Source organism: Streptomyces sp. NPDC054961 (genome assembly GCF_053609145.1).
In genome coordinates, this window is record NZ_JBSGWY010000028.1 from 1 (window position 1) to 47,231 (window position 47,231).

Here is a 47,231-nt window from a genome sequence, read left to right on the forward strand (position 1 = left end):
GGGCCGCCGCGGGGCGGGGGGGCGCGGGGTGGCCGCGCCCGCGGGGGGTGGGTTTCGGGGGTGGGGGGGGGGCCCGGCGCCCCCCCCCCCCTCACCCGTACCTGCGGGGCTGGAAAATCCGGCCCCGCAGGCGTTCGAGGCGTTTCAGGTAGGGGCCGGCCCCGCGGGGCGGGACCACGCGCACCGGGTCCGGTGGGTGGACCCGGCGCGCGTTCGGTCCGGCCCGGCCGGGGGCCGGCGACCAACCGGGCCCCGGCGGAGCCGAAGCGCGCCGCCCGCCCTGCCGTGGAGTGTCGGGCAGACAACAGGACGGGCGGCGCGGTGGGCGGGTCGTCGCACTGTACGAGGGGGAGCCGACGACCCGGGTCACCTCTTGGCGAGGCCCTTAAGTGAAGCGCTCGCGGAGGGTCCCCCGGCAGGGTGCGTATCGCATTTATGCGCGTACTCCGTTCACACCCCGTGTGAACCGCGCACCCACTAGCCTGAGTGCGACGAGCCGACGGAGGGGCCCATGCAGCCCAATGCACTGCTCGACGCCCTCCTCGCGGAGGCGGGCATGTCCCACGCCGGGCTCGCCGCGCACGTGAACCAGGCGGGCCGTGACCGCGGTCTGGCCCTGCGCTACGAACACACCGCCGTGGCGCGGTGGTTGAAGGGCCAGCGGCCCCGCGGCCAGGTCCCGGACCTGATCTGCGAGGTGATCGGGGGCCGGCTGCGCAGACCGCTCTCCCTCGACGATGTCGGCCTCGGTCCACCGGAAGGGGCCGGCGCCCCGCACGCCTCCCCGCTCAGCGGTTTCGTGGACAAGGCCGCCGCCCTGTGGCGCTCCGACGACCAGGGGCGGCTGAAGTGCCTCAGCACCGAGGCCGTGACGGGCACCCCCGCGGTGATCCCGGTGTGGGAGTGGGAGAACCCGCCGGAGGACGCCGACGTGTCCCGCGAGGGACCCACCCGGGTCGGCCCCGAACACGTCGAGATCCTGCGGGCCGCCCGCGCGCACTACGAGCTGATGTACCGGCGGGCCGGGGGCGTGGCCACCCGCGACCGGATCGTCCGTTTCCTCGGGACCGAGACCGCCCCCCTGCTGCGCGGAAGCTACTCCGACGACCTGGGCCGCGGCCTGCACCGGGCGACCGGTTCCCTGGTGGCGGTGGCGGGGATCTGCGCGTACGACGCGGACGCGCACGGACTGGCCCAGCGCTACTTCCACCAGTCCCTGCGCCTCGCGAAGGCCAGCGGGGACCGGGGGCTGGGCGCCTACGTCATCGCGCTGATCGTCAACCAGTCCCTGCACCTGCGGGAGTTCCGCCAGGCCGTGGCCTTCGCCGAGGCCGCCCTGCGCTCGGCGGGCCGGTACACCACCCCGGCCCTGGCCGCCGACCTGTACGCCATGCAGGCCAAGGCGTACGCCCAACTCGGCGACACCGCAGCCGCGTTGGCCTGCATCCACAAGGCCGAGGCGGCCGCCGAACGGATCCGGCCCGGCACGGAGCCCGACGAGACGGGGTACGTCCAGCCCGGGCTGGTCAACGTACAGGTGGCCGAGGCGCTGCTCGGTCTGGGCGATCTGCGGGCGGCCCACGAGCAGGCGGCGGCGGCCGTCGGCACCCCCGCGCACGACCGGGGCCGGGTGCACCGCCTCGCGATGCTGTGCGAGATCCAGCTGCGCCAGGGCGAGGCCGACCAGGCGGTGGCGGCGGCGGCCGAGATGGCCGAGCGGGCCAGGGGGATGGAGTCGCTGCGCCTGCGCGACCGGCTGCGGGCGGTCCGCGAACAGCTGTTGACCAGCGGTTGTTCGGGGGCGGGGGAGACCGCGGAGCTCATCGACGGGGCACTGCGCGTTCCCCTGTGACCGGCTGAACTGCTGCCATGTTGCCACCTACTCGATCGGAAGGTGGCAGAACCGTGCAGTGGATGAACCTGAGTGAGCAGACTGTGTACACGAACCGCTGGTTCGACGTGAATCTCGCGGACGTGGAACTCCCCGACGGCCGGCACCTGGACCACTTCGTGATCCGGCTGCGCCCGGTGGCCGTCGCCACGGCCGTCAACGAGGCCAACGAGGTGCTGCTGCTGTGGCGCCACCGCTTCATCACCGACAGCTGGGGCTGGGAGCTGCCCGCCGGTGTCGTCGAGGACGGCGAGTCCGTGGAGAGCGCCGCCGCCCGGGAGATGGAGGAGGAGTCGGGCTGGCGGCCCGGCCCGCTCCGCCACCTGATGACCGTGGAACCGTCCAACGGGCTGACCGACGCCCGCCACCACCTCTACTGGTCGGACGGAGCCACGTACACCGGCCATCCCGAGGACGACTTCGAGTCCTCGCGCCGCGCGTGGGTGCCGCTCAAGCTGGTGCCGGACATGATCGCGCGCGGCGAGGTCCCGGCCGCCAACATGGCGGCCGGGCTGCTGTTGCTGCACCACTTGCGGCTCGGATAGCCGCGCGATCCGTACGGATCAGCCGTACGGATCAGCCGTGCGGATCAGCGGTGCGGATCTGCCGTACGGATCAGCGGTGCGGATCTGCCGTACGGGTCAGCTGTACGGGTAGAAGCCCGAGCCCGTCTTGCGGCCGAGGCGGCCGGCGTCGACCATCCGCTGGAGCAGCGGGGGAGCCGCGTACAGGGGCTCCTTGAACTCCGCGTACATCGAGTCGGCCACCGAGGCCACCGTGTCCAGGCCGATGAGGTCCGAGAGCTTCAGCGGGCCCATCGGGTGGGCGCAGCCCAGCTCCATGCCGTTGTCGATGTCCTCGCGGCTCGCGATCCCCGACTCGAACATCCGGATCGCGGACAGCAGGTACGGGATCAGGAGCGCGTTGACGACGAAACCGGAACGGTCCTGGGCGCGGATGGCGTGCTTGCCCAGCGCGCCCCCGACCAGGGCCTCGGCGCGCTTGATCGTCTCGTCGCTCGTGGTCAGCGCCGGGATCAGCTCGACGAGCTGCTGCACCGGGGCCGGGTTGAAGAAGTGGATGCCGATGACCTGGTCGGGACGCGAGGTCGCGACGGCCAGCTTGACCAGCGGGATCGAGGAGGTGTTGGAGGCGAGGATCGCGTCCGGGCGGGTGATCACCTGGTCGAGGACCTGGAAGATCTCCGTCTTGACCTGCTCGTTCTCGACGACCGCCTCGATGACGAGGTCGCGGTCGGCGAACTCGCCGAGGTCGGTGGTGAACGACAGGCGGGACAGGGTCGCGTCCCGCTCCTCCTCGCTGATCTTGCCGCGTTCGGCGGCTCGCGTCAGCGAGGTGTGCAGCCGGGTCCGTCCGAGCTCCAGGGCCTCGCCGGTGGTCTCGGCGACCATCACCTCGAGACCGCTCCGGGCGAACACCTCCGCGATGCCCGCGCCCATCTGCCCACAGCCCACTACGCCGACGCGTGCGATGTCGTCTGGGAGGTCCGTCACATCGTGCCTTTCGCTGCTCTCCATCGCGGGTCCCCCGTACTCGTGCAGTGGTAACTGCGTTCCGGCGCCCGCCACGCCCCCCGACGTTACCCCCGTCCTTGCCCGGCGTGTCGGGCCGGGGCGGGCATGCTAGGCGGACACGAGGCAATGTCACGGAGCGGAACGGAGTCGTCACATGACGTACATCGGGAGGCGAGAGGTGCTGACCGGCGCGGCGGCGGTGCTGGCCGCGGCGGCGACGGCCGCCCCCGCGAAAGCGGTCGGGGCCGCGGGGGCCGCGGGGACGGCGGAGGCCGCCGGGGCCGCCGCGGCCGAATTCCGGGGGATGTGGGTCGCCTCCGTACAGAACGTGGACTGGCCTTCGAGGACCGCGCTCTCCGCGGACGCGCAGCGCGCGGAGCTGCTGGCCCTCCTCGACACCGCCGTATCCCGCCGCCTCAACGCGGTGATCCTCCAGGTCCGGCCCACCGCCGACGCGATGTGGCCCTCGGCGCACGAGCCGTGGTCCCAGTGGCTGACCGGCGAACAGGGCGCCGACCCCGGCTGGGACCCGCTCGGCACCGCCGTCACCGAGGCGCACGCCCGGGGGCTCCAGCTGCACGCCTGGTTCAACCCGTACCGCGTGGCCAACCACACCGACCCGGGCCTGCTGGCCCCCTGGCACCCGGCCCGCCGCAACCGGGGCTGGACCGTGCCCTACGGAGGCAAGCTCTACTACAACCCCGGGCTGCCCGAGGTGCGCCGCTTCGTGCAGGACGCCATGCTCGACGCCGTCGCCCGCTACCCCGTCGACGGGGTCCACTGGGACGACTACTTCTACCCGTACCCGGTCGAGGGCCGCGACTTCGACGACGACGCGGCGTACGAGCGCTACGGCCGCTCCTTCGCCACCCGCGCCGACTGGCGCCGCCACAACACCGACACCCTGGTCCGCGAGATGTCCGAGCGGCTGCGGGCGCTGCGCCCGGCGACGCGCTTCGGCGTCAGCCCCTTCGCGGTCTGGCGCAACTCCGACCGCGATCCGCTGGGTTCGGCGACGCAGGCGGGCGTCGCCACGTACGACGACCTGTACGCGGACACCCGGAAGTGGGTGCGCGAGGGCTGGATCGACTACATCGTGCCGCAGGCGTACTGGCAGATCGGCCACCCGGCCGCCGACTACGCGGCCATCGTCCCCTGGTGGGCGAACACCGTCGCCGGCACCCGCGTCCAGCTCTACGTGGGGGAGGCGCTGTACCGCTGCGATCCGGAGAGCTCCACGGCGGCCTGGCGCGATCCGCGGGAACTGTCGCGGCACGTGCGCTTCGCCCGCGGGTACCCCGAGGTCCGCGGCCACGTCTACTTCTCGGCGAAGCAGGTGGGCGCGGACCCCAACGGGGCGATGGCCAGGGTGGTCGCCGACCACTACCCGACGGTGGCGGCGGTGCCGCCGCGCTGACGGTCCTTCTGCGTACTCCTCGCCCGGTGCTCCTCGGCGGTGGAGCTCACTGGTCGTGGTCGACCGGGTGCTTCACCACGCAGTCGGGACCGGGGGACATGACGGCCTCGTGTCCGTCCGTGAAGCGGACTCGGTAGGGAGGCGTGCCGTTGTCTCCCAGGACCTGTGTGATCTCTCCGACCTTGTCGTGCTGGCCCACGATCCGTCCGTGCTGAACCAGCTGGTCGCCCTCGGTCGCGCGCATGCTGACCTCCTCGGTGGCGGTCCGATCCGGTGCTAGCAGTTTAGGTCGTTCCCGTGCTATTTGACCCGTTGGGTCACGGCGATGCAGACGAGTACCGCGCACGCGGCGGCGGGCGCGGCGGGGGACATCCGCTCGCCGAGCAGGACCACCGCCCACCCCAGGGTCAGCAGCGGCTGCGCGAGCTGGAGCTGGCTCGCGCGGGCCGCGCCGATCTCGGCCATGCCCCGGTACCAGACGTACAGGCCGAGGAAGGAGGAGCCGGCCGCCACCCAGACCAGCCCGGCCAGTCCGCGGGCGGTGACGTGCGCCGGCTCGTACGCGAGCCCGAGCAGGGATCCGGCCAGGCCGATCGGCAGGCACAGGACCAGCGCCCAGCCGATCACCTGCCAGCCGGGCATCACCCGGGCCAGGCGGCCGCCCTCGGTGTACCCGGCCGCGCACACCAGGAGCGCGGCGAACAGGAAGGCGTCGCCGGCCGAGAGGGAGCCGCCGCTCTGGGCGAGCGTGAAGCCGAGGACGACGACCGCGCCCGCGACGGCCGCGGCCCAGAACCGCCGGGACGGCCGGGCCCCGGTGCGCAGCGAGGACACGACGGCGGTCGTCAGCGGCAGCAGGCCGACCACGACGGCGGCGTGCGACGTGGTGGAGGTCTGCAGCGCGAGGGTGGTGAGCAGCGGGAAGCCGACGACCACGCCGCCCGCGACGACCAGGAGGCCGAACCGGTGGGCGCGGTCGGGGAGCGGGACGCGCAGGGCCAGCAGGAAGCCGCCGGCGACCAGGCCCGCCAGCACGCACCGCAGGCCGAACAGGGACCAGGGGCCGAAGCTCTCCAGGCCCCAGGACGTGCCGGGGAAGGTCAGTGAGAAGGCGACGACGCCGGCCGCCGCGAGGACGGTCCCTCCGCCGCTCCGGGCCGGGCCTCGAACCGCTATCGCGGCGGGGAGAGTAGCGCTACTCTTTGCTGTCATGTATGAGCGTAGCAGTGTGGCTGAACTGGCGGAATCCCTGAGGGTGGAGCTGGACCGCTACCCGTTGGGTGGAAAGCTCCCGTCCAGCCGCGCCCTCGTCGAGCGTTTCCGCGTCAGTCCCGTCACCGTCTCCCGGGCCCTCGCGCAGCTCGCCGCCGAAGGGCTGGTGATCACCCGCCCGGGAGCCGGCGCCTTCCGCGCCCAGCCCCGTACCCCGTCTCCCGGGCTCGGGGACACCTCGTGGCAGGCCGTCGCGCTGAGCGCGGAAGGCGCGGGCGAGGTGGTGCCGCGCTCGGTCGACGCCTCGGGCGTGCTCGTCACCCTCACCCCGCCGCCGACCGGGGTCATCGAGCTCAACGGCGGCTACATGCACCCCACGCTCCAGCCCGAGCGGGCCATGGCCGCGGCCCTCGCCCGCGCGGGACGCCGGCCCGGCGCGTGGGGACGGCCGCCCGTGGAAGGGCTGCCGGAGCTGCGGGACTGGTTCGCGCGGGAGATCGGCGGGCCGGGCGGGACCGTCGGGGCCGCCGACGTCCTGGTCACCGCCGGCGGGCAGAGCGCCCTCACCACGGCACTGCGGGCCCTCGCACCGCCCGGGGCGCCGATCCTCGTCGAATCCCCGACCTATCCGGGGCTGCTGGCCATCGCCCGCGCCTCCGGGTGCCGGCCCGTGCCGGTCCCGGTGGACGCGGACGGGGTCCGGCCGGAGCTGCTGGCCGCCGCCTTCGAAGCGACGGGGGCGCGGGTCTTCGTGTGCCAGCCGCTGTTCCAGAACCCGACCGGGGCCGTGCTGTCCGACGCGCGGCGCGGCGAGGTGCTGCGGATCGCGCGCGCCGCCGGGGCGTTCGTGGTGGAGGACGACTACGCGCGGGCCCTGGCCCACGAGGACGCCGGACCGCTGCCCGCGACCCTCGCCGCCGAGGACACCGACGGGGTCGTGGTGCACGTGCGGTCGCTGACCAAGGTCACCTCGCCCAGCCTGCGGGTGGGCGCGCTCGCCGCCCGGGGCCCCGTACGGGACCGGCTGCGCGCCATCCAGGTCGTGGACAGCTTCTTCGTGCCCCGGCCGCTCCAGGAGACCGCCCTGGAACTCGTCGGAGCGCCCTCCTGGCCCCGCCACCTCAAGGCCGTCGCCACCGAGCTGCGCCACCGGCGGGACGTCCTGGCGGGCGCGCTGCGGCGCGAGCTGCCCGAGCTGGAGCTGCCCCGCCCTCCCCGCGGCGGACACCTGCTGTGGGTCCGGCCCGGTGGAGGCCTCGACGACGCGGCCTTCGCGGCGGCCGCGCTGCGCGCGGGCGTGCAGGTCGCGCCCGGCCGGCCGTTCTTCTGCGCGGAGCCGCCGGCGGCGTACGTCCGGCTGAGTTTCGCCGGGGTGGCCGGCGCGGGCGAGCTCACCGAGGCCGTGCGGCGGCTGCGGTCGGCCATCGGGGTTCGCCCAGACGCTTGACCCCGTGCGGCACGCGGCTCACCATCGCCGCATGCATGTTCGGGTTTCGCTAGTCGCAGCAGCCCGTAGTACCCCGCTGCTCGCCGAGCGCTTCGACGACGACCGCCCCATCGACGTGGACGGCTGGCGTGCGGTGGAGTCCGCCGCGCGCGGGCTCGTTCCGCTGGGCTCGGCCGACCTGCGCTACTGCTCGCCCACCGCCCGCAGCCGGGCCACCGGCGCGGCCCTCGGGTACGCCCCGCTCGCCCAACCCGCGCTGCGCGAGTGCGACATGGGCCGCTGGCGCGGGCTGACCCTGGGGGAGGTGGCCGCCCGGGAGCCCGCCGCCCTGGACCTGTGGCTCGCCGATCCGCGCGCCGCGCCGCACGGCGGGGAATCCCTGCTCGCCTTCATCGCCCGGATCGGCGGCTGGCTCGACACCCGGCCGGCGGACGACGGCGGAGCCATCGTGGCGGTGGCGGAGCCCTCGGTGGTCCGGGCGGCGCTCGTGTACGCCCTGAACGCACCCCCGACGACCTACTGGAACGTGGACGTCCGTCCCCTGTCCACGGTCACGCTGGGGGGCTGGCCGAGGCACTGGCACCTGTCGCTCCAGGCCCCGGCATAAACCTGGTTGAGGGGCGTCCATACCGCGCATAACCTGCGCGTATGAACGTCAAGGACGCTGGCATACGGATCACCACGCTCGCGGAGCGGCCCGAACTGACCGAAGCCCTCTGGGGCATGGCGGACTCGTGGCCCGAGTTCGCCTCGCAGGACTCGCTCGCCTGGCTGCTGTACCCGCGCATGGTGGCGGAGCTCCCCGAGTACGTCTTCGTCGGGACCGACGAGGCCACCGGCGAGGTCGTCGCCAAGGCCTTCAGCGTGCCGTTCGCCCTCCACGCGGCCGGCCGCGACGGGCAGCTGCCCGCGCAGGGCTGGGACCGGATCCTGATGTGGGCCTTCTCGGACCTGCGGCGCGGAGCGGCCCCCGACACCGTCAGCGCCATCGAGATCAGCGTCCGGCCGGACCGGCAGGGCGAAGGCCTGTCGGGGCGGATGCTCGGCGCGCTGCGGGAGAACGCCCGCGCGCGCGGTTTCACCGAGGTCGTGGCCCCGGTCCGGCCCAACGGAAAGCCGGCCGAACCGGACGCCTCGATCCACGAGTACGCGTACCGCACCCGCGAGGACGGCCTCCCGTACGACCCGTGGCTACGGGTCCACGTGCGGGCGGGCGCCACCATCGACTCGGTGGCCCCGCTGTCGATGACGATCACCGGCTCCCTGGCGCAGTGGCGCGAGTGGACCGGCCTCCCCTTCGACACCGCGGGCCCGGTCCACGTGCCGGGGGCCCTGTCCCCGGTCCGCTGCGACCCGGAGCAGGGCTACGCGGTCTACGTGGAGCCGAACGTCTGGGTCCGGCACCCGCTGGGATAGCCGGCCCTCGGGGGGCCGGCCCGCCGAGGGCCCAGGCGCGGCCGCGCGGTCCCTCGCGGACGGCTCAGCGGCCGCGGGGCTTGCCGCGCTTGCCCGTGGACTTGGCCGTGGCCTTGCCCCCCTTGGGGGCGCCGCCGCGCGGGTTCTTGGCCGTGGGCTTGCCGCCCGAGCGGGGGGCCGGCTTGCGCTGCGGCTTCGCCTTCTTGGGCTCGGGTTCGGGCTGGGTGCGGCCACGGCCGCGCGAGCTGTTGACCGTCCGCCCGCGCACGATCCCGATGAACTCCTCCACCAGGTCCGGGGTGGTCTCCACCTCGGGCCACGACAGCGCGACGCGCGAGGCCGGGGCGTCCACGAGGGTCCGGTACGTGAGGTCCTTGCGGTGGTGCAGCCGCGCGAGGGACTGCGGCACGGCCAGGACGCCGATGCCCGCGGCCACCAGCTCGATCGCGTCGGCCGTGGTCTCGGGGCGCTGCAGCGCGGGCTTGCCCGGCAGCTGCTCCCAGCCGAGGGTGTCGTCGAGCGGGTGGAGCACGATCTCGTCGGCCAGGTCCGCGACCGAAACCTCCTCGGCCGCCGCCACGAGGTGGTCCTTCGGGATCACCACGACCGTGGTCTCGGTGTAGAGCGGGATCGCGCTGAGGTCCGTACGGTCGATCGGGAGCCGGACGAATCCGGCATCCGCGCCGCCGCCGCGCAGCAGGGCGGGCGCTTCGCCGGGGGTGACCGGGACGAGGGTGAGCGGGACGTCGGGGAGCCGCTCCTTCCAGACCCGCACCCACTTGGTGGGCGTCACCCCGGGAACGTAAGCGAGCTTGAACGACGGGGGGGTCAGGGAGTCTGTCACCCGGCCAGATTACCGGCCGTGGTCGGCGGGGGCGCACACGCTCTATACCCTTGACGCATGACGTCGCAGCAGAACGCCCAGACCATGAAGCCCGCGACCGCGGCGAAGAAGCTGGGTGTGTACCTAGAGGCCACCCCCGCAGAGTTCCAGGAGGGTGTCGTCTCGCGCACCGAGCTCACCGCCCTCCAGGCCGAGCCGCCCCAGTGGCTGCAGGACCTCCGGAACAACGGCCCGCACCCCCGCCCGGTGGTCGCGGCGAAGCTCGGGATCTCCATCTCCGGCCTGGCGCGCGGCGGCATCACCGACGCGCTCACCACCGAGCAGATCGAGGCCCTGAAGGCGGAGATGCCGGAGTGGCTCGAGAAGGAGCGCGCCACCCAGGCCGATGTCCGCAAGGAGACCGTCCGCATCAAGCAGATGCAGGCGGAGAAGGCCCAGAAGGCCGAGAAGGGCCAGAAGTAGGCACCTTCCCGAGGCCGCACCGCCACCCGGAACGTACCGGCGACGGCACCTGAGCCGGGCTCCCTGCCCAGGGGCCCGGCTTCGCAGTCCCCGGCCCCAGCCACCGGCGGCCTGAGCTGGGCGTTAGCCTCAGCGGATGATTCCTGCGTCCCCTCCGAAGGTCATCACGCGATACCGCGGCGGGCAGATCCGTGCCTATGTGACGGACCCCGGCGCATTCGGGACGCTGGAACCCGCCGCGGTGTTCCAGCCGCGGGCCGGCGACGAGGTCGTGGAGTCGGCGGTCCAGCCCGATCTGGAGCGAGTCGTGTACACGACCCTGCACGGGGTCGTCTGCCTCACGCGCGCCGGTGAATTGGTGTGGGCGTCGGACTTCGAACCGCACTCCGACGTGCTCCATGGTCACCGGCCCGGCTGCGTGCTGTCTCTGGACGGCCGGACCGTCTGGGTCTACCGCCCGGACGCGATGGCGGAACGCGGGGGAGACCAATGGGTCGTGTACGACACCGGCAGCGGGGCGGTCCTCGCGCGCCGGGAGCTGGAGACGGTCGGGCACGGCGCCGGCCATCACGTCCACCCCGTGGACGGCAGCATCTACCTCGACATCGGTGAGGGCCAGGACGGTGCCGTCGTTCTCCGGGGTGCCTCCGGGCCTGATGGCGAGGTGGAGTTCGTGACGTACCCGTGGTCGGACCGCTGCCTGATCGGCCTGGCGCCGGGAGGGGAGCAGTTCCTGACCGTCGACCACGGGCAGAGGGATGTCGCCTTCCACCGCCACCCCAGCGGGGACCTGCTCTTCACTCTCTCCGTCGAGGCCTTCGGGCATGACCCGGAAGCGGCGTTCGTGGAATGGTGCGGCGGCTATCTGACCCCGGACACGGCCGTCGTCACGCTGGGTGGTGAGAGCGAGGGCGAGGAGGAGTGGTTCCGCTACCACCTGGTCGACGTGAACACCGGCACGGTCGGCGGTGAGATCGCCGTCGAGGTGACCGACCCGTACGAACTGGAGCTCCTGGGCGACGGCTCCTGGCTCACCGACGGCCCTGACGGCCACCCTGTCCGCTGGTCCCGCCCTCCGCACCCGACACGTTGAAGGCGCAGCTCCACGCCGTCACGGATGACCGGACACCGCCGTCTCGGGCGCAGCGAGAGCGCACAGGAGAGAGATCGGACCGCTGCCCGGCCCGCCCGTAAGCGTCATTGCATAAAACTGCGTAGCTACGTATAGTCATGCCATCAAGGAGGAGGTTCCATGGTGGTACGTGTAGCGGTGGCCGGTGCGAGTGGATACGCGGGCGGGGAAGTGCTGCGCCTGCTGCTGGGCCACCCCGAGGTCGAGATCGGCGCGCTGACCGGGAACTCCAACGCGGGGCAGCTCCTCGGCGCCCTCCAGCCGCACCTCGTGCCCCTGGCCGGGCGCACCCTCGAGGCGACGACGCCCGAGGTGCTCGCCGGTCACGACGTCGTCTTCCTGGCCCTGCCCCACGGGCAGTCCGCCGCCGTCGCCGCCCAGCTCGGCGAGGACGTGCTCGTCGTCGACATGGGCGCCGACCACCGGCTCAAGGACTCCGCCGACTGGGACGCGTTCTACGGCGCCCCGCACGCCGGGACCTGGCCCTACGGCCTGCCCGAGCTTCCCGGCGCCCGCGTCGCGCTCGCGGGCTCCCAGCGCATCGCCGTGCCCGGCTGCTACCCGACCGCCGTCTCGCTCGCGCTCTACCCGGCCTACGCCGCGCAGCTCGCCGAGCCCGAGGCCGTGATCGTCGCCGCCACCGGCACCTCCGGCGCCGGCAAGGCGCTCAAGCCGCACCTGCTCGGCTCCGAGGTCATGGGCTCCATGAGCCCGTACGGGGTCGGCGGCGGCCACCGCCACACCCCCGAGATGGTGCAGAACCTCAGCCCCGTCGCCGGACAGCCGGTCTCCGTGTCCTTCACGCCGACGCTGGCCCCCATGTCCCGCGGCATCCTCGCCACCTGCTCCGCCAAGGCGCTGCCCGGCACCACGGCCGACGCGGTGCGCGCCGCGTACGAGAAGGCGTACGCGGACGAGCCCTTCGTCCACCTGCTGCCCGAGGGGCAGTGGCCGGCGACGGCGTCCGTCTACGGTTCCAACGCCGTTCAGATCCAGGTCGCGTACGACGCGGCCGCGCAGCGGATCATCGCGATCAGCGCCATCGACAACCTCACCAAGGGCACCGCCGGCGGCGCGGTCCAGAGCATGAACATCGCCCTCGGCCTCCACGAGGGCCTGGGTCTTTCCACGATCGGAGTCGCACCGTGACGGTCACGGCAGCACAGGGGTTCAGCGCGGCGGGCATCGCCGCCGGAATCAAGGCGAACGGCAACCCGGACCTCGCCCTCGTCGTCAACAACGGGCCGCGCCAGGCCGCCGCGGGCGTCTTCACCTCGAACCGTGTCAAGGCCGCGCCCGTCCACTGGTCCGAGCAGGTCCTGCGCGGCGCCACCGTCAGCGCCGTGGTCCTGAACTCCGGCGGCGCCAACGCCTGTACCGGTCCCAAGGGCTTCCAGGACACCCACGCCACCGCCGAGAAGGTCGCCGAGGCCCTCGGTGCGGACGTCAACGCGGGCGAGGTCGCCGTCGCGTCCACCGGCCTGATCGGCGTCCTGCTGCCCATGGACAAGCTGCTCCCCGGCATCGACGCGGCGGTCGCCGCGCTCAGCGCCGACGGCGGCGAGGACGCCGCCATCGCCATCAAGACCACCGACACCGTGCACAAGACGGCCACCGTCAGCCAGGACGGCTGGACCGTCGGGGGCATGGCCAAGGGCGCGGGCATGCTCGCCCCGGGCCTGGCCACGATGCTCGTGGTCCTCACCACCGACGCCGACCTGGACAGCGCCACCCTCGACAAGGCGCTGCGCTCCGCGACCCGCACCACCTTCGACCGGGTCGACTCCGACGGCTGCATGTCCACCAACGACACGGTGCTGCTGCTCGCCTCCGGCGCGTCCGGCCGGGTGCCGGCGTACGAGACGTTCGCCGAAGCCGTGCGCACGGTCTGCGACGACCTGGCCCGTCAGCTGATCGGCGACGCCGAGGGCGCCAGCAAGGACATCCGCATCGAGGTCGTCGGCGCGGCCACCGAGGAGGACGCGGTGGAGGTCGGGCGTTCCATCGCCCGGAACAACCTCCTCAAGTGCGCCATCCACGGCGAGGACCCCAACTGGGGACGGGTCCTGTCCGCGATCGGCACCACGAAGGCCGCCTTCGACCCCGACCGCCTGGCCGTGGCCATCAACGGGGTCTGGGTCTGCAAGAACGGCTCCGTCGGGGAGGACCGCGACCTGGTCTCGATGAAGGACCGGGAGGTCCGCATCACCGCCGACCTGTCCACCGGCTCCGAGTCCGCGGTCATCTGGGCCAACGACCTGACGGCCGAGTACGTCCACGAGAACAGCGCGTACTCGTCATGAGCGGGACCGTCGGCAACGCCCGCAAGCACACCGCACTCCCCAAGGCGGAGATCCTCATCGAGGCACTGCCCTGGCTGACCCGCCACAACGGCAAGGTCGTCGTCATCAAGTTCGGCGGCAACGCCATGATCGACGAGGACCTGAAGGCCGCCTTCGCCCAGGACGTGGTCTTCCTGCGCCAGGCGGGCCTGAAGCCGGTCGTCGTGCACGGCGGCGGCCCGCAGATCAACGCCCAGCTGGACCGGCAGGGTCTGGTCAGCGAGTTCAAGGCGGGCCTGCGCGTCACGACGCCCGAGGCGATGGACATCGTACGGATGGTCCTGGCGGGGCAGGTCCAGCGCGAGCTGGTCGGGCTGCTCAACCAGCACGGGCCGCTCGCCGTCGGCATGACGGGCGAGGACGCCCACACGATCACCGCCACCAAGCACACCCCGGAGATCGACGGCGAGCTCGTCGACATCGGACGGGTCGGCGAGATCACCGCCATCGACACCGGCGCGATCGAGGCGCTGCTGGCCGACGGCCGGATCCCGGTCATCTCCTCCATCGCGCGCAGCGCCGACGACCACCACGTGTACAACGTGAACGCCGATACGGCCGCCGCGGCGCTCGCCGCCGCGCTCGGCGCCGAGACGCTGATGGTCCTCACCGACGTGGAGGGCCTCTACGCGGACTGGCCGAGCAGCGACGAGGTCATCAGCCGGCTCACCGTCAGCGAGCTGGAGAAGCTGCTGCCCGAGCTGTCCAGCGGCATGGTCCCGAAGATGGAGGGCTGCCTGCACGCCGTGCGCAACGGCGTGACCACCGCCCGGGTCATCGACGGGCGGGTCCAGCACTCGATCCTGCTGGAGATCTTCACCGACGAGGGAATCGGCACGATGGTCGTGCCCGACGAGCAGCAAGGGGGAGCGCAGTGAGCGCCAGCACCGGCAACCAGGAGTACGGCGACCGCTGGAAGGGGGCGCTGGCCAACAACTACGGCACCCCCGAGCTGGCCCTCGTACGCGGCTCGGGCGCCCAGGTCTGGGACGCGGACGGCAAGCAGTACACCGACTTCGTCGGCGGCATCGCGGTCAACGCCCTCGGCCACGCCCACCCCGCGATCGTCGAAGCCGTGACCGCGCAGATCTCCACCCTCGGCCACGTCTCCAACCTCTACGCCTCCGAGCCGGTCATCGCGCTCGGCGAGCGGCTGCTCCAGCTCTTCGGACGCCCCGGGAAGATCTTCTTCTGCAACTCCGGTGCCGAGGCCGTCGAGGCCGCCTTCAAGATCGGCCGGCTGACCGGGCGGACCCACATGGTCGCCACCGACGGCGGCTTCCACGGCCGCACCATGGGCGCCCTCGCGCTCACCGGCCAGCCCAAGAAGCAGGACCCCTTCCTGCCGCTGCCCGGTGACGTCACGCACGTCCCGTACGGGGATGTGGAGGCCCTGCGGGCCGCCGTCACCGAAGAGACCGCGCTCGTGATCATCGAGCCCGTCCAGGGCGAGAACGGCGTGGTCGTCCCGCCCGCCGGATACCTGACGGCCGCCCGGGAGATCACCCGCGCCACCGGAACCCTCCTCGTCCTCGACGAGGTGCAGACCGGTATCGGACGCTGCGGCCAGTGGTTCGAGCACCAGGCCCACGAGGGCGTGGAGCCCGACCTGGTCACCCTCGCGAAGGGTCTCGGCGGCGGTCTGCCGATCGGCGCCCTGGCCGCCTTCGGCCCCGCGGCCGACCTGCTCCAGCCCGGCCAGCACGGCACCACCTTCGGCGGCAACCCCGTCGCGTGCGCCGCCGGCCTCGCCGTCATCGAGACCATCGCCGCCGAGGGGCTCCTCGCCCGGGTCAAGGAGCGCGGCGAGCGGCTGCGCGACGGAATCGAAGGATTCGCACACCCGCTCGTCTCACATGTCCGTGGTGCGGGCCTTCTGCTGGGTATCGTGCTGACCGGGCCGCTCGCACCGCAGGTGCAGCGCGCGGCTCAGGACGCCGGCTTCCTGGTCAACGCGCCCGCCCCCGACGTCGTACGGCTGATGCCCCCGTACGTGCTCTCCGAGGCCGAGGCGGACGCGTTCCTGCGGGCCCTGCCCGGTGTGCTGGACGCGGCGAAGGCCGCCGCGGACGTGGACGGATGATCAATCGGGGAATGAGACGACGATGAGTCAGGCGCAGGAACGCGAGCCCTGGAGCTCCCCCCAGACGGAGTCCGGGGGCGGCCAGTCCGTTCCGCAGACCCGCACCGCCCGCCACCGCCGGATCGTGGACATCCTCAACCGGCAGCCGGTCCGTTCCCAGAGCCAGCTGGCCAAGCTGCTCGCCGACGACGGCCTGAGCGTCACCCAGGCGACGCTCAGCCGCGACCTCGACGAGCTCGGCGCGGTGAAGATCCGGAACACGGGCGGCGAGCTGATCTACGCGGTCCCCAGCGAGGGCGGCTTCCGCACCCCGCAGGCACCGCTCGGCGAGTCGGCGAAGGAGGAGCGCATGCGGCGCCTCTCCGGGGAACTGCTGATCTCGGCGGAGGCCTCCGCGAACCTCGTGGTCCTGCGCACCCCGCCCGGTGCGGCCCAGTTCCTCGCCTCGGCGATCGACCAGGCCGAACTCCAGGCCATCCTCGGCACGATCGCCGGCGACGACACGCTGATGCTGATCAGCCGCGACCCGGCGGGCGGCCAGGCCCTGGCCGACCACCTGCTGCGGCTGGCGCAGAAGGAGGGCTGAGCGCGGGGCCGCCGGGGAACCGTCCCCCGCACCGCGGGTCAGTACCGGGTGACGGCCAGCGCGCCCGACTCCGTACCGATCGCGATGTGCGGCCGCCTGCGCGGGTTCGCCCAGCGCAGGACCGCCCGGACGGCGCGCTCCGGCACCGAGACGCAGCCGGCCGTGGCGCCCCGGCCGTCGACGTGCAGGAAGATGCCCGCGCCCCGGCCCCGTACCGGCCGGTCGTAGTTGTAGGCGATGAGCAGGCCGTGTGCGTACTGCCGGGCGTACGAGGTCATGTGCTCGGCCTCGCCGGGAGCGCAGTCGGCGGGCAGCGGCTCCACCCAGCGGTTGTAGTCGGCGGAGGCGTTGTCCTGGCACCACCAGGAGTCGGGAGTCACCCGCCGGTAGCGGTACTCCGTCCCGGCCGGCGCGGGCGCGATGCCGAAGGCGTACGGGAGCGCGTACAGGCCGGCCGGGGTGGTGTTCGTGCCCTGGGTACGGGTCGCCCCCTCGGTCAGGCCGTTCGCCCCGAAACGGGCCGGCGCGCTGCCGGCCTCGTACCAGCGCCCCGCCCGCCGGTCCCACCAGGTCAGGCGCCCCGTGGTCGAACCGGCCGACGGGGCGACGGCGGTGATCAGCTGGCTGCCGCCGCCGGTGTCGGCGAGCCGGGCGGGCAGCGGCGGATCCCCGTGGGGGCCGTGGCCGGCGGGGGCACCGTAAGGGCCCTGGGCCAGCAGGCTGGTGACGATCAGTGAGGCGAGGGCGAGAGCGGTACGCGGCACATGTCAGACGGTACGGGGCGGAAGGGGCAGGGGCAGCGCAGGCAGGCCGTCGATGCTCACCCCGATGAACTCCTTCTTCTCGCAGTACGCGGCGAACTCCTCGTCCGTCCTGCGGCCGAAGTGCTCCGCGTGGAGGGTGCGCTCCCCCTGGTAGTCCATGAAGGGGACGGCGTAGCCGCACACGTCCGCGATCCGGTGGGCCGTGACGACGATGACCGCGCGCGCCGAGGGTCCGTCGGCCTCCCCGAACAGCTCGATCAGCCCGCCCCAGCGCGGGTCGTCGCGGAAGACCGCCTCGCCGTGCCCGTGGATGCGCACGATGTTCGGCGGCCCGCTGAACGCGCACCACATCAGCGTGATCCGGCCGTTCTCGCGGACGTGCGCGATGGTCTCGGCGCCGCTGCCGCCGAAGTCCAGGTAGGCGAGGGTCTGCTCGTCGATGACGACGAGGGTCCCGGCACGGCCCTTGGGGGAGAGGTTGACGTGGCCGTCACCCGCGAGCGGGGCGGTCGCGGTGAAGAAGACCGGCTGCTCCTCGATGAACGTGCGCAGGCGGCCGTCGATGCGTTCGTGGAGTTTTCCCATGGTCGGATTATCGCCCTGCGGGCCCGCGCTCCGGTCCGCGGGTGTCAGTCCGTCAGACCGAGGCGGGAGCGGCGCGACCGCACGTCGTAGGGGTGGAACAGGTGCTCCGACTCTACGAGCAGCGCGGCGAGCTCGGGCAGGTCCGCCTCTCCCGTACGCCAGGTGAACCGCCAGTCCCAGCCGGTCACGATCGCCCGGGCCGTCGCGCGCAGCAACGGGTCGGGGTCCTTGGATACGGTCACCGCGGCCCGCAGTTCGTGGATCCCGCCCCGTGCGCGCAGCAGCCGGAAGGCTGCCCGGCGCACGTGCAGGTGCCGTACGGGCTCGATGCGCTCGGCGAGGTGGCGGTGGTCGAGGCGCTCCACCACCTGGAGCAGGGTCAGCGCGGCCTCGCGGGTCACCGACGCCGACGGGTCGTCCAGCAGGGGGAGCAGGAGCGCGTCGTCGGTGGCGTCGTCCAGCCGGCGCAGCCCTGCCACGGCAGCGGCCCGGACCGTGCCGGAGGGGTGGCCGAGCAGGGAGCGCAGCACCGGCGCGTCCATGTGCTCCGCGCATTCGGAGAAGCCGGCCACCGCGTACGGGGAGACGCGCCCGGGCGCAGTGATCAGCGAGAAGTACTCCCCGACCGCGTCCCCGCCGCTCTGCGAGACGAGCCGGCGCGCGCAGGCCCGTACGAGACCGGAGCGGTCGGCGAGGTACCGATGGGCCTCGGCCGCCCGCCCCGCCCTGCGCAGGGCGGTGACGCCGGCGCCCCGGACCATTGGGTTCCGGCCGCCGAGAAGGGTGTCGATCGCGGCGTCGTCCGCCCCGTCGTCGGCCATGACCCGCAGCGCGGCATCGGTCCACAGCCGCGCGGTCACAGGGTCCGGCTCCAGGGCGGCCCGCCGCGCGAGCTCCCGTACGCCGGTCCCCCCGGCCTCGACGACCAGCCGGGTGGCGAACCGCCGGGCCGGCAGGTCGCGCGCCCGGCGCAGCCGGTCCAGGGCGTCGGCCCGCTGCGCGGGGGTCAGCGAGTTCCAGCTCCACGTGGTCGAGGGCCGTCCGGGGCGCCACCACGCGGCGAGGAGGGAGTACCGGCCGGTCAGGGCGGCTTCCAACTGCTCCACTGCCCAGGCCCCGTGCTCGCGCCGGCCCAGCCGCAGGGCGAGGGGAGTGATCTGGATCAGCGCGTCGACGGGGTATCTGGCCACGATCCAGCCGAGCACCCGCCGGGCACGCCCGCGTACGGGCGGAGCCCAGTCGGCGCACCGGATCAGGACGAGTTCGAGCGGCGCGTGCCGGGCCAGGGCCCGGCGGAGCGCCTCCCGGTAGCGCCCCCGCAGCGGCGGGAGCCAGGAGACGAACGAGAGCAGGAAGAAATCGAGCGGCGGGGGCTGCCAGGAGCGGAGTGCGGACGCGCGGAGCCGCCCGTCGGGGTCGCAGAGCCGGGCCTCGATGCGCTTGCCGCGCAGTGGCTCGTGGGAGCGGCGGCCGATGCGGCGCACCTCCTCGTCGAAGGCCGTCCAGGCATCGGGCCCGCTCCCGCGGAGCATGTCGGGGACCGGAGCGGGCCGCTGCCCCTTCAGCAGCTCCACTGCGGCGCCCCGCCCCGTCGACACGTCCCGCCGCACACCGGCTCCCATACGCCCTCCCCGAGTCGTCCGCCGATGGTAGGCGGCCGTCAGGGGATGGCGCCTCCCGGTATACGTGCTGGTCAGCGGCGATGGCAGGGGTCGATTGACGAAACATACGAAGCAATGCATAGTTATGCCTATCGCTGTTGAGGCAACGGCGGAGGCACCGTGTAAGGAGAAACCCGTGACCGAGCGCGTCGTACTCGCCTATTCGGGCGGCCTGGACACCTCCGTCGCCATCGGCTGGATCGCCGAGGAGACGGGCGCCGAGGTCATCGCCGTCGCCGTGGACGTCGGCCAGGGCGGCGAGGACCTGGACGTCATCCGCAAGCGCGCGCTGGCCTGCGGAGCCGTCGAGGCCGAGGTCGCGGACGCCAAGGACGAGTTCGCCGAGGAGTACTGCCTCCCGGCGATCAAGGCCAACGCCCTGTACATGGACCGCTATCCGCTGGTGTCCGCCCTGTCGCGGCCGGCCATCGTCAAGCACCTCGTGGCCGCCGCCCGCAAGCACGGCGCGTCGACCGTCGCCCACGGCTGCACCGGCAAGGGAAACGACCAGGTCCGCTTCGAGGCCGGCATCGCCGCCCTCGGCCCCGACCTCACGTGCATCGCCCCGGTCCGCGACTACGCGATGACCCGGGACAAGGCCATCGCCTTCGCCGAGCGGGCCGGCCTGCCGATCGCCACCAGCAAGAAGTCCCCGTACTCCATCGACCAGAACGTCTTCGGACGCGCCGTCGAGACGGGCTTCCTGGAGGACATCTGGAACGCGCCGATCGAGGACATCTACGCGTACACGGCCGACCCGGCCCTGCCGCGGGAGGCCGACGAGGTCGTCATCTCCTTCGCGGAGGGCGTCCCGGTCGCCCTCGACGGCAAGCCCGTCACCGTGCTCCAGGCGATCCAGCAGCTCAACGAGCGGGCCGGAGCCCAGGGCATCGGCCGGATCGACATCGTCGAGGACCGCCTCGTCGGCATCAAGTCCCGCGAGGTGTACGAGGCTCCGGGCGCCATCGCCCTGATCACCGCCCACCAGGAGCTGGAGAACGTCACCGTCGAGCGCGAACTGGCCCGCTACAAGCGGCAGGTCGAGCAGCGCTGGGGCGAGATGGTCTACGACGGCCTGTGGTTCTCCCCGCTGAAGCGGGCCCTGGACGGCTTCATCGACGAGGCCAGCCGGCACGTCACCGGCGACATCCGGATGACCCTGCACGGCGGCCGCGCCGTCGTCACGGGCCGCAGGTCCGACGAGTCGCTGTACGACTTCAACCTCGCGACCTACGACTCGGGCGACACCTTCGACCAGTCGAAGGCCCAGGGCTTCATCGAGATCTTCGGCCTGTCCTCGAAGATCGCGGCGCGGCGCGACCTCGCCTGATCCCACGCGTTGTACAGACGGCCTCCCCGTTCCTCCGCGGCGGGGAGGCCGGCGCACACCCGAAAAGCCATGTCATGCATTGTGAGGAGCAGTAGCTGTGAGCAGCAACAACGGTGGGGACGTCCGGCTCTGGGGCGCCCGGTTCGCCGACGGTCCCGCCGAGGCCCTCGCGAAGCTGTCCGCGTCGGTCCACTTCGACTGGCGTCTCGCGCCGTACGACATCGCCGGCTCCCGCGCCCACGCCCGGGCGCTCGCCAAGGCGGGCCTGCTCACGGCCGACGAGCTCGGCCGCATGATCGCGGGCCTGGACCAGCTCGAGGCCGACGTACTGGACGGCTCCTTCGTCGGCACCCTCGCCGACGAGGACTGCCACACCGCCCTGGAGCGGGGCCTGCTGGAGCGCCTCGGCGCCGACCTCGGCGGCAAGCTGCGCGCCGGCCGGTCGCGCAACGACCAGATCGCCACCCTCTTCCGCATGTACCTGCGCGACCACGCCCGGATCGTCGGCGGCCTGATCGCCGATCTCCAGGACGCGCTGGTCGGCCTCGCCGAGCACCACGCGGACGTGGCCATGCCGGGCCGCACCCACCTGCAGCACGCGCAGCCGGTGCTCTTCGCCCACCACGTACTGGCCCACGTGCAGTCCCTGTCCCGGGACGCGGAGCGGCTGCGCCAGTGGGACACCCGGACCGCGGTCTCCCCGTACGGCTCGGGCGCCCTCGCGGGTTCCTCGCTGGGCCTGGACCCGGAGGCGGTCGCCGCCGACCTGGGCTTCGAGCGGGGCTCGGTCGGCAACTCGATCGACGGCACGGCCTCGCGCGACTTCGTCGCCGAGTTCGCCTTCATCACCGCGATGATCGGGATCAACCTGTCCCGGATCGCGGAGGAGATCATCATCTGGAACACGAAGGAGTTCTCCTTCGTGACCCTGCACGACGCCTTCTCCACCGGGTCGTCGATCATGCCGCAGAAGAAGAACCCGGACATCGCGGAGCTGGCGCGCGGCAAGTCGGGGCGCCTCATCGGCAACCTGACCGGTCTGCTCGCCACGCTGAAGGCCCTGCCCCTGGCCTACAACCGTGACCTCCAGGAGGACAAGGAGCCGGTCTTCGACTCCTGCGACACCCTGGAAGTCCTGCTGCCCGCCTTCACCGGGATGATGGCGACGCTCACGGTCCACCGGGAGCGGATGGAGGAGCTGGCTCCGGCGGGCTTCTCGCTCGCCACCGACATCGCCGAGTGGCTGGTCAAGCAGGGCGTGCCGTTCCGGGTGGCGCACGAGGTGGCCGGCGGGTGCGTGAAGGAGTGCGAGGGGCTCGGCATCGAGCTCGACGAGCTCACGGACGAGCAGTTCGCGAAGATCTCGGAGCACCTGACGCCCGAGGTCCGCACGGTCCTCAACGTCAAGGGCGCGCTGGCCTCCCGCAACGGCCGGGGCGGCACCGCCCCGTCGGCTGTCGCGCTCCAGCTCACCGAGCTGAAGGCCGACCTGGTCATCCAGCACGCCTGGGCGGCCCACAAGCACTGACGGGACCACGGTCCCCCGAAGGGGCGGTGACGGCCGGCAAGGCCGCCCCCGCCCCTTCGGCGCGTCCGGGGGCGGGCTCCGTCGCTCTTCAGGCCACCTGGGCCGCCCAGTGGGCGAGGGTGTCGAAGTCGGACCTGACCAGGCCGATCCGTTCGTCGATGCGGAGCAGCAGGGCGTGCGCGGGGTGGTACTGGTCCGTGTACGCGCGGTCCGCGTCCGTGATGTCGTCGTCGATCCAGGCGAAGGGCCGCTCTCCCGCGTAGTCCACGATGTACTGGGTCTTCCAGAAGGTCCCGCGCGGGGCCCGGCCGTGCATCCGGGGCCAGTCGATGTACGGGAGCCTCGGCAGGCCCAGGTGCGGGCCTATCCAGTCGTTCGCCTCGTCCTTCCAGGTGGTCGCCCACACCAGCTCGTACGCGTCCGCGAGCGCGAGCAGCTCCGCCCCGTGGTCCGGATTCAGCCAGACCCTCAGCGGCTTCGCGCTCTCCGCTCCGGTCCAGCCCGTCGGCCGCATGCGGTGGGTGGCGTATCCCTCGGGGCGGCGCTCACGCTGGGCCGCGTAGGGGTTCAGCGGGCCGTCCACGTCGATCAGGAGCAGCGGCTTCGTGGTCCTCGTCATGCGGGAAGGATTCCTTTCGCGCCCCGGAGGGGCAGCTCATTTAATTTATGAGACATCCGCGTCTCATTCGGGTTATGCTTGTCTCATGGCCATGGATCGTGATCAGGTGCTCCGCGCCGCCGCCGCCCTGCTCTCCCGCAAATCGACCGCCACGATGGACGAGGTCGCGAAGGCGGCGGGCATCGGCCGCGCGACCCTCCACCGGCACTTCGCCGGGCGCGACGCCCTCGTACGGGCGCTCGAAGAGCTCGGCATCCGGGAGTTCGAAGTGGCGTTCGACCACGCCCGGCTCGAGGAGGGCACGGCGATCGACGCGCTCAAACGCCTCGTCGCCGAGGCGGAGCCCAATGCCGAACTGCTGGCCTTCCTGGTGACCGAGAACCAGCTCTTCGAGGGCGATCAGGTCAACGAGGGCTGGGCCCGGCTCGACGCCCGCGTGAGCGCGCTCTTCAAGCGCGGCCAGCAGCAGGGCGACATCCGGATCGACCTGAGCCCCGCCTGGCTCACCGAGGCCCTCTACGGCCTCATCGGCACCTGCGCCTGGGCCGTCATGGACGGCCGGGTCGCGGCCAAGGACTTTCAGTACATGATCATCGAGCTGCTGCTCGGTGGCGCCCGACGGAGTGTGGAGCAATGAGCCGTACCGAACAGCTGACCAAGGCGAAGGGGACGGAGGGGACGGAGGCCAGGAACCCGGGGCGCTGGATCGCCCTTTCCGTGCTCGTCCTGGCCGTCCTGCTGGTCGCCGTCGACGCCACCGTACTCGGTCTCGCCACCCCCTCCCTCAGCGAGGACCTCAAGCCGTCCGGCACCCAGCTGCTGTGGATCGGCGACATCTACTCCTTCGTCATCGCCGGCCTGCTCGTCTCCATGGGCTCCCTCGGCGACCGCATCGGCCGCAAGAAGCTCCTCCTCGTCGGCGCGGCCGCCTTCGGCGCCGTCTCGGTCCTCAACGCCTACGCGACCAGCCCCGAGATGATGATCCTCGCCCGGGCCCTGCTCGGCGTGGCCGGCGCGACCCTGATGCCGTCCACCCTCGCGCTGATCCGCAACATCTTCCACGACCCCAAGGAGCGCAGCCTCGCCATCGGCATCTGGGGCGCCACCGCCTCCGCGGGCGCGGCCGTCGGCCCGGTCGTCGGCGGAGCCCTGCTCCAGCACTTCTGGTGGGGTTCGGTCTTCCTCATCAACCTCCCCGTGATGATCGTCCTGGTCCTCGTCGGCATCAAGCTGCTGCCCGAGTCCAAGAACCCGGTCGCCGGCCCCTGGGACCTGTTCAGCGTCGGCCTCTCCCTCGTCGGCATCATCGGCGTCGTCTACGCCGTCAAGCAGGTCGCCACCCACGGCATGGGCTGGGAGGTGTGGGCCGCCGCCGTCATCGGAGCGGGCGCGCTCTTCACCTTCGTGCGCCGCCAGTTCACCCTGGCCGCGCCCCTCCTCGACATGCGGCTCTTCAAGCACCGCGGCTTCTCCGGCGCGGTCCTCGCCGACCTGCTCACCGTCTTCGGCCTGTCCGGACTGGTCTTCTTCCTCTCCCAGTTCCTCCAGCTCGTCCAGGGCCGCGAGCCGCTGGAAGCGGGCCTGGCCGAACTGCCCGCCGCCATCGGCGCGGTCGTCACCGGCCTGGTCGCGGGCTCGTACGCCCGCAAGTACGGGGTGCGGGTCGTCGTCAGCGGAGGCCTCGCCGCCATCGGCGTCGCCCTGGCCGCGCTCACCGTGATCCACAAGGAGACCGGCTACCCGCTGCTCGGCGCCGCCCTGCTGGTCGTCGGCCTCGGTGCGGGCTTCTCCTTCACCGTCACCGCCGACGTGATCCTCTCCAGCGTGCCCAAGGAGCAGGCCGGTTCGGCCTCGGCCGTCTCCGAGACCGCGTACGAACTGGGCGCCGCCCTCGGCATCGCCCTGCTCGGCTCGGTCGTCACCGGCGTCTACCAGAGCTTCACCGCACCGGCCTCCGTCGCGGGCCCCGACGCCGACGCCGCGCACGCGTCCCTCGGCGGCGCCGTCGAGGCGGCCAGGGCCTTGGATCCGGGGACCGCCGAGCAGATGGTGGGCGCCGCCCAGGAGGCCTTCGTGGACGGGCTGCGGCTGGCCTCGGGCGTCGGCGCCGCCGTCCTGCTGGCCACCGCCGTGGCCGCCTGGTTCCTGCTCAGGGGCCAGGAGCTCCAGGACGGCATCGAGCACTGACCGGCCCCGGACCTCCGGATGGCATCGCGTGACATCACGTGATGTCCCCGGACGTCCGTGCCGTCCGGCCAACGGGTCGTGGCCCGCGAGAAGTTGACAGCCGCTCCGTGCGCGGGTCACCATCCCGGCGATGGAGATCAACACCTTGACCCCGGCGGAGCGCCGCGTATGGGACGCCTTCCCCCTCGGGGAGGGCGTCGACTTCCGCGCGGCCCCCGACGAGGAGGCCACCGAAGGCGCCGCGTGGGGACCCGACCGGACCGTCCGCGCCGAGGTGCTGGCCTTCCTGCTGCTGCGCGACCTCCCGGCCGCCGGACTGGTACCCGGACTGAACGTCAGGGGCGCCCGGATCACCGGCAAGCTCAACCTCAAGTACGCCGACATCCAGCACGCCATCCGGCTGCGGGCCTGCTGGTTCGAACGGAAACCGGTCCTGTACGGGGCCCGGCTGCGCGCCGTGTCACTGAGCGACTCGGCGCTGCCCGGCCTGACGGCCTCCACCGTCACGGTCGACACCGCGCTCAGGCTGTCCTGCTGCCACATCAGCGGGCCCGTACGTCTCGCCGGCGCCCGGATAGCCGGCGGACTCTTCCTCCAGAAGGCGGTCATCGGCACGCCCGGCCCGGCCGAGGAGGGACAGGAGGCGGCGCTCCAGTTCAACCACGCCGACATCGGGACCGACGTCATCGCCATGGACCTCACGGTCCACGGCCAGACGCGCGTCAACGGTGCCACCGTCGGCGGCCAGATCAACCTGAACAACGCCCGGCTCCTCGCCCCCGGGGGCACGGCCCTGCACGCCGAGACCCTCACGGTCGGCACCGACCTGCGGGCCAGGGGGCTGGAGGCGCGGGGCATGTTCAACCTCACCGGCTCCCGGATCCCCGGCCAGCTCCATCTCGGCGACGCGCGGACGGTCAATCCGGACGGCGTCGCCCTGCGCGCCTCCAGCTGCGCGATCGGCGAGGTGTGGCTCAGCGGCGGCGAGTGCGTCCAGGGCATGATCAACCTACGGCGCTCGCAGTTCGACCTGCTGCACATGCCGCCCGAGACCTGGCCGCAGCGGATCCGCATCGAGGGGCTCACCTACCGCACCCTCAGCCCGCACGTCCCCGCCGAGGAGCGGCTGCCCGTTCTGGAGCGCGATGAGGCGGGCTACCTCCCCTACGCCTACGAGCAGCTCGCCGCGGCCTACCGCACGGCCGGGGACGAGGCGGGCGCCCGGACCGTCCTGCTCGCGAAGCTGCGCCGGCACCGCCGTACGCTGCCCCGGGCGGCCCGGGTCTGGGGCCAGCTGCAGGACGTCACCGTCGGCTACGGCTTCCGGCCGATGCGCGCGGCGGCCTGGCTGGTGGCGCTGCTGCTGACCGGCACCATCGCCTTCTGGCTGGACCACCCGCACGCGCTCAAGGCGGGGGAGGCCCCCGAATTCAACCCGCTGTTCTACACGATCGACCTGATGCTGCCGATCATCGACTTCGGCCAGGAATCGGCCTTCGCGCCGCGCGGCTGGCACCAGTGGCTGTCGTACCTGCTGATCGTGACCGGCTGGATCCTCGCCACGACGACCGCGGCGGGTGTCAGCCGCTCGCTGCGGCGGCAGTGAGCGCTACGCGGCTTCCTTGGCCTTCGTCGCGTACATGTCCACGTACTCCTGGCCCGAGAGCCGCATGACCTCGGCCATCACCGAGTCGGTGACGGCGCGCAGCACGTAGCGGTCGCGGTCCATGCCCTCGTAGCGGGAGAACTCCATCGGCTCGCCGAACCGGACGGTGACCCGGCCGGGGCGCGGCATGCCGGCGCCGCCGGGCTGGAGCTTGTCGGTGCCGATCACCGCGAAGGGGACGACGGGCGCGCCGGTCATCAGGGTCAGGCGGGCGATGCCGGTGCGGCCGCGGTAGAGGCGGCCGTCGGGGGAGCGGGTGCCCTCGGGGTAGATGCCGAAGATCTTGCCCTCGTCGAGGATCCGGCGGCCGGTCATCAGGGCGGCGACGCCGCCGTTCGCCCCGTCGCGGTCGACGGGGATCATGCCGGAGCCGGTGAAGAACCAGGCCATGGCCCGGCCCTTGACGCCCTTGCCCGTCACGTACTCGTCCTTGCCGATGAAGTGGACCGTGCGGTCGCACACCAGGGGCAGGATCATCGAGTCGATGAAGGTGAGGTGGTTGCCCGCCAGGATCACCGGTCCGGTGCCCGGGATGTTCTCGATGCCCTCCACGCGGGTGCGGAACATCAGGCGCATGACGGGTCCGACGGTGGCTTTGATGAGCGCTGTACGGAACAACGTGGTGCCCTCCGGCATCGAAAAGCGAATTCGTGCACCCACCACGTGGCGGTGGTGCAGGGTGAGGACGATACTCGCGGGTCAGCTCTGATCGCACATCGGGTTCACGAGGTGGATACGCAGTGTTGACGCACGTTTCCGCCATGTTCCGTCCGCGCACCCCCTCCGGACATTAACCCCTGCCTACCATCGGCACGCGGATTTCGGGCCGTAGGAGCCGGAGATTCCGGTGCCCCTGGCCCGTCTGGGATGGGGAGAGGCACTCATGACGCAGGGTGGGACGGCGCGACGCACGGTACTGGGGGCGGCCGCCTTGGCGGCGGGCGGCGCGGCGGTGGGACTGACGGCGGGGGCCGGATCCGCGGCGGCGGCCGAGAGCGGGCGCGCGGGCGGGTGCCGGGACCTGCCCGTGCCGACGGTCATCGGACACCGGGGAGCCAGCGGCTACCGGCCCGAGCACACGCTCGGCTCCTACCAGCTCGCGCTCGACCTCGGCGCCGACGTGATCGAACAGGACCTCGTCCCCACCAAGGACGGCCACCTGGTGTGCCGTCACGAGAACGAGATCGGCGGGACGACCGACGTCGCCGACCACGCCGAGTTCGCCGCGCGCAAGACCACCAAGACGGTCGACGGGGTCGCCGTCACCGGCTGGTTCACCGAGGACTTCACCCTCGCCGAGCTGAAGACCCTGCGCGCGAAGGAACGCATCCCCGCCGTCCGCCAGCGCAACACGCTCTACGACGGCCGCTGGGACGTCCCCACCTTCGAGGAGGTGCTGCGGTGGGCGGACCACGAGGGCCGGCGGCGCGGCAAGCGCGTCTGGCTCCACGTCGAGACCAAGCACCCCAGCTACTTCCGGTCCCTCGGACTGGGCCTGGAGGAGCCCCTGGCCAAGCTGCTGCGCCGCTACGGGCGCGCCGAACGCGGCGCCCCGCTGTTCCTGCAGTCCTTCGAGCCCTCCAGCATCCAGCGGCTCTCCCGGCTGGTCTCCGCCCCGCGCGTGGTCCTCCTCTCCGCGGCGAACACCCGCCCCTGGGACTTCGAGCTGGCCAAGGACCCCCGTACGGTCGCCGATCTGGTCAAGCCCGAGGGGCTGAAGTGGATCGCCGGCTTCGCCCAGGGCATCGGGCCGACCATGGACCTGATCCTGCCGCGCGACGCCGCGGGCAAGCTCGGCGCCCCGACCACGCTGGTCGGGGACGCCCACGCGAAGGGGCTGATCCTGCACCCCTACACCGCGCGCAACGAGAACAGCTTCCTGCCGGCCGAATACCGCAGGGGCACCGACCCGGCGGCGTACGGCGATGCCTTCGGCGCCTTCAGGACGTACTTCGAACAGGGCATCGACGGCATCTTCACGGACCAGGCCGACACCGGACTCCTCGCGGCGGAGGCCTTCCGGCCCGGCCGGGGCGTCAACCCGTAGCCGGGGCTCCTCGTACGAGTGGGCCGCGCCCGGCGGGGAAACCGTCCGGCGCGGCCTTCGCGTCCCGCCCGGCATGGACCTGCTGAAGGCTGACCTCTTTGAGAAGCTCCGCCCGCTGCTCTCCGCCGAGGCGTCGGCGGAGGCCGCGGGCACCGGGGTGGACGCCGCCGACCTCGAACAAGCCGTCTGGGTCAGGCTGCTGGAAGACCACCGCACCCCCGCGGACCCCGCCGGATGGCTGCGCCGGGCGGTGCGCTCGGAGGCCCGCCGCGCGCGCCGCAGGGCCCGGCGCGAGGTGCCGTACGACGGCCCCGCGGCCGGATCCGGGTCCGGGGCCCCGGCCGGAACCGGGGGCGGTAGCAGGACGGGCGCGGAACCGGAAGACGCCCTCCTGCACCGCGAGGAGAACCGGGTCCTGCGATCGGCGGTCGCCCGGTTGCCAGGAAGGTGTCCGGAGCTCATGAAGGCACTTCTCTCGCCCAGGGACCTCACCTACCGTGAAATCGCAGGAGAGTTGGGTATCTCACAAGGAAGTTTGGGGCCCGTCCGTTCCCGATGCCTGGGATGTCTGCGCAGAATGCTGGCCGTAGAGGTTGCGGCTCCCGCCCTGCGGGGAATGGAGCGGTAGACCACAGGGCCACCAGGTGAGCGGGAGGCATGCGCACATGGGCATGAGCGTGACCATTTCGGCGGCAGCTGCCGAGGATGCCGAGCAGATCATCAAACTGCAGTATCTGGCGTTCCAGAGCGAGGCCGAGCTGTACGGCAACTACCGCATCCAGCCGCTCACCCAGTCCCTGGACTCCCTCAAGGCGGAGCTCGCGGCGGACACCGTCCTGGTGGCCCGGCTCGGCGACGAGATCGTCGGGGCCGTCCGCGGCAACGTCGACGACGAGGGCACCGGCAAGATCGCCAAGCTCTGCGTCCACCCGAGGCTCCAGGGCCACGGGCTCGGCGCCCGGCTGCTGCGCGCGGTCGAGGAAGCCCTCGCGGGCCACGACGGGACCGCCCGCTTCCGGCTGCACACCGGCCACAAGAGCGAGTCGAACCTGCGGCTCTACCGCAAGGCCGGCTACACCCAGGTCGGCGGGCGCACCGCGTCCGACGGCGTCCGTCTGGTGATCCTGGAGAAGGAGGCCAAGGAGGCCACCGACTTCGTGGTCAGCGCTTAGACGGCTGACGGCCGACGGCTGGAGGCCGGGCCGCCCGGCCGGTCAGCGCGCGGGCGGTGCCGGCGCCCGGCGCGCACCGCTCAGCTCAGCGCTTGGCGCGCAGCCAGAGCATCCCGGTGATCGGCAGGATCACCGGGATGAACAGGTAGCCCATCCCGAAGTCCGACCACACGGTCGCGTCGGGGAATGCCTCGGGCCGCACCAGGGTCCAGGTGCCCACGATCAGTACGCCGGTCAGCTCGGCGGCGCAGCAGATCCGCGCCGCCTTGCGGGCCGTCTCCCCGCCGCGCACCAGCGAGTACGTGATGAACACGTAGACCGCGGCGGCCACGGCGGACAGCGCGTAGGGGAGCGGCGCCCGGTCGAACTCGGTGGAGATCTGGTAGACCGAGCGCGAGACCGCGCCGACGGTGATCACGCCGTAGAGCCAGACGAGCAGCACCCCCGGCCCGGTGACCAGGCGCTTGCGCTCGGCGGGCGTCGTGGCGCCCGTGTCCGTGTCCGTGTCAGGCACCGCTGTTTCCCCAGATGTCGTAGAGCCGTACCTCGAGGACGGCCAGGACGACCGCGCCCGCGGCCACCGTCACGGAGCCCCACTTCGTCCGCTCGCTCAGGGAGAGCATCGCCGCGGCCGGGATCGTGGCGAAGGCGCCCAGCAGGTAGGAGACGAAGAGCACCGTGCCCTGCTCCGGCTTCTCGCCGCGGGCGAGCTGGACCAGGCCGACCACCAGCTGCGCGAGGACCAGTACGGTCACCACCGCCATGCCGATGAAGTGCCAGTCCTTGGTGGGCTGGTCCCGCCAGGCGGCGAAACCGCACCAGGCGGCGAGGGCGAGTGCGGCCACGCCGATGGCGACCGTCAGGGCGTCGAGCATGCAGCGAGGGTATTACGGGCCGAAAGACCCGGTGCGCGCGCCCCCGCACCGGGCTTTCCTGGACGGCGTGACGGCGTGACGGCGTGAAGCCCCGGGCCGCGGCGCCCGGATGGCCACCGTGGCCTTGGCCACACCGCACCCGCCCGCCGGGCTCGACGCGGACGCGGCCGTGAAGGCCCGGCTGGCCGTGTCCGTGCTGGTCGGACCCGAGGGGCCGGCCCTCGAGACGGGTGATCGGACCTGATGGATCTCGTCCGTTATATGGTCGAAATCCGTCCGCTATTCGGACGACTTTGATCGGTGGCCGGGATCGTCTGGTTTACTGAGGTCCATGACCACGACGAGCAGCCGCACCCTTGCGACCGAGGCGACGATGACGCCCGGTGCTCGTTGTATGTGTCGAATGTGCGCCTTCTGAGGGCCCCCTTCCCCGCAGTCTCGCGCCCCGAAGCGAGACCGGCCGAGCTTCCTCCGCCTGCCACACCTCGTGTGAACCCGGATCGCTCCTGCCCCGCGCATGCGCCGAAACCGCCGTTTTCCGACGGTTCGCGCCGTATCGCGTCCCCAGATGTTTGCCCCGTGCCCGGCACCCGCTGCGCCGCGCACTCGACAGCGACGGAAATCCTGTGATCACCACATCGGGCCTCACGAAGGTCTATCAGTCCCGTGGCCGAGAGGTCACCGCCCTGGACGGCGTCGACCTGCACGTCCGCGAGGGCGAGGTCTACGGAGTCATCGGCCAGAGCGGCGCCGGCAAGTCCTCCCTGATCCGCTGCGTGAACCTGCTGGAGCGCCCCACCACCGGCAGCGTGAGCGTCGACGGAGTCGACCTCACCGCACTCGCCGGCAGCGGCCGCCGCGCCGGCAAGGAGCTCCGCGAGGCCCGCAGCCGCATCGGCATGGTCTTCCAGCACTTCAACCTGCTGTCCTCGCGCACCGTTCAGGGCAACATCGAGCTGCCCCTCGAGATCCTCGGCATCTCCGGCCGCGAGCGCTCCCGCAAGGCGGCCGAACTCCTCGACCTCGTCGGCCTCGCCGACAAGGCCAAGTCCTACCCCGGCCAGCTCTCCGGCGGTCAGAAGCAGCGCGTCGGCATCGCCCGCGCCCTGGCCGGCGATCCCAAGGTGCTGCTCTCCGACGAGGCCACCAGCGCCCTGGACCCCGAGACCACCCGGCAGATCCTGCGGCTGCTGCGCGACCTCAATCGCCAGCTCGGCCTGACCGTCCTGCTCATCACGCACGAGATGGACGTGGTCAAGTCCGTCTGCGACTCGGCCGCCCTGATGAAGCGGGGCCGGATCGTCGAGTCCGGCACCGTGAGCGAACTGCTGGCCACCCCCGGCTCCGAGCTCGCCCACGAACTGTTCCCCCTGACCGGGTCCGCGACCACCGAGGAGCACACGGTCATAGACGTCACCTTCCACGGGGAGACCGCGACCCAGCCGGTCATCTCCCAGCTGGCCCGCACCTACAACATCGACATCTCGATCCTCGGCGCCGCGATGGACACCGTCGCGGGGCGGCAGGTCGGCCGCATGCGCATCGAACTGCCCGGCCGTTACGAGGACAACGTCGTGCCCGTCGGATTCCTGCGCGAGCAGGGCCTGCAGGTGGACGTCGTGGAAGCAGCCGATGCCGACGGCGGCGCGGACGTCGACGGCGAGCTCGCCGCGCTGCTCGAGGACGGTGCGAAGTGACCTGGTCCGAAATGCAGCCGCTGCTCACGCAGGGCACGTTCGACACCCTCTACATGGTGCTGTGGTCCACCCTGGTCACCGTGCTGGGCGGGCTGCCCATCGGCATCCTGCTGGTCCTCACCGACAAGGGCGGCCTGCTCCAGAACCGCCCGGTCAACAAGGTCCTCGGCGTGATCGTGAACGTCGGCCGCTCGCTGCCGTTCATCATCCTGCTGATCTTCCTGATCCCGGTCACCACGGCGATCGTCGGCACCTTCATCGGCCCCACCGCCATGATCGTCCCGCTCGCCATCGGGGCCATCCCCTTCTTCGCCCGCCTCGTGGAGACCGCCGTCCGCGAGGTGGACCACGGGCTCGTCGAAGCCGTCGAGTCCATGGGCGGCGGCATCCCGACCCTGGTCGGCAAGGTGCTCCTCCCGCAGTCCCTGCCCTCCCTGATCGCGGCCGTCACCACCACCGTGATCACCCTGATCGGCTACTCCGCCATGGCCGGCGCGGTCGGCGGCGAGGGCCTCGGCTCCAAGGCCATCACCTACGGCTTCCAGCGCTTCGAGACCGGCTTCATGGTCGCGACCGTCGTCGTCCTCATCGTGCTCGTCACGGTGATCCAGCTCCTCGGCGACGGCGTGGTACGCCTCCTCGCGCGCCGGGGCCGGACAGCCTGATCCGGGCCCGCTCCGGACGATCCGAACTTTTTCCGAGAAAGCCCGCACTTGTCGTGCTTGGGCCACCACCCCGCAAGAGCAAGAAGCAAAAGCAAGAAAGGCACTCTTCGTGCGTAAGAACATCAAGCTCACCGCCCTCGCCGCCACCGCCGCCGTGCTCACCCTCTCCGTGAGCGCCTGCGGCAGCTCCTCGGACCCGTCGTCCAAGGCCGACGGAGGCAAGACCGACGCGAGCAAGCCGCTCGTCATCGCGGCCTCCCCGACCCCGCACGCCGACATCCTGAAGTTCGTGAAGGACAACCTGGCGGCGAAGGAGGGCCTCAAGCTGGAGGTGAAGGAGTTCACGGACTACGTCCTGCCGAACACCGCCACCCAGCAGGGCCAGGTCGACGCCAACTACTTCCAGCACGTGCCGTACCTCGACGACTTCAACAAGAAGAACGGCACCGACATCGTGCCCGTCGTGAACGTGCACCTGGAGCCGCTCGGCCTCTACTCCAAGAAGGTCAAGGCCGTCACGGACATCAAGGCCGGCCAGACCATCGCCGTCCCCAACGACCCCACCAACGAGGGCCGCGCGCTCCAGCTGCTCGCCGCGAACCAGCTCATCACCCTCAAGGAAGGTGTCGGAACCGGCGCCAAGCTGTCCGACATCACCGACAAGAAGGGCCTGGAGTTCAAGGAGCTGGAGGCCGCCACGGTCCCGCGCGCCCTGAACGACGTGGACGCCGCCGTCATCAACGGCAACTACGCCATCGAGGCCAAGCTCGTCCCGGCCAAGGACGCGCTCGTGCTGGAGAAGGCCGAGGGCAACCCCTACGCCAACATCCTCGCGGTCAAGAAGGGCCACCAGGACGACCCGCGGATCCAGAAGCTCGCGAAGCTCCTGAACTCCGACGAGGTCAAGAAGTTCATCGAGGACAAGTACCAGGGCTCGGTCACCCCGGCCTTCGGCAAGCCCGCCTCCTGACCGACCGGCCGCCCCGCCCGTCCCACCCGGCCGCCCCACCCGGCTGCCACCCGGCCCGACCGGCCGATCCGGCCGGGCCGACCGGCCCCGTACACCCCACCGGTGTACGGGGCCCCGCCGTGCCCGCTTCCGGGCAGCCCGGCCCTGCACATCCCCCGGCCGATGCTGCATGCTGTGGCCTACGACCCGCACGAACGGTCCCGCATCAACGGTCCGGCACCCCGGTCGCAACGCATCACGGTCGCACCACGGTCCTCAGGCATGGAGCTGCGCATGACTACCACCTTCCCGGACGTCACCATCAGCACGGACCGGCTGGTGCTGCGCCCCTTCGAGGAAGAGGACGTCACCGCGCTCACCGAGATGATGAACGACGAGCACGTCACCGCCTGGACCTCGGTCCCGCACCCCTACACCCGCGCGGACGCCGTCACCTGGGCCGTCCGGACCGCCCACGCCGAGCGCACCGAGGGCCGCGGCATCGTCTTCGCCGTCACCGAGTTCCTCACCCAGCGCCTCGTCGGCATCGTCCACCTGCAGGGCACCAACTGGCGCACCCGCGCCGCCGAAGTCGGCTACGTCACCGCCCCCTGGGCCCGCGGCGAGGGCTATGCCAGCGAGTCCGTCGGAGCCGTGGCCCGCTGGCTCTTCCGCGAGCAGCGCTTCGAACGCCTCGAACTGCGCACCGCGGCCGACAACACCGCTTCCCAGCAAGTGGCCCAGAAGATCGGCTGCATCAGCGAAGGCGTGCTGCGCAGCGCCTGCATAGTGCGCACCCAGAGCGCCGACGGCTCCTGGACCGACAGCCGCAGCGACCTCATCGTCTGGGGCCTGGTCCCCGAGGACCTCGACGACGAGTCCGACGGCTACTCCGACGGGTTCTCCGACGGCTACGCGAGCGGGTACGACGGCTACGAGATCAGCCCGTCCGACGCGAGCGGCTACGCGGTCTCGTCCGACTGGAACTGACCCGATGACCAGGTAGTCTCACCGTGCCCGCCACCCCCTCCCCCCTGACGAAGCCCCGCCCTTCCCGCGCCGCCGCCGGGAGGCACCCCTCCACACCAGGAGACTGACGACGATGGCCGACCGGGTCACGGTGATCGGCTGGGACGGCTCCCCCCTGACCTCGGCCGCCCGGTCCGCGCTCTCCGCCGCCACCCTCGTGGCGGGCGCCGCCCACCACCTCGCACTCCCCGAAGTGCCCCCCGCCGCCGAACGGATCCGCCTCGGCAGCCTCGCCCTCGCGGCCGGCCGGATCGCCGGCCACCGCGGCACGGCCGTCGTCCTCGCCGACGGCGACCCCGGCTTCTTCGGCGTCGTACGCGCCCTGCGCGCCCCGGAACACGGCCTGGAAGTCGAAGTCGTACCGGCCGTGTCCGCCGTCGCCGCGGCCTTCGCCCGCGCCGGGATGCCCTGGGACGACGCCCAGGTCGTCGTCGCCCACAGCCGCACCCTGCGCCGCGCCGTCAACGTCTGCCGGGCCCACCCCAAGGTCGCCGTCATCACCTCGCCCGGCGCCGGCCCCGCCGAACTCGCCCTGCTCCTCGAAGGCGTCCACCGCACCTTCGTCATCTGCGAGGAACTGGGCACCGACAGGGAACAGGTCACCGTCCTCACCTCCGACAAGGCGGCCGACCACAGCTGGCGCGACCCCAACGTCGTCATCGTCATCGGCGGCCAGGCCGCCGCCTCCGACCCCGCCTGGCTCCTCGGCCAGAGCGCGGCCCAGACCACCGGCCGCGGCTGGGCCCGCCCGCAGACCGACGTGGGAGAAGGGGAGTCGGCGCAGCTGCGCGCCGCCCAGCTGGCCCGCCTCGGGCCGCGCACCGGAGACCTCGTCTGGGACATCGGCTCCGGCTCCGGAGCACTCGCGGTCGACGCCGCGGCCCTCGGAGCCGCCGTCATCGCCGTCGACGCCGACCGGCACGCCTGCGAACGCGCCGTCACCGCCGCCCGCGCGCGGGGCGTACAGCTCCAAGTCGTCACCGGCCGGGCCCCGCACGTCCTGGAGACCCTGCCCGAGCCCGACGTGGTCCGCGTCGGAGGCGGGGGACCCGAGGTCGTCGCCGCCGTGGCCGACCGCCGCCCCGAACGGATCGTCAGCCACGCCTCCACGCGCGACGAGGCGGAGGCCATCGGCCGCGTCCTCGCCGAAGGCGGGTACGCCGTCGAGTGCGCGCTCCTCCAGTCCGTCGGCCTGGACACCCGGACCTGGACCGAACAGCAGCGTTCCGTGGTGTTCCTGCTGTCCGCCGAACGCCCCGTCAACCGCCCGGACAGGACCTGATCCCGGCCCCGGGGTAGGCTGGCCGATCGTCGCACCGCCCCGGCGAACCGGGCGTGCGGCACCTGCAGGACACGGGACGTGGCGTAGTCCACAGAGGACCGTGGCGGTTATGGCCGCCGCGGTCGCGAACGGGCACGACAATACTTACTGGTTGTCGTGCGGGCGCGGTGAGGCGAAGAGGCCTGACGGCGATCCGGCACGGCAACGTCGCTCGGCGGCCTCGTATGGGCCGGGCGATCGAAGAGGCGACACCGATGGGCGAGGGGTAAGCATGACTGACACCGGCCAGGTTCCGGGCGAGGGTCTCCCGGACAGCACGGGCATGGTGGATCAGCAGGGCATCCCCGCCCCGGTTCCCCTGCCGTCCCCCGCCACCGGGGGCTACGCCTTCCAGGACCTCGTGGACGACTCCGCCGAGCTGGAGGACGAGGAGCTGCTGCTGATGCCGAGCAGCCAGGGCGCGTGGAGCGACCCGCAGGTCGTCCCGCCGGTGCCCGCCTTCCCCGAGCCCGCCGCGTACGGGGACGGTTCGTACGCCGAGTACCAGCCGGCGGCCACCGGGTACCAGACGCCGGCCGCCGAATACTCCCAGCCGGCCACCGGGGCCCCGCTCGGCTTCGAGCCCGCGGGCTACCCGCAGCCCGCCTTCGCGGAGCCCTCCTTCACCGAGCCGTCCTTCCCCGACCCCGCCTCCTACGGCGCGGGCGCGCACGAGGCGGGCGGCCGGGACTCCGGCGCGCTGGACCTCGGCGGCCTGGTGGCCCCGCAGGCCCCGGCCCCGGTCCCCGCCCAGACCCCGGTGCGCCGGCCGCTGCACATGGGCCCGCCCGTACCCGAGGCCAACGGGGGAGTCGTACGGTCCCTCGCGGACCGGGGTCCGGCCGCGGCGCCGTCCCCCGCGCAGGCTCCGGCCGTGTCCGTGCTGAGCACCCCCGCGCAGCCGGTCCCCGTGCGCCAGCCCGGCCCGCCGACCACCGGACCCGAGTACCTGGACATCCCGCACGCCGAGGCCGCCCCGGCCGCGCCGCAGTCCGTCGAGATCCCGGTGCAGGCCGGGACCCCGTGGGCGGTGGAGCCCGCCGCGGAATCGGCGCCGGAGCCGGTGGCCGCGGCCCCCGTGGCGGCCGAGCCGGCCGCCGCGGCCGAGCCCGCCGCTGAGCCCGCGGTCGAGGCGGCCGTGGCCCCCGAGCCGCAGCCCGGGCCCGTGGTGCAGCCCGAGCCCCAGCCCGAGCCCGTGCAGGCCGAGGCGGCGCCCGAGCCGCTCACGGCCGAGCCGCTCGCCCCGGTGCCCGTGGCGCTCGAGCCGGTCGCCGTCGCGCCGGAGCCCGTTGTGGTGGAGCCGGTCGTCGTGGAGCCGGTCCTCGCCGCGCCCGCGCCCGATCCGGCCCCGGCCGAGGCCGTGGTGGCCCCGGTGGCCGAGCCGGAATCCCTCGAACCCGAGATCGTGCCCGGGCCGCAGCCCGCAGAAACGGTGATGCAGGCCGCCGCGCCGCAGCCCGCGTCCGAGCCCGAGCCGGAGCCCGTGGCGGCCCCCGAGCCCGCGCCGGTCGCCGCCGCGCCGCACGAGGTACCGGCGGAGCCCGAGGCGCAGCCCGAGACCGCGCCCGAAGCCGCATCCGAAGCCGCGCCCGCGGCCCTGGCGGCCCCCGGGGCCGAGCCGGAGACCGCGGCCACCGAGCCGCCGGCCCCCGGGGCCGAGCCGGAGACCGCGGCCACCGAGCCGCCGGCCCCCGCGTACGCCGACGCCGAGCGCGAGGCCGTCCTGCGCGTCATGCGCGAGCGCCGCGACATCCGCAAGGGCTTCCGCACCGACCCGATCCCGCACGAGGTGCTGCTCCGCGTCCTGGAGGCGGCCCACACCGCGCCCAGCGTCGGCCACTCGCAGCCGTGGGACTTCGTCGTCATCAAGTCCGCCGAGACCCGCCGGACGATGCACGAGCTCGCCGAGCACCAGCGCGAGGCCTACGCGAAGTCGCTGCCCAAGGGCCGGGCCAAGCAGTTCAAGGAACTCAAGATCGAGGCCATCCTCGACACCCCGGTGAACATCGTGGTCACCGCCGACCCCACCCGGGGCGGCCGCCACACCCTGGGCCGGCACACCCAGCCGCAGATGGCCCCGTACTCCTCGGCCCTCGCCGTCGAGAACCTCTGGCTCGCCGCGCGCGCCGAGGGCCTCGGCGTCGGCTGGGTCAGCTTCTTCGACGAGCGCGAGATGGTCCGCGCGCTCGGCCTGCCGGAGCACCTGGAGGTCGTCGCGTACCTGTGCGTCGGGTACGTGGACGAGTTCCCCGAGGAGCCCGAGCTCGCCCAGGCCGGCTGGTCCCAGCGCCGCCCCCTCTCCTGGGTCGTGCACGAGGAGACGTACGGGCGCCGCGCGCTGCCCGGCGAGGAGCCGCACGACCTGCTCTCGGAGACGGTCGCCAGCATCCGCCCGCTCGACGCGAAGGCGCTCGGCGAGGCCTGGGAGCGGCAGAAGCGCATGACCAAGCCCGCCGGGGCCCTGGGCATGCTCGAGATCATCTCCGCCCAGCTGTCCGGCCTCTCGCGGGTCTGCCCGCCGCCGATCCCGGAGCCGGCCGCCGTCGCGATCTTCGCGGGCGACCACGGCGTGCACGCCCAGGGCGTCACCCCGTGGCCCCAGGAGGTCACCACGCAGATGGTGGCCAACTTCCTGGGCGGCGGTGCGGTCTGCAACGCGTTCGCCAACCAGGTGGGGGCCGAGGTCTGCGTCATCGACGTCGGCGTCGCCGGGGACCTCCCGGCCACGCCGGGCCTCCTGCCCCGCAAGGTCCGGCCCGGCACGGCCGACCTCTCCGTCGGCCCCGCGATGACCCGCGAAGAGGCCGTCGCCGCCATCGAGGTGGGCATCGAGACCGCCCGCGACCTCGTCGCGGCCGGCAACAAGGCGCTGCTGACCGGCGAGATGGGCATCGCGAACACCACCGTGTCCGCGGCCCTGATCTCGGTCTTCACCGGCGTCGACCCGTCCGAGGTGACCGGCCGCGGCACGGGCATCAACGACGAGACCCACACCCGCAAGGTCGAGGTCGTCCGCCGCGCCCTGGACCTCCACCAGCCCGACCCGGCGGACCCGATCGGTGTCCTGGCGGCCGTCGGCGGTCTGGAGCACGCGGCGCTCGTGGGCCTCCTGCTCGGCGGAGCCTCCCTGCGCACGCCCGTCATCCTGGACGGCGTGAGCGCGGGCGCGGCCGCCCTGGTGGCCCGTGCCATCGCTCCCGAGTCGCTCTCGGCCTGCATCGCCGGTCACCGCAGCGCGGAGCCGGGCCACGTCGCGGCCCTGAACAAGCTGGGCCTGCGCCCGCTGGTCGACCTGGACCTCCGTCTGGGCGAGGGCACGGGGGCCCTGCTGGCCCTGCCCCTGGTCCAGAGCGCGGCCCGCGCGATGCACGAGGTCGCCACCTTCGACTCGGCCGGAGTCACGGAGAAGTAGCCCGGGTGGGCCGCTCCGCGGGCCTCCGCCCCGGAGGGTCCGCCCCCGGGGCGGGCCGGGCCGGCAGGGCGCCGCGCGCCGTCCCGGCCGCGCCCGGCCGCAGGCACCGGCAACGTCCGGACCCGCCCGCCTCCTGGGCGCGGGCCGGGGCGGAGCCCGCGGCGCGGCCGCAGCATCGGCACCACGGGCGGGGGCCAGGCGGGCCGGGTGGGGCGGATGGGGCGGATGGGGCGGATGGGGAAATCCGCTCGCAGGGCCCGGCCCGTGACCCCGTCCGGGGCGGGACGTATCGTGGACCCGCACGAGAAACCGCACGTCAGCACCGCACGTCAGCACCGCAAGGCCGCACGGCGCACCGCACCGCCGCTCGGCACACCCCCGCCGCTCCAACGCCGCAGCGGCAAGACAGCACGACGACCGCCGCATCAGGAGCCGCACCGCCATGGCTGAACACCCCGCGTACCCCGTCGGCCTGAGACTCGCGGGCCGCCGCGTCATCGTCGTCGGCGGCGGCCAGGTCGCCCAGCGCCGCCTCCCCGCCCTCATCGCGGCCGGCGCCGACATCGTCCTGATCTCGCCCTCGGCCACCCCCTCCGTGGACGCCATGGCCGAGGCCGGGGAGATCCGCTGGGAGCGCCGCCGCTACCAGGACGGCGACCTCACCGACGCCTGGTACGCGCTCATCGCCACCCGCGACGAGGCTGCCAACGACGCCGCCTCCGCCGAGGCGGAGCGCGGCCGCGTCTGGTGCGTCCGCGCCGACGACGCCGAGGCGGCCACCGCCTGGACCCCGGCCACCGGCCGCGTGGACGGAGTCACCGTCGCCGTCCTGACCGGCAACGACCCGCGCCGCTCCGCCGCCGTCCGCGACGCCGTGGTCGACGGCCTGCGCGACGGGTCGCTCGTCGCCTCCCGCCACCGCCACCACACGCCCGGCGTCTCCCTCGTCGGCGGCGGTCCCGGCGACCCCGACCTGATCACGGTCCGCGGCCGCCGGCTCCTCGCCGAGGCCGACGTGGTCATCGCCGACCGGCTCGGCCCCCGTGACCTCCTCGACGAACTCGCGCCGCACGTCGAGGTCATCGACGCCGCGAAGATCCCGTACGGCCGTTTCATGGCCCAGGAGGCCATCAACAACGCCCTCATCGAGCACGCCAAGGCGGGCAAGGCCGTGGTCCGGCTCAAGGGCGGCGACCCGTACGTCTTCGGGCGCGGCATGGAGGAGCTCCAGGCCCTCGCCGAGGCGGGCATCCCCTGCACCGTGGTCCCCGGCATCTCCAGCTCGATCTCCGTGCCCGGAGCGGCCGGCATCCCGGTCACCCACCGGGGCGTGGCCCACGAGTTCACGGTGGTCAGCGGCCACGTCGGCCCCGACGACCCGCGCTCGCTCGTGGACTGGGCCTCCCTCGCCAAGCTCACCGGCACCCTGGTCATCCTCATGGGCGTGGACAAGATCGGTCTGATCGCCGAGGCGCTGGTCCGCCACGGCCGCTCCGCCGACACCGCGGTCGCGGTCATCCAGGAGGGCACCACCACCTCCCAGCGCCGCGTGGACGCCACCCTGGCCACCGTCGGCGAGACCGTCCGGGCCCAGGACGTGCGGCCTCCCGCCGTCATCGTCATCGGCGACGTGGTGAAGGTGCACCGGCCCGCGGCCGAGTAGGACGACCCCACAACCGAGCGGAGCCGTTGGCACCGCACCCAGGACAAGGCAGTATCACCCTGTGGCTGATCTCATCACCGTCGAGGACCCCGACGACCCGCGCCTGCGCGATTACACGGGCCTGACCGACGTCGAACTGCGGCGCAGGCGCGAGCCCGCGGAAGGTCTTTTCATCGCCGAGGGCGAGAAGGTGATCAGACGCGCCAAGGACGCCGGTTACGAGATGCGGTCGATGCTGCTCTCCGCCAAGTGGGTCGACGTCATGCGTGACGTCATCGACGAACTCCCGGCCCCGGTCTACGCCGTCAGCCCCGAGCTCGCCGAGCGCGTCACCGGCTACCACGTGCACCGCGGCGCCCTCGCCTCGATGCAGCGCAAGCCGCTGCCGACGGCCGAGGATCTCCTCGCCACCACCCGGCGCGTGGTCGTCATGGAAGCGGTGAACGACCACACCAACATCGGTGCCATCTTCCGCAGCGCCGCCGCCCTCGGCATGGACGCGGTGCTGCTCTCGCCCGACTGCGCGGACCCGCTGTACCGGCGCTCCGTGAAGGTCTCCATGGGCGCGGTGTTCTCCGTCCCCTACGCCCGGCTGGAAGCCTGGCCCAAGAGCCTGGACTCGGTCCGCGAGGCCGGCTTCAAGCTCCTCGCCCTGACCCCGCACCAGAAGGCCTCGCCGATCGACGAGGCCGCCCCGCAGGACCTGGAGCGGGTCGCGCTGATGCTCGGCGCGGAGGGGGACGGGCTCTCCACGCAGGCGCTGGTCGCCGCCGACGAGTGGGTGCGGATCCCGATGGCGCACGGAGTGGACTCGCTGAACGTGGGCGCGGCCGCGGCCGTCGCCTTCTACGCGGTGGCCAGCGGCCGTCCGTAGGCGGCCGGCGCTGTGACCGGCCCACCTTTCCGGTCACGGCGCCGGGCGCCCGGTCGCCCCTCGGCCCACGAGGCCCCCGAGGCCCCCTGGGCGGTCCGGGGTTCGACCGCGGGACGGGCCCCGGACGGGGTCACGCGCCCGCGCGGGTCCCCCTAGAGCTTCTGTGCGAGCGCGATGCCCAGCGCGACGATCAGCGTCACCACGACGAAGACGATCAGGCGTTGGCGCATCAGCTTCGGGTCCGGCCGCGACGGCCGCCGGCCCGTGCCCGTCGTACGGGGCGCGGGGCGGCCGCCCGTACGCCCGGCGGTGGAGCCGGGTCCGCGCGAACCGGTGTTGCGGGGGGAAGAGGGCCGCGCGTGCGGTCCGCTGTTCTGGCCCTGTGCTCCCGGTCCGCCCTGACCGCCGTGGGGCTGGCCCTGGGCGGGCCCCGGTCCCTGGGGCTGGGGCGTGGGCAGGCCGCCGGTACGCCGCTCCGCGCGCTCGTCCGCGTACCCCTCGGTGAGCCGGCCCGTGGGCCGTTCGGTCCGGGCCCGCTGCGCCGGCGGGCGCATCTCGCCCACCCCGTGCGCCTCGCGGGAGGCGATTTCCTTGAGGCGCATCGACAGCTGGAGCGTGGTCGGCCGGTCCTCGGGGTCCTTGGCCAGGCAGGCCTGTACGAGGGGCGCGAGCGCGTCCGGGACGCCCTGCAGGTGCGGCTCCTCGTGCACCACGCGGTAGAGCATGACCTCGGAACTCCCGTGCCCGAAGGGGGAGTCGGCGGTCGCCGCGTAGGCCAGGGTGGCGCCGAGCGAGAACACGTCCGTGGCGGGGGTGACGGCGGCGCCGCGCACCTGCTCGGGCGCGAGGAACCCGGGGGAGCCGACGGCGGTCCCCACGTGGGTGAGGGTGCTCGCACCGGTGGCCCAGGCGATCCCGAAGTCGATGATGCGCGGGCCCTTGGGCGACAGGAGGATGTTCGAGGGCTTGAGGTCGCGGTGGACGACCCCGGCCTCGTGCACGGCGACCAGGCCTTCGGAGAGCGCGGCGCCGATGGCGGCGATCTGCGCGGCCGTCAGCGCGCCCTCCTCGGCGACCTTGTCGTGCAGGGAGGGGCCGGGCACGTACTGCGTGGCGAACCAGGGGCGCTCGGCCTCCAGGTCCGCGGCGACCAGACGCGCGGTGCATCCGCCGCGGATCCGCCGGGCGGCGGACACCTCGCGGGCGAAGCGGGAACGGAACTCCTGGTCCTCGGCCAGGTCCGGCCGGATCACCTTGAGCGCGACGCGCTGGCCGCGCCGGTCGGATCCCAGGTAGACGACGCCCATGCCGCCGGCGCCGAGGCGTCGGTGCAGCCTGAACGAGCCGACGACACGCGGGTCCTCGCGCCGGAGCCGCATCATCGCCATGTCCACCCCGCTGACCGGTCGTCCTGTTGACGTGGCACAGCTTACGGACGATCCGGCATGCGCGCTCAGAGGCCGCGCCCTCGCCGGGAGATTCGATCGTCAGTACGGGGCAGTCCACTTGAGGGACCCTCAGGCCACCGGTCGGACGCATGTGCGGAAGAGGGTGCCGCGATCAAACGTCCTTCTCCTCAAGGGAATTGGGTCTGCGGGGGAGGTGATCGCGGGTGGCTGCCGGGGGAGGGGGCCGGGCCCGAGCGGTTGATCTTGGGACTTCCAGGTCGGAGGCGGAGCGTGTGCGGGGAGTGACGGAAGTGAGAGAAGTCACCACGCTCCGGTGATCCCCTCCGGGAAGACCCTCAGAACGAGGGGGGCGTCTCCACCCAGGGGAGTACACGCCGGGCGGCCTCCTCATCCTCCCGGAGGCCCGGCAAAGGGTACGAGGGCATGAGGCCAGAAGCCTTTGCCGCGCCTAGTGTTGAAGACAAGCGGCGGGTGGAGCACTCGTCCCCCGAGGTCACAAGCCCGCCGCTGCCAGACGACAGGGAGAGGACCATGGCGGACATCGCACGGCAGGGACGCAAGGCATTCGCGTTCAACAGCCATGAGTCCGGGCGTCGCCACCCGCTGGTGGCGGCGGCGATGGTGCTCCCCCTGGCCGCCCTCCTGCTCTTCCTCTTCGGAGGTTTCGACCAGGTGGTGGCACAGGCGTCGTCCGTAAGCGTGATGCTGGGGCGCTGAGCGGCGCCCCGGGCCCAGGAGAGCGGCCTGGGCCGTGACTGTCACCGGCCGAACCCCGTGGGGACGGGGGCTCGGCCGACGGACGGCAGGTGAAGGGTGCTGCGCGTACGGCTGGGGAGCCGGACGCGCAGCACCCTTTCTCATGCCCGCGCTCCTTCCCGCCTCCGCCGCCGTATGTTCCCGGTGTTCCGTACCCTCGTGACGAGGCGCACCCGCCAGGGGTGCGCGGACGCGGGGGAGTGGTCGTGGAGCGGTCGGGTCCGGAAGACGGCGTCCGCGGACGCGTGAGGGAGGGCCGCCCGCCGGGCGCGGTCACCGCCGAGCCGGCCGCCTTCCCCCGTGCGCACCAGCGCTTCGCCCCGGATCCGGCCTTCCCTCGGGCGCACCGGCGCTTCGCCCCGGACCCGGCCTTCCAGCAGGTCCGCCCCGGCTCCTCGGCCGTCCGGGCGACGGCGGCCGAGAAGATCGACGACGGACCCTTCGGTGAGCGCTTCGCCGTCGTGTGCGCCCAGATCGCCGAGCAGCTGACTCCCGTCACCCCCGAGGGCCTGCCGGCGTCCGGCTTCCTGTTCCCCGTCGACGGCGCCGGGACGTGGTTCCGCTGGAGCGGGTGAGCGCGGCCGCGCTCGCCGCGTACGCGGGCTCGGCGCAGTACGTCCTCCTCGCGGAGCGCGACGACGGCACCGTCGTCCGCTGCGGGGACACGGTGGCCAAGGCGCACGCGGGGGACAGCGACCCCGACGCGCTGGCGGTACGGATCCGGATCGCCGGGGACGCGGCGCTGGCCGGGATCCTGCTGCCGCCGCTGCGCACCGGGCTCGGCCGGGTCGCCGACCGGGCCGTCTCCCTGTGGCCCTACGGCACTCCGGTCGCCCCGGACCGCCCCGAGGACGCGCCCTGGGAGGCGACCGCCGAGCTCCTGGCCAACCTCCACCGGACCCCGCTCCACCACCTCCCGGCCCCGGTCCCCCCGATGCGCGGACCGGCCAAACTCGCCCGCGCCCTCCGCCGCCTCGCCGCCGCGCACCCGCCCGCGGCCGACGGCTGGTCCGGGGCGGAGGCCGGATCGCTCCGGCGGCCGCCCGGGGGCAATGCTTACGGGGGCCGCGAGGGCCGCGAGGCTTACGACGCGCGCGAGGCCCGTGACACCTACGAGGAGCGTGAGGCCCACGAGGCACGTGAGGCCCGCCACGCCCGTGAGGCCTACGACACCCGCCGCGGCCGCGAGGCGCCCGACGTCCGCGAGGTCCACGACGCACGTGAGGCCCGCGAGGCCCGCGACGCCTACGAGGCCTACGAGGCACGTGAGGCCCGCCATGCCCGTGAGGCTTACGACGCACGTGAAGCCCGTGAGGCCTGCGACGCCAGGGAGGCCCGCGACGCACGTGAGGCGCGTGAGGCGCGGGAGGCCTACGACGCCAGGGAGGCCCGAGTGGCCCGAGAGGCCCGCGACGCACGGGACGCCTACGACGCCCGGGACGCCTACGACGCCCGGGAGGCCCGGGAGGCCCGTCACGCCCCCGACGCCCACGGCGCCGCCCGTCATGCCCGCGACGCCCGCGGGGTCCACGGCGTTCCTCGTGCCTACGACACCCGCGACACCCGCGACGCCCATGACGCCGACGACGCCTCGCGGACGGCGCGGCTCGTGCGGGCCGCCGCCGCGACGCTCCCCGCGTGGGCCCGGGGGGAAGCGGCGCAGCCGGCGGGCGGGGTGCTGTGTCACGGGGACCTGCACCTCGGTCAGCTGGTCCGGGGTCCGGCGGGCGGGTGGCGGCTCATCGACGTCGACGACCTCGGCCTCGGCGCACCCGCCTGGGACCTCGCCCGGCCCGCGGCCTGGTACGCCGCCGGGGTGCTGGACGCGGAGACCTGGCGGCGCTTCCTCGACGCCTACCGCGCCGCCGGCGGCCCCGCGGCCGGTCCGCCCGGCAGCGACCCCTGGCCGGAACTCGACGTCGCCGCCCGCGCGCTCACGGTGCAGACGGCGGCGCTGGCCTTGGTCAAGGCGGCCCGGGAACACCGCCGACTCGACCACGTGGAGCGGCTGATGGTGGACTGCTGTGCCCGAATTGCCTCCCTCCCGCCCGACTTGGAGCGGGGGGCTCCGTCGTAGGGTGAGCCTCACGCCACCGGGTACGCATCCGGTGTCGACCCAGACGGCGAGGAGTTGATCCGGTCATGCAGTGTCCGAAGTGTCACGCGATGATGCACACGTACAACCGCAACGGTGTCCAGATAGAGCAGTGCAGCGGTTGCCGCGGCATCTTCCTCGACTACGGCGAGCTCGAGGCGCTGACCCGCCTGGAGTCCCAGTACACCGCCCAGTACGGCCAGGTTCCGCCGCCCGCCGCGCCGCCGGCCCCGGCTCCCTACCCGGCCCAGCACGCGGCCCCCGCACCCGCCTGGGGTGCCCCGCAGCACGGCGGCTACGGCCACGGGCACGGGCGCGGCCACCACAAGGGCGGCTTCGGCCGGATGCTCTTCTCGTCCTGACGGCACCGGGGCCCCGCGACCGACCGGCCGGGGCCCCACCCCACCCCACGGCACGCGTACGTGGACGTGGACGCACACGACGGAAGCCCCGGCCGGGGGGACGGCCGGGGGGTGCGGTTGGGGGGGCGCGTTAGTGGGTTTGTACCAGAGACCACTTGCGTGTCAGGGTCACCCTCTCCCCCGGAGCGAAAACAGCCG

The 47,231-nt window shown here is 73.1% G+C and carries 45 protein-coding genes and 1 pseudogene; 34 read left to right on the forward strand and 12 right to left on the reverse strand.

Features of this window, described 5'->3' with window-relative positions; all coding sequences use genetic code 11:
• Positions 1-511 precede the first annotated feature (511 nt).
• Positions 512-1,852 carry a transcriptional regulator gene (locus tag ACWF9Z_RS23685; protein WP_453604953.1) on the forward strand — a complete coding sequence of 447 codons (1,341 nt, stop codon included), beginning with the start codon at positions 512-514 and terminating at the stop codon, positions 1,850-1,852.
• A gap of 62 nt (positions 1,853-1,914) precedes the next feature.
• The gene (locus tag ACWF9Z_RS23690; protein WP_453604954.1) at positions 1,915-2,436 is read left to right on the forward strand and encodes an NUDIX hydrolase; all 522 of its coding nucleotides are present in this window, start codon (positions 1,915-1,917) and stop codon (positions 2,434-2,436) included.
• A gap of 96 nt (positions 2,437-2,532) precedes the next feature.
• Here ACWF9Z_RS23690 and ACWF9Z_RS23695 read toward each other — a convergent pair whose 3' ends face one another.
• Positions 2,533-3,429 (reverse strand): 3-hydroxybutyryl-CoA dehydrogenase, encoded by an 897-nt coding sequence (locus ACWF9Z_RS23695; protein ID WP_453604956.1) that lies wholly within the window; start codon positions 3,427-3,429, stop codon positions 2,533-2,535.
• A 151-nt stretch (positions 3,430-3,580) separates the two neighbouring features.
• Here ACWF9Z_RS23695 and ACWF9Z_RS23700 point away from each other — a divergent pair, with 151 nt between their 5' ends.
• Entirely contained in the window at positions 3,581-4,843 is a 1,263-nt protein-coding gene (locus ACWF9Z_RS23700; protein WP_453604957.1) for a glycoside hydrolase family 10 protein, read from the forward strand.
• A 46-nt stretch (positions 4,844-4,889) separates the two neighbouring features.
• On the opposite strand, the gene ACWF9Z_RS23705 is transcribed toward ACWF9Z_RS23700, so the two are convergent.
• Both ACWF9Z_RS23705 and ACWF9Z_RS23710 read right to left on the reverse strand, forming a co-directional pair.
• Complete coding sequence (locus ACWF9Z_RS23705; protein WP_453604959.1) at positions 4,890-5,087, reverse strand: DUF1918 domain-containing protein; 198 nt, start codon at positions 5,085-5,087, stop codon at positions 4,890-4,892.
• A 56-nt stretch (positions 5,088-5,143) separates the two neighbouring features.
• Positions 5,144-6,055 carry a DMT family transporter gene (locus tag ACWF9Z_RS23710; protein ID WP_453604961.1) on the reverse strand — a complete coding sequence of 304 codons (912 nt, stop codon included), beginning with the start codon at positions 6,053-6,055 and terminating at the stop codon, positions 5,144-5,146.
• Here ACWF9Z_RS23710 and ACWF9Z_RS23715 point away from each other — a divergent pair.
• The 3 genes from ACWF9Z_RS23715 to ACWF9Z_RS23725 are packed head-to-tail and all read left to right on the forward strand — an operon-like array spanning position 6,054 to position 8,918.
• The gene (locus ACWF9Z_RS23715) at positions 6,054-7,502 is read left to right on the forward strand and encodes an aminotransferase-like domain-containing protein (RefSeq protein WP_453604963.1); all 1,449 of its coding nucleotides are present in this window, start codon (positions 6,054-6,056) and stop codon (positions 7,500-7,502) included. The two genes, ACWF9Z_RS23710 and ACWF9Z_RS23715, sit on opposite strands and share 2 nt — an antisense overlap.
• Positions 7,503-7,533: 31 nt before the next feature.
• Complete coding sequence (locus tag ACWF9Z_RS23720; protein ID WP_453604965.1) at positions 7,534-8,109, forward strand: histidine phosphatase family protein; 576 nt, start codon at positions 7,534-7,536, stop codon at positions 8,107-8,109.
• A gap of 41 nt (positions 8,110-8,150) precedes the next feature.
• The gene (locus ACWF9Z_RS23725; RefSeq protein ID WP_453604967.1) at positions 8,151-8,918 is read left to right on the forward strand and encodes an N-acetyltransferase; all 768 of its coding nucleotides are present in this window, start codon (positions 8,151-8,153) and stop codon (positions 8,916-8,918) included.
• A gap of 64 nt (positions 8,919-8,982) precedes the next feature.
• Here ACWF9Z_RS23725 and ACWF9Z_RS23730 read toward each other — a convergent pair whose 3' ends face one another.
• Positions 8,983-9,762 (reverse strand): LysR family substrate-binding domain-containing protein, encoded by a 780-nt coding sequence (locus ACWF9Z_RS23730; protein WP_453604968.1) that lies wholly within the window; start codon positions 9,760-9,762, stop codon positions 8,983-8,985.
• Positions 9,763-9,819: 57 nt separating this feature from the next.
• On the opposite strand from ACWF9Z_RS23730, the gene ACWF9Z_RS23735 reads away from it, so the two are divergent.
• The 7 genes from ACWF9Z_RS23735 to ACWF9Z_RS23765 all read left to right on the forward strand — a co-directional run bounded on the left by ACWF9Z_RS23735 (position 9,820) and on the right by ACWF9Z_RS23765 (position 16,367).
• Positions 9,820-10,224, forward strand: a complete 405-nt coding sequence (locus ACWF9Z_RS23735) for a DUF5997 family protein (protein ID WP_453604969.1) — start codon at positions 9,820-9,822, stop codon at positions 10,222-10,224.
• A gap of 136 nt (positions 10,225-10,360) precedes the next feature.
• On the forward strand, positions 10,361-11,317 hold the full coding sequence (locus tag ACWF9Z_RS23740) for a hypothetical protein (RefSeq protein WP_453604970.1): 957 nt from the start codon (positions 10,361-10,363) through the stop codon (positions 11,315-11,317).
• Between the two features lie 159 nt (positions 11,318-11,476).
• The gene (gene argC / locus ACWF9Z_RS23745; protein WP_453604971.1) at positions 11,477-12,505 is read left to right on the forward strand and encodes an N-acetyl-gamma-glutamyl-phosphate reductase; all 1,029 of its coding nucleotides are present in this window, start codon (positions 11,477-11,479) and stop codon (positions 12,503-12,505) included.
• A complete protein-coding gene (gene argJ, locus ACWF9Z_RS23750) occupies positions 12,502-13,659 on the forward strand; it encodes a bifunctional glutamate N-acetyltransferase/amino-acid acetyltransferase ArgJ (protein ID WP_453604973.1) in 1,158 nt (385 codons plus the stop codon). The genes argC and argJ overlap by 4 nt, the downstream gene beginning before the upstream one ends.
• A complete protein-coding gene (gene argB, locus ACWF9Z_RS23755; RefSeq protein ID WP_453604975.1) occupies positions 13,656-14,576 on the forward strand; it encodes an acetylglutamate kinase in 921 nt (306 codons plus the stop codon). Before argJ ends, argB begins: the two co-directional genes overlap by 4 nt.
• Positions 14,573-15,781, forward strand: coding sequence for an acetylornithine transaminase (locus ACWF9Z_RS23760; protein WP_453604976.1), 1,209 nt, complete (start codon positions 14,573-14,575; stop codon positions 15,779-15,781). Before argB ends, ACWF9Z_RS23760 begins: the two co-directional genes overlap by 4 nt.
• Before the next feature lie 22 nt (positions 15,782-15,803).
• Positions 15,804-16,367: an arginine repressor gene (locus ACWF9Z_RS23765; RefSeq protein WP_453604977.1), complete on the forward strand. Its 564-nt coding sequence runs from the start codon at positions 15,804-15,806 to the stop codon at positions 16,365-16,367.
• Positions 16,368-16,405: 38 nt separating this feature from the next.
• Here the strand turns inward: ACWF9Z_RS23765 and ACWF9Z_RS23770 are convergent, their stop codons facing one another.
• Genes ACWF9Z_RS23770 through ACWF9Z_RS23780 form a run of 3 tightly spaced genes read right to left on the reverse strand, consistent with a single transcriptional unit; the run spans position 16,406 to position 19,338 of the window.
• The gene (locus ACWF9Z_RS23770) at positions 16,406-17,131 is read right to left on the reverse strand and encodes a L,D-transpeptidase family protein (RefSeq protein WP_453604979.1); all 726 of its coding nucleotides are present in this window, start codon (positions 17,129-17,131) and stop codon (positions 16,406-16,408) included.
• A gap of 3 nt (positions 17,132-17,134) precedes the next feature.
• Complete coding sequence (locus ACWF9Z_RS23775; protein WP_453604980.1) at positions 17,135-17,716, reverse strand: pyridoxamine 5'-phosphate oxidase family protein; 582 nt, start codon at positions 17,714-17,716, stop codon at positions 17,135-17,137.
• A gap of 44 nt (positions 17,717-17,760) precedes the next feature.
• Positions 17,761-19,338, reverse strand: a complete 1,578-nt coding sequence (locus tag ACWF9Z_RS23780; protein WP_453604982.1) for a HEAT repeat domain-containing protein — start codon at positions 19,336-19,338, stop codon at positions 17,761-17,763.
• 175 nt (positions 19,339-19,513) lie between these two features.
• Here ACWF9Z_RS23780 and ACWF9Z_RS23785 point away from each other — a divergent pair, with 175 nt between their 5' ends.
• Both ACWF9Z_RS23785 and argH read left to right on the forward strand, forming a co-directional pair.
• Positions 19,514-20,707, forward strand: coding sequence for an argininosuccinate synthase (locus ACWF9Z_RS23785; protein WP_453604983.1), 1,194 nt, complete (start codon positions 19,514-19,516; stop codon positions 20,705-20,707).
• 97 nt (positions 20,708-20,804) lie between these two features.
• A complete protein-coding gene (gene argH / locus ACWF9Z_RS23790; protein ID WP_453604985.1) occupies positions 20,805-22,235 on the forward strand; it encodes an argininosuccinate lyase in 1,431 nt (476 codons plus the stop codon).
• A gap of 88 nt (positions 22,236-22,323) precedes the next feature.
• Here the strand turns inward: argH and ACWF9Z_RS23795 are convergent, their stop codons facing one another.
• The gene (locus ACWF9Z_RS23795) at positions 22,324-22,854 is read right to left on the reverse strand and encodes an HAD domain-containing protein (RefSeq protein WP_453604987.1); all 531 of its coding nucleotides are present in this window, start codon (positions 22,852-22,854) and stop codon (positions 22,324-22,326) included.
• An 85-nt stretch (positions 22,855-22,939) separates the two neighbouring features.
• On the opposite strand from ACWF9Z_RS23795, the gene ACWF9Z_RS23800 reads away from it, so the two are divergent.
• The 3 genes from ACWF9Z_RS23800 to ACWF9Z_RS23810 all read left to right on the forward strand — a co-directional run bounded on the left by ACWF9Z_RS23800 (position 22,940) and on the right by ACWF9Z_RS23810 (position 26,647).
• Positions 22,940-23,491, forward strand: a complete 552-nt coding sequence (locus ACWF9Z_RS23800; protein WP_453604989.1) for a TetR/AcrR family transcriptional regulator — start codon at positions 22,940-22,942, stop codon at positions 23,489-23,491.
• Entirely contained in the window at positions 23,488-25,041 is a 1,554-nt protein-coding gene (locus ACWF9Z_RS23805; RefSeq protein ID WP_453604991.1) for an MFS transporter, read from the forward strand. Before ACWF9Z_RS23800 ends, ACWF9Z_RS23805 begins: the two co-directional genes overlap by 4 nt.
• Positions 25,042-25,171: 130 nt before the next feature.
• Positions 25,172-26,647, forward strand: a complete 1,476-nt coding sequence (locus ACWF9Z_RS23810; protein ID WP_453604992.1) for a membrane-associated oxidoreductase — start codon at positions 25,172-25,174, stop codon at positions 26,645-26,647.
• A 3-nt stretch (positions 26,648-26,650) separates the two neighbouring features.
• Here the strand turns inward: ACWF9Z_RS23810 and ACWF9Z_RS23815 are convergent, their stop codons facing one another.
• Positions 26,651-27,343, reverse strand: a complete 693-nt coding sequence (locus tag ACWF9Z_RS23815; RefSeq protein ID WP_453604994.1) for a lysophospholipid acyltransferase family protein — start codon at positions 27,341-27,343, stop codon at positions 26,651-26,653.
• Between the two features lie 247 nt (positions 27,344-27,590).
• Between ACWF9Z_RS23815 and ACWF9Z_RS23820 the strand changes: the two genes are divergently transcribed.
• The 3 genes from ACWF9Z_RS23820 (at position 27,591) to ACWF9Z_RS23830 (ending at position 29,926) form a co-directional block, all read left to right on the forward strand.
• Positions 27,591-28,754 (forward strand): glycerophosphodiester phosphodiesterase, encoded by a 1,164-nt coding sequence (locus tag ACWF9Z_RS23820; RefSeq protein WP_453604995.1) that lies wholly within the window; start codon positions 27,591-27,593, stop codon positions 28,752-28,754.
• A 73-nt stretch (positions 28,755-28,827) separates the two neighbouring features.
• Complete coding sequence (locus ACWF9Z_RS23825; protein WP_453604997.1) at positions 28,828-29,382, forward strand: sigma-70 family RNA polymerase sigma factor; 555 nt, start codon at positions 28,828-28,830, stop codon at positions 29,380-29,382.
• 37 nt (positions 29,383-29,419) lie between these two features.
• Positions 29,420-29,926 carry a GNAT family N-acetyltransferase gene (locus tag ACWF9Z_RS23830; protein WP_453604999.1) on the forward strand — a complete coding sequence of 169 codons (507 nt, stop codon included), beginning with the start codon at positions 29,420-29,422 and terminating at the stop codon, positions 29,924-29,926.
• An 85-nt stretch (positions 29,927-30,011) separates the two neighbouring features.
• On the opposite strand, the gene ACWF9Z_RS23835 is transcribed toward ACWF9Z_RS23830, so the two are convergent.
• Both ACWF9Z_RS23835 and ACWF9Z_RS23840 read right to left on the reverse strand, forming a co-directional pair.
• Complete coding sequence (locus ACWF9Z_RS23835; RefSeq protein WP_453605001.1) at positions 30,012-30,440, reverse strand: hypothetical protein; 429 nt, start codon at positions 30,438-30,440, stop codon at positions 30,012-30,014.
• Complete coding sequence (locus ACWF9Z_RS23840) at positions 30,433-30,801, reverse strand: hypothetical protein (protein WP_453605002.1); 369 nt, start codon at positions 30,799-30,801, stop codon at positions 30,433-30,435. The genes ACWF9Z_RS23835 and ACWF9Z_RS23840 overlap by 8 nt, the downstream gene beginning before the upstream one ends.
• 118 nt (positions 30,802-30,919) lie before the next feature.
• Here ACWF9Z_RS23840 and ACWF9Z_RS23845 point away from each other — a divergent pair, with 118 nt between their 5' ends.
• From ACWF9Z_RS23845 to ACWF9Z_RS23885, 9 genes are all read left to right on the forward strand, one after another.
• Positions 30,920-31,045 (forward strand): hypothetical protein, encoded by a 126-nt coding sequence (locus ACWF9Z_RS23845; protein WP_453605004.1) that lies wholly within the window; start codon positions 30,920-30,922, stop codon positions 31,043-31,045.
• A 382-nt stretch (positions 31,046-31,427) separates the two neighbouring features.
• Complete coding sequence (locus ACWF9Z_RS23850; protein WP_453605006.1) at positions 31,428-32,498, forward strand: methionine ABC transporter ATP-binding protein; 1,071 nt, start codon at positions 31,428-31,430, stop codon at positions 32,496-32,498.
• A complete protein-coding gene (locus ACWF9Z_RS23855) occupies positions 32,495-33,163 on the forward strand; it encodes a methionine ABC transporter permease (RefSeq protein ID WP_453605007.1) in 669 nt (222 codons plus the stop codon). Before ACWF9Z_RS23850 ends, ACWF9Z_RS23855 begins: the two co-directional genes overlap by 4 nt.
• Before the next feature lie 109 nt (positions 33,164-33,272).
• On the forward strand, positions 33,273-34,133 hold the full coding sequence (locus ACWF9Z_RS23860) for a MetQ/NlpA family ABC transporter substrate-binding protein (protein WP_453605009.1): 861 nt from the start codon (positions 33,273-33,275) through the stop codon (positions 34,131-34,133).
• Between the two features lie 273 nt (positions 34,134-34,406).
• On the forward strand, positions 34,407-35,102 hold the full coding sequence (locus ACWF9Z_RS23865; protein WP_453605010.1) for a GNAT family N-acetyltransferase: 696 nt from the start codon (positions 34,407-34,409) through the stop codon (positions 35,100-35,102).
• Between the two features lie 112 nt (positions 35,103-35,214).
• On the forward strand, positions 35,215-36,423 hold the full coding sequence (gene cbiE / locus ACWF9Z_RS23870; protein ID WP_453605011.1) for a precorrin-6y C5,15-methyltransferase (decarboxylating) subunit CbiE: 1,209 nt from the start codon (positions 35,215-35,217) through the stop codon (positions 36,421-36,423).
• A 271-nt stretch (positions 36,424-36,694) separates the two neighbouring features.
• Positions 36,695-39,874, forward strand: a complete 3,180-nt coding sequence (gene cobT, locus ACWF9Z_RS23875) for a nicotinate-nucleotide--dimethylbenzimidazole phosphoribosyltransferase (RefSeq protein ID WP_453605013.1) — start codon at positions 36,695-36,697, stop codon at positions 39,872-39,874.
• Positions 39,875-40,316: 442 nt separating this feature from the next.
• The gene (gene cobA / locus ACWF9Z_RS23880; RefSeq protein WP_453605014.1) at positions 40,317-41,537 is read left to right on the forward strand and encodes a uroporphyrinogen-III C-methyltransferase; all 1,221 of its coding nucleotides are present in this window, start codon (positions 40,317-40,319) and stop codon (positions 41,535-41,537) included.
• Positions 41,538-41,598: 61 nt separating this feature from the next.
• Complete coding sequence (locus ACWF9Z_RS23885; protein WP_356655353.1) at positions 41,599-42,411, forward strand: TrmH family RNA methyltransferase; 813 nt, start codon at positions 41,599-41,601, stop codon at positions 42,409-42,411.
• A gap of 33 nt (positions 42,412-42,444) precedes the next feature.
• On the opposite strand, the pseudogene ACWF9Z_RS23890 reads toward ACWF9Z_RS23885, so the two are convergent.
• A pseudogene (locus ACWF9Z_RS23890) lies at positions 42,445-43,805 on the reverse strand (serine/threonine-protein kinase).
• A 522-nt stretch (positions 43,806-44,327) separates the two neighbouring features.
• Between ACWF9Z_RS23890 and ACWF9Z_RS23895 the strand changes: the two are divergent.
• The 4 genes from ACWF9Z_RS23895 to ACWF9Z_RS23910 all read left to right on the forward strand — a co-directional run bounded on the left by ACWF9Z_RS23895 (position 44,328) and on the right by ACWF9Z_RS23910 (position 47,033).
• The gene (locus tag ACWF9Z_RS23895) at positions 44,328-44,537 is read left to right on the forward strand and encodes a hypothetical protein (RefSeq protein ID WP_453605108.1); all 210 of its coding nucleotides are present in this window, start codon (positions 44,328-44,330) and stop codon (positions 44,535-44,537) included.
• A gap of 284 nt (positions 44,538-44,821) precedes the next feature.
• Complete coding sequence (locus tag ACWF9Z_RS23900; RefSeq protein ID WP_453605016.1) at positions 44,822-45,151, forward strand: hypothetical protein; 330 nt, start codon at positions 44,822-44,824, stop codon at positions 45,149-45,151.
• Complete coding sequence (locus tag ACWF9Z_RS23905; protein WP_453605018.1) at positions 45,148-46,653, forward strand: hypothetical protein; 1,506 nt, start codon at positions 45,148-45,150, stop codon at positions 46,651-46,653. The genes ACWF9Z_RS23900 and ACWF9Z_RS23905 overlap by 4 nt, the downstream gene beginning before the upstream one ends.
• A gap of 65 nt (positions 46,654-46,718) precedes the next feature.
• Entirely contained in the window at positions 46,719-47,033 is a 315-nt protein-coding gene (locus ACWF9Z_RS23910; protein ID WP_356655347.1) for a TFIIB-type zinc ribbon-containing protein, read from the forward strand.
• The last annotated feature ends 198 nt before the right edge of the window (positions 47,034-47,231 follow it).

What these genes read in the sequence shown, in the direction of transcription:
- ACWF9Z_RS23685 (WP_453604953.1), top strand. Translation starts at nt 512, where the DNA reads ATGCAGCCCAATGCACTGCTCGACGCCCTCCTCGCGGAGGCGGGCATG.
- ACWF9Z_RS23690 (WP_453604954.1), top strand. Translation starts at nt 1,915, where the DNA reads ATGAACCTGAGTGAGCAGACTGTGTACACGAACCGCTGGTTCGACGTG.
- ACWF9Z_RS23695 (WP_453604956.1), bottom strand. Translation starts at nt 3,429, where the DNA reads ATGGAGAGCAGCGAAAGGCACGATGTGACGGACCTCCCAGACGACATC.
- ACWF9Z_RS23700 (WP_453604957.1), top strand. Translation starts at nt 3,581, where the DNA reads ATGACGTACATCGGGAGGCGAGAGGTGCTGACCGGCGCGGCGGCGGTG.
- ACWF9Z_RS23705 (WP_453604959.1), bottom strand. Translation starts at nt 5,087, where the DNA reads ATGCGCGCGACCGAGGGCGACCAGCTGGTTCAGCACGGACGGATCGTG.
- ACWF9Z_RS23715 (WP_453604963.1), top strand. Translation starts at nt 6,054, where the DNA reads ATGTATGAGCGTAGCAGTGTGGCTGAACTGGCGGAATCCCTGAGGGTG.
- ACWF9Z_RS23710 (WP_453604961.1), bottom strand. Translation starts at nt 6,055, where the DNA reads ATGACAGCAAAGAGTAGCGCTACTCTCCCCGCCGCGATAGCGGTTCGA.
- ACWF9Z_RS23720 (WP_453604965.1), top strand. Translation starts at nt 7,534, where the DNA reads ATGCATGTTCGGGTTTCGCTAGTCGCAGCAGCCCGTAGTACCCCGCTG.
- ACWF9Z_RS23725 (WP_453604967.1), top strand. Translation starts at nt 8,151, where the DNA reads ATGAACGTCAAGGACGCTGGCATACGGATCACCACGCTCGCGGAGCGG.
- ACWF9Z_RS23735 (WP_453604969.1), top strand. Translation starts at nt 9,820, where the DNA reads ATGACGTCGCAGCAGAACGCCCAGACCATGAAGCCCGCGACCGCGGCG.
- ACWF9Z_RS23740 (WP_453604970.1), top strand. Translation starts at nt 10,361, where the DNA reads ATGATTCCTGCGTCCCCTCCGAAGGTCATCACGCGATACCGCGGCGGG.
- argC (WP_453604971.1), top strand. Translation starts at nt 11,477, where the DNA reads ATGGTGGTACGTGTAGCGGTGGCCGGTGCGAGTGGATACGCGGGCGGG.
- argB (WP_453604975.1), top strand. Translation starts at nt 13,656, where the DNA reads ATGAGCGGGACCGTCGGCAACGCCCGCAAGCACACCGCACTCCCCAAG.
- ACWF9Z_RS23765 (WP_453604977.1), top strand. Translation starts at nt 15,804, where the DNA reads ATGAGTCAGGCGCAGGAACGCGAGCCCTGGAGCTCCCCCCAGACGGAG.
- ACWF9Z_RS23775 (WP_453604980.1), bottom strand. Translation starts at nt 17,716, where the DNA reads ATGGGAAAACTCCACGAACGCATCGACGGCCGCCTGCGCACGTTCATC.
- ACWF9Z_RS23780 (WP_453604982.1), bottom strand. Translation starts at nt 19,338, where the DNA reads ATGGGAGCCGGTGTGCGGCGGGACGTGTCGACGGGGCGGGGCGCCGCA.
- ACWF9Z_RS23795 (WP_453604987.1), bottom strand. Translation starts at nt 22,854, where the DNA reads ATGACGAGGACCACGAAGCCGCTGCTCCTGATCGACGTGGACGGCCCG.
- ACWF9Z_RS23800 (WP_453604989.1), top strand. Translation starts at nt 22,940, where the DNA reads ATGGCCATGGATCGTGATCAGGTGCTCCGCGCCGCCGCCGCCCTGCTC.
- ACWF9Z_RS23805 (WP_453604991.1), top strand. Translation starts at nt 23,488, where the DNA reads ATGAGCCGTACCGAACAGCTGACCAAGGCGAAGGGGACGGAGGGGACG.
- ACWF9Z_RS23810 (WP_453604992.1), top strand. Translation starts at nt 25,172, where the DNA reads ATGGAGATCAACACCTTGACCCCGGCGGAGCGCCGCGTATGGGACGCC.
- ACWF9Z_RS23815 (WP_453604994.1), bottom strand. Translation starts at nt 27,343, where the DNA reads ATGCCGGAGGGCACCACGTTGTTCCGTACAGCGCTCATCAAAGCCACC.
- ACWF9Z_RS23820 (WP_453604995.1), top strand. Translation starts at nt 27,591, where the DNA reads ATGACGCAGGGTGGGACGGCGCGACGCACGGTACTGGGGGCGGCCGCC.
- ACWF9Z_RS23825 (WP_453604997.1), top strand. Translation starts at nt 28,828, where the DNA reads ATGGACCTGCTGAAGGCTGACCTCTTTGAGAAGCTCCGCCCGCTGCTC.
- ACWF9Z_RS23830 (WP_453604999.1), top strand. Translation starts at nt 29,420, where the DNA reads ATGGGCATGAGCGTGACCATTTCGGCGGCAGCTGCCGAGGATGCCGAG.
- ACWF9Z_RS23840 (WP_453605002.1), bottom strand. Translation starts at nt 30,801, where the DNA reads ATGCTCGACGCCCTGACGGTCGCCATCGGCGTGGCCGCACTCGCCCTC.
- ACWF9Z_RS23865 (WP_453605010.1), top strand. Translation starts at nt 34,407, where the DNA reads ATGACTACCACCTTCCCGGACGTCACCATCAGCACGGACCGGCTGGTG.
- cbiE (WP_453605011.1), top strand. Translation starts at nt 35,215, where the DNA reads ATGGCCGACCGGGTCACGGTGATCGGCTGGGACGGCTCCCCCCTGACC.
- cobT (WP_453605013.1), top strand. Translation starts at nt 36,695, where the DNA reads ATGACTGACACCGGCCAGGTTCCGGGCGAGGGTCTCCCGGACAGCACG.
- cobA (WP_453605014.1), top strand. Translation starts at nt 40,317, where the DNA reads ATGGCTGAACACCCCGCGTACCCCGTCGGCCTGAGACTCGCGGGCCGC.
- ACWF9Z_RS23910 (WP_356655347.1), top strand. Translation starts at nt 46,719, where the DNA reads ATGCAGTGTCCGAAGTGTCACGCGATGATGCACACGTACAACCGCAAC.